Annotated in this window: 57 protein-coding genes, 1 tRNA gene and 1 other RNA gene (2 of these 59 running past the window's edge); 24 read left to right on the top strand and 35 right to left on the bottom strand. The window is 67.5% G+C overall.

All coding sequences use genetic code 11. The annotated features are described in order from the left end of the window. Positions 1–977: the 3' end of a PAS domain-containing sensor histidine kinase gene (locus AC1RJ5_RS04750; protein ID WP_493111983.1), read on the top strand. The gene continues 1,006 nt to the left of window position 1, outside the view; 977 of the gene's 1,983 nt are visible here — the last part of the coding sequence; its start codon lies beyond the left edge, outside the window; the stop codon is at positions 975–977. Here AC1RJ5_RS04750 and AC1RJ5_RS04755 read toward each other — a convergent pair. Continuing rightward, positions 974–3,319: a glycoside hydrolase family 95 protein gene (locus AC1RJ5_RS04755; protein ID WP_493111985.1), complete on the bottom strand. Its 2,346-nt coding sequence runs from the start codon at positions 3,317–3,319 to the stop codon at positions 974–976. The genes AC1RJ5_RS04750 and AC1RJ5_RS04755 overlap by 4 nt on opposite strands. A 168-nt stretch (positions 3,320–3,487) precedes the next feature. On the opposite strand from AC1RJ5_RS04755, the gene AC1RJ5_RS04760 reads away from it, so the two are divergent. Beyond that, positions 3,488–3,943, top strand: a complete 456-nt coding sequence (locus AC1RJ5_RS04760; protein WP_493111987.1) for a hypothetical protein — start codon at positions 3,488–3,490, stop codon at positions 3,941–3,943. A gap of 132 nt (positions 3,944–4,075) precedes the next feature. On the opposite strand, the gene AC1RJ5_RS04765 is transcribed toward AC1RJ5_RS04760, so the two are convergent. Beyond that, entirely contained in the window at positions 4,076–4,480 is a 405-nt protein-coding gene (locus AC1RJ5_RS04765) for a M67 family metallopeptidase (protein ID WP_269574885.1), read from the bottom strand. Positions 4,481–4,498: 18 nt separating this feature from the next. On the opposite strand from AC1RJ5_RS04765, the gene AC1RJ5_RS04770 reads away from it, so the two are divergent. From AC1RJ5_RS04770 to AC1RJ5_RS04785, 4 genes are all read left to right on the top strand, one after another. Continuing rightward, a complete protein-coding gene (locus tag AC1RJ5_RS04770) occupies positions 4,499–5,446 on the top strand; it encodes an RluA family pseudouridine synthase (RefSeq protein WP_184167452.1) in 948 nt (315 codons plus the stop codon). A 55-nt stretch (positions 5,447–5,501) separates the two neighbouring features. Continuing rightward, positions 5,502–6,404 (top strand): RNA polymerase sigma factor RpoH, encoded by a 903-nt coding sequence (gene rpoH / locus AC1RJ5_RS04775; protein ID WP_184167455.1) that lies wholly within the window; start codon positions 5,502–5,504, stop codon positions 6,402–6,404. Positions 6,405–6,571: 167 nt separating this feature from the next. Further along, the gene (gene mtgA, locus AC1RJ5_RS04780; protein WP_493114643.1) at positions 6,572–7,369 is read left to right on the top strand and encodes a monofunctional biosynthetic peptidoglycan transglycosylase; all 798 of its coding nucleotides are present in this window, start codon (positions 6,572–6,574) and stop codon (positions 7,367–7,369) included. Next, positions 7,369–7,770 (top strand): NUDIX hydrolase, encoded by a 402-nt coding sequence (locus AC1RJ5_RS04785; RefSeq protein WP_493111990.1) that lies wholly within the window; start codon positions 7,369–7,371, stop codon positions 7,768–7,770. Before mtgA ends, AC1RJ5_RS04785 begins: the two co-directional genes overlap by 1 nt. On the opposite strand, the gene AC1RJ5_RS04790 is transcribed toward AC1RJ5_RS04785, so the two are convergent. The 5 genes from AC1RJ5_RS04790 to AC1RJ5_RS04810 form a co-directional block, all read right to left on the bottom strand. Continuing rightward, a complete protein-coding gene (locus AC1RJ5_RS04790; RefSeq protein ID WP_342250808.1) occupies positions 7,764–8,048 on the bottom strand; it encodes a hypothetical protein in 285 nt (94 codons plus the stop codon). The genes AC1RJ5_RS04785 and AC1RJ5_RS04790 overlap by 7 nt on opposite strands. 58 nt (positions 8,049–8,106) lie before the next feature. Further along, positions 8,107–8,427, bottom strand: a complete 321-nt coding sequence (locus AC1RJ5_RS04795) for a YbaB/EbfC family nucleoid-associated protein (protein ID WP_221416264.1) — start codon at positions 8,425–8,427, stop codon at positions 8,107–8,109. Between the two features lie 8 nt (positions 8,428–8,435). After that, on the bottom strand, positions 8,436–10,055 hold the full coding sequence (locus tag AC1RJ5_RS04800) for a DNA polymerase III subunit gamma/tau (protein WP_269574881.1): 1,620 nt from the start codon (positions 10,053–10,055) through the stop codon (positions 8,436–8,438). Positions 10,056–10,140: 85 nt separating this feature from the next. Next, an RNA gene (gene ffs / locus AC1RJ5_RS04805) (signal recognition particle sRNA small type) lies at positions 10,141–10,238 on the bottom strand. A gap of 69 nt (positions 10,239–10,307) precedes the next feature. Continuing rightward, on the bottom strand, positions 10,308–10,535 hold the full coding sequence (locus tag AC1RJ5_RS04810; protein ID WP_269574880.1) for a hypothetical protein: 228 nt from the start codon (positions 10,533–10,535) through the stop codon (positions 10,308–10,310). 194 nt (positions 10,536–10,729) lie between these two features. Between AC1RJ5_RS04810 and AC1RJ5_RS04815 the strand changes: the two genes are divergently transcribed. Further along, entirely contained in the window at positions 10,730–11,218 is a 489-nt protein-coding gene (locus AC1RJ5_RS04815) for a GNAT family N-acetyltransferase (RefSeq protein ID WP_269574879.1), read from the top strand. On the opposite strand, the gene AC1RJ5_RS04820 is transcribed toward AC1RJ5_RS04815, so the two are convergent. Genes AC1RJ5_RS04820 through AC1RJ5_RS04830 form a run of 3 tightly spaced genes read right to left on the bottom strand, consistent with a single transcriptional unit; the run spans position 11,215 to position 13,711 of the window. Continuing rightward, a complete protein-coding gene (locus AC1RJ5_RS04820) occupies positions 11,215–11,550 on the bottom strand; it encodes a 2Fe-2S iron-sulfur cluster-binding protein (protein WP_493111994.1) in 336 nt (111 codons plus the stop codon). The two genes, AC1RJ5_RS04815 and AC1RJ5_RS04820, sit on opposite strands and share 4 nt — an antisense overlap. After that, complete coding sequence (locus tag AC1RJ5_RS04825) at positions 11,547–12,638, bottom strand: cysteine desulfurase family protein (protein WP_493111996.1); 1,092 nt, start codon at positions 12,636–12,638, stop codon at positions 11,547–11,549. Before AC1RJ5_RS04825 ends, AC1RJ5_RS04820 begins: the two co-directional genes overlap by 4 nt. Continuing rightward, entirely contained in the window at positions 12,635–13,711 is a 1,077-nt protein-coding gene (locus AC1RJ5_RS04830) for a cysteine desulfurase family protein (RefSeq protein WP_493111998.1), read from the bottom strand. The genes AC1RJ5_RS04825 and AC1RJ5_RS04830 overlap by 4 nt, the downstream gene beginning before the upstream one ends. A gap of 97 nt (positions 13,712–13,808) precedes the next feature. Here AC1RJ5_RS04830 and AC1RJ5_RS04835 point away from each other — a divergent pair, with 97 nt between their 5' ends. After that, positions 13,809–14,465 carry an alpha/beta hydrolase gene (locus tag AC1RJ5_RS04835; RefSeq protein ID WP_184167482.1) on the top strand — a complete coding sequence of 219 codons (657 nt, stop codon included), beginning with the start codon at positions 13,809–13,811 and terminating at the stop codon, positions 14,463–14,465. A gap of 5 nt (positions 14,466–14,470) precedes the next feature. Here the strand turns inward: AC1RJ5_RS04835 and AC1RJ5_RS04840 are convergent, their stop codons facing one another. The 6 genes from AC1RJ5_RS04840 to AC1RJ5_RS04865 form a co-directional block, all read right to left on the bottom strand. Continuing rightward, positions 14,471–14,914 (bottom strand): hypothetical protein, encoded by a 444-nt coding sequence (locus AC1RJ5_RS04840; protein ID WP_269574875.1) that lies wholly within the window; start codon positions 14,912–14,914, stop codon positions 14,471–14,473. A gap of 46 nt (positions 14,915–14,960) precedes the next feature. Continuing rightward, on the bottom strand, positions 14,961–15,170 hold the full coding sequence (locus AC1RJ5_RS04845; RefSeq protein WP_260396068.1) for a DUF2093 domain-containing protein: 210 nt from the start codon (positions 15,168–15,170) through the stop codon (positions 14,961–14,963). Positions 15,171–15,208: 38 nt separating this feature from the next. After that, positions 15,209–16,054, bottom strand: coding sequence for an alpha/beta hydrolase (locus AC1RJ5_RS04850; RefSeq protein ID WP_493112001.1), 846 nt, complete (start codon positions 16,052–16,054; stop codon positions 15,209–15,211). Between the two features lie 75 nt (positions 16,055–16,129). Next, positions 16,130–16,297 carry a hypothetical protein gene (locus tag AC1RJ5_RS04855; protein ID WP_493112003.1) on the bottom strand — a complete coding sequence of 56 codons (168 nt, stop codon included), beginning with the start codon at positions 16,295–16,297 and terminating at the stop codon, positions 16,130–16,132. Then, on the bottom strand, positions 16,297–16,473 hold the full coding sequence (locus AC1RJ5_RS04860) for a hypothetical protein (RefSeq protein WP_493112005.1): 177 nt from the start codon (positions 16,471–16,473) through the stop codon (positions 16,297–16,299). Before AC1RJ5_RS04860 ends, AC1RJ5_RS04855 begins: the two co-directional genes overlap by 1 nt. Positions 16,474–16,477: 4 nt before the next feature. Next, positions 16,478–17,446, bottom strand: a complete 969-nt coding sequence (locus tag AC1RJ5_RS04865; RefSeq protein ID WP_269574871.1) for a threonine ammonia-lyase — start codon at positions 17,444–17,446, stop codon at positions 16,478–16,480. 153 nt (positions 17,447–17,599) lie between these two features. Here AC1RJ5_RS04865 and AC1RJ5_RS04870 point away from each other — a divergent pair, with 153 nt between their 5' ends. The 4 genes from AC1RJ5_RS04870 (at position 17,600) to AC1RJ5_RS04885 (ending at position 21,429) form a co-directional block, all read left to right on the top strand. Next, on the top strand, positions 17,600–18,841 hold the full coding sequence (locus tag AC1RJ5_RS04870; protein ID WP_269574870.1) for a type III PLP-dependent enzyme: 1,242 nt from the start codon (positions 17,600–17,602) through the stop codon (positions 18,839–18,841). Between the two features lie 166 nt (positions 18,842–19,007). Continuing rightward, a complete protein-coding gene (locus tag AC1RJ5_RS04875; protein WP_269574869.1) occupies positions 19,008–20,093 on the top strand; it encodes a 1,9-bis(guanidino)-5-aza-nonane synthase in 1,086 nt (361 codons plus the stop codon). Between the two features lie 215 nt (positions 20,094–20,308). Further along, positions 20,309–20,890, top strand: coding sequence for a TetR/AcrR family transcriptional regulator (locus tag AC1RJ5_RS04880; protein ID WP_493112008.1), 582 nt, complete (start codon positions 20,309–20,311; stop codon positions 20,888–20,890). Between the two features lie 59 nt (positions 20,891–20,949). Next, entirely contained in the window at positions 20,950–21,429 is a 480-nt protein-coding gene (locus AC1RJ5_RS04885) for an MAPEG family protein (protein WP_269574867.1), read from the top strand. 110 nt (positions 21,430–21,539) lie between these two features. Here AC1RJ5_RS04885 and AC1RJ5_RS04890 read toward each other — a convergent pair whose 3' ends face one another. The 10 genes from AC1RJ5_RS04890 to AC1RJ5_RS04935 form a co-directional block, all read right to left on the bottom strand. Further along, positions 21,540–23,432: an XrtA/PEP-CTERM system amidotransferase gene (locus AC1RJ5_RS04890; RefSeq protein WP_493112010.1), complete on the bottom strand. Its 1,893-nt coding sequence runs from the start codon at positions 23,430–23,432 to the stop codon at positions 21,540–21,542. Positions 23,433–23,602: 170 nt separating this feature from the next. Further along, complete coding sequence (gene xrtA / locus AC1RJ5_RS04895; protein ID WP_493112012.1) at positions 23,603–25,111, bottom strand: exosortase A; 1,509 nt, start codon at positions 25,109–25,111, stop codon at positions 23,603–23,605. 159 nt (positions 25,112–25,270) lie between these two features. After that, a complete protein-coding gene (locus AC1RJ5_RS04900) occupies positions 25,271–26,521 on the bottom strand; it encodes a TIGR03087 family PEP-CTERM/XrtA system glycosyltransferase (RefSeq protein ID WP_184167521.1) in 1,251 nt (416 codons plus the stop codon). Beyond that, positions 26,521–27,594, bottom strand: coding sequence for a FemAB family XrtA/PEP-CTERM system-associated protein (locus tag AC1RJ5_RS04905; RefSeq protein ID WP_493112014.1), 1,074 nt, complete (start codon positions 27,592–27,594; stop codon positions 26,521–26,523). Before AC1RJ5_RS04905 ends, AC1RJ5_RS04900 begins: the two co-directional genes overlap by 1 nt. Continuing rightward, positions 27,591–28,445, bottom strand: coding sequence for an XrtA system polysaccharide deacetylase (locus AC1RJ5_RS04910; protein ID WP_269576600.1), 855 nt, complete (start codon positions 28,443–28,445; stop codon positions 27,591–27,593). The genes AC1RJ5_RS04905 and AC1RJ5_RS04910 overlap by 4 nt, the downstream gene beginning before the upstream one ends. 8 nt (positions 28,446–28,453) lie before the next feature. Continuing rightward, positions 28,454–29,641 carry an XrtA/PEP-CTERM system-associated ATPase gene (locus AC1RJ5_RS04915; RefSeq protein ID WP_493112016.1) on the bottom strand — a complete coding sequence of 396 codons (1,188 nt, stop codon included), beginning with the start codon at positions 29,639–29,641 and terminating at the stop codon, positions 28,454–28,456. A 16-nt stretch (positions 29,642–29,657) separates the two neighbouring features. Continuing rightward, entirely contained in the window at positions 29,658–31,253 is a 1,596-nt protein-coding gene (locus AC1RJ5_RS04920) for a hypothetical protein (RefSeq protein ID WP_269574862.1), read from the bottom strand. Next, positions 31,250–32,089: an AAA family ATPase gene (locus AC1RJ5_RS04925; protein ID WP_493112018.1), complete on the bottom strand. Its 840-nt coding sequence runs from the start codon at positions 32,087–32,089 to the stop codon at positions 31,250–31,252. Before AC1RJ5_RS04925 ends, AC1RJ5_RS04920 begins: the two co-directional genes overlap by 4 nt. Positions 32,090–32,426: 337 nt before the next feature. Further along, entirely contained in the window at positions 32,427–33,941 is a 1,515-nt protein-coding gene (locus tag AC1RJ5_RS04930) for an XrtA system polysaccharide chain length determinant (protein ID WP_493112020.1), read from the bottom strand. A 10-nt stretch (positions 33,942–33,951) separates the two neighbouring features. Further along, a complete protein-coding gene (locus AC1RJ5_RS04935) occupies positions 33,952–34,548 on the bottom strand; it encodes an XrtA/PEP-CTERM system exopolysaccharide export protein (protein WP_409372633.1) in 597 nt (198 codons plus the stop codon). A gap of 294 nt (positions 34,549–34,842) precedes the next feature. Between AC1RJ5_RS04935 and AC1RJ5_RS04940 the strand changes: the two genes are divergently transcribed. After that, positions 34,843–35,535, top strand: coding sequence for a hypothetical protein (locus tag AC1RJ5_RS04940; protein ID WP_493112022.1), 693 nt, complete (start codon positions 34,843–34,845; stop codon positions 35,533–35,535). Positions 35,536–35,711: 176 nt separating this feature from the next. Next, entirely contained in the window at positions 35,712–38,123 is a 2,412-nt protein-coding gene (locus AC1RJ5_RS04945; protein ID WP_493112024.1) for a TonB-dependent receptor plug domain-containing protein, read from the top strand. A 52-nt stretch (positions 38,124–38,175) separates the two neighbouring features. Here the strand turns inward: AC1RJ5_RS04945 and AC1RJ5_RS04950 are convergent, their stop codons facing one another. Next, on the bottom strand, positions 38,176–38,985 hold the full coding sequence (locus AC1RJ5_RS04950; RefSeq protein ID WP_493112026.1) for a hypothetical protein: 810 nt from the start codon (positions 38,983–38,985) through the stop codon (positions 38,176–38,178). Between the two features lie 53 nt (positions 38,986–39,038). After that, positions 39,039–40,151: an acetyltransferase domain-containing protein gene (locus tag AC1RJ5_RS04955; protein WP_493112028.1), complete on the bottom strand. Its 1,113-nt coding sequence runs from the start codon at positions 40,149–40,151 to the stop codon at positions 39,039–39,041. A 119-nt stretch (positions 40,152–40,270) separates the two neighbouring features. Between AC1RJ5_RS04955 and AC1RJ5_RS04960 the strand changes: the two genes are divergently transcribed. The 7 genes from AC1RJ5_RS04960 to rnk all read left to right on the top strand — a co-directional run bounded on the left by AC1RJ5_RS04960 (position 40,271) and on the right by rnk (position 46,633). After that, entirely contained in the window at positions 40,271–42,343 is a 2,073-nt protein-coding gene (locus AC1RJ5_RS04960) for a TonB-dependent siderophore receptor (RefSeq protein WP_493112030.1), read from the top strand. A gap of 258 nt (positions 42,344–42,601) precedes the next feature. Continuing rightward, positions 42,602–42,835: a hypothetical protein gene (locus AC1RJ5_RS04965; protein ID WP_493112032.1), complete on the top strand. Its 234-nt coding sequence runs from the start codon at positions 42,602–42,604 to the stop codon at positions 42,833–42,835. After that, complete coding sequence (locus AC1RJ5_RS04970; protein ID WP_269574854.1) at positions 42,832–44,046, top strand: radical SAM/SPASM domain-containing protein; 1,215 nt, start codon at positions 42,832–42,834, stop codon at positions 44,044–44,046. The genes AC1RJ5_RS04965 and AC1RJ5_RS04970 overlap by 4 nt, the downstream gene beginning before the upstream one ends. Next, the gene (locus AC1RJ5_RS04975) at positions 44,039–44,242 is read left to right on the top strand and encodes a hypothetical protein (RefSeq protein ID WP_269574853.1); all 204 of its coding nucleotides are present in this window, start codon (positions 44,039–44,041) and stop codon (positions 44,240–44,242) included. The genes AC1RJ5_RS04970 and AC1RJ5_RS04975 overlap by 8 nt, the downstream gene beginning before the upstream one ends. Positions 44,243–44,273: 31 nt before the next feature. Further along, positions 44,274–44,831 carry a helix-turn-helix domain-containing protein gene (locus AC1RJ5_RS04980; RefSeq protein ID WP_269574852.1) on the top strand — a complete coding sequence of 186 codons (558 nt, stop codon included), beginning with the start codon at positions 44,274–44,276 and terminating at the stop codon, positions 44,829–44,831. A 43-nt stretch (positions 44,832–44,874) separates the two neighbouring features. Continuing rightward, positions 44,875–46,032 (top strand): MFS transporter, encoded by a 1,158-nt coding sequence (locus AC1RJ5_RS04985; protein WP_493112035.1) that lies wholly within the window; start codon positions 44,875–44,877, stop codon positions 46,030–46,032. 211 nt (positions 46,033–46,243) lie between these two features. Then, positions 46,244–46,633 (top strand): nucleoside diphosphate kinase regulator, encoded by a 390-nt coding sequence (gene rnk, locus AC1RJ5_RS04990; protein ID WP_342250833.1) that lies wholly within the window; start codon positions 46,244–46,246, stop codon positions 46,631–46,633. 184 nt (positions 46,634–46,817) lie between these two features. Here rnk and AC1RJ5_RS04995 read toward each other — a convergent pair whose 3' ends face one another. Both AC1RJ5_RS04995 and AC1RJ5_RS05000 read right to left on the bottom strand, forming a co-directional pair. Next, a complete protein-coding gene (locus AC1RJ5_RS04995) occupies positions 46,818–48,005 on the bottom strand; it encodes a pyridoxal-dependent decarboxylase, exosortase A system-associated (RefSeq protein WP_493112037.1) in 1,188 nt (395 codons plus the stop codon). A 178-nt stretch (positions 48,006–48,183) separates the two neighbouring features. Continuing rightward, entirely contained in the window at positions 48,184–49,671 is a 1,488-nt protein-coding gene (locus AC1RJ5_RS05000; protein WP_493112038.1) for an acyl-CoA ligase (AMP-forming), exosortase A system-associated, read from the bottom strand. Between the two features lie 72 nt (positions 49,672–49,743). Between AC1RJ5_RS05000 and AC1RJ5_RS05005 the strand changes: the two genes are divergently transcribed. Genes AC1RJ5_RS05005 through AC1RJ5_RS05015 form a run of 3 tightly spaced genes read left to right on the top strand, consistent with a single transcriptional unit; the run spans position 49,744 to position 51,466 of the window. Further along, on the top strand, positions 49,744–50,016 hold the full coding sequence (locus AC1RJ5_RS05005; RefSeq protein ID WP_269574848.1) for an acyl carrier protein: 273 nt from the start codon (positions 49,744–49,746) through the stop codon (positions 50,014–50,016). Beyond that, the gene (locus AC1RJ5_RS05010) at positions 50,013–50,690 is read left to right on the top strand and encodes a hypothetical protein (RefSeq protein WP_493112040.1); all 678 of its coding nucleotides are present in this window, start codon (positions 50,013–50,015) and stop codon (positions 50,688–50,690) included. Before AC1RJ5_RS05005 ends, AC1RJ5_RS05010 begins: the two co-directional genes overlap by 4 nt. Then, entirely contained in the window at positions 50,678–51,466 is a 789-nt protein-coding gene (locus tag AC1RJ5_RS05015) for a hydrolase 1, exosortase A system-associated (RefSeq protein WP_493112041.1), read from the top strand. The genes AC1RJ5_RS05010 and AC1RJ5_RS05015 overlap by 13 nt, the downstream gene beginning before the upstream one ends. Before the next feature lies 1 nt (position 51,467). Here the strand turns inward: AC1RJ5_RS05015 and trxB are convergent, their stop codons facing one another. The 5 genes from trxB to AC1RJ5_RS05040 form a co-directional block, all read right to left on the bottom strand. Beyond that, positions 51,468–52,442, bottom strand: a complete 975-nt coding sequence (gene trxB, locus AC1RJ5_RS05020) for a thioredoxin-disulfide reductase (protein ID WP_269576597.1) — start codon at positions 52,440–52,442, stop codon at positions 51,468–51,470. 125 nt (positions 52,443–52,567) lie between these two features. Next, entirely contained in the window at positions 52,568–53,956 is a 1,389-nt protein-coding gene (locus AC1RJ5_RS05025; protein WP_269574845.1) for a tyrosinase family protein, read from the bottom strand. Between the two features lie 310 nt (positions 53,957–54,266). Further along, a tRNA-Met gene (locus tag AC1RJ5_RS05030) sits at positions 54,267–54,343 on the bottom strand. Between the two features lie 55 nt (positions 54,344–54,398). Continuing rightward, a complete protein-coding gene (locus AC1RJ5_RS05035; RefSeq protein WP_493112042.1) occupies positions 54,399–54,911 on the bottom strand; it encodes a 2'-5' RNA ligase family protein in 513 nt (170 codons plus the stop codon). Next, positions 54,908–55,646 carry the final stretch of a potassium transporter Kup gene (locus tag AC1RJ5_RS05040; protein ID WP_342250550.1) on the bottom strand. Its footprint extends 1,187 nt past the window's final position, so the window shows 739 of its 1,926 coding nt (coding positions 1,188–1,926); the start codon falls outside the window, past its right edge — the gene reads right to left on this strand; its stop codon occupies positions 54,908–54,910. Before AC1RJ5_RS05040 ends, AC1RJ5_RS05035 begins: the two co-directional genes overlap by 4 nt.

Below are 55,646 nucleotides of genomic sequence, written 5' to 3' on the forward strand. Positions count from 1 at the left end.
CGGTCACCATGCTCGCCCCCGCCGCCAACAGCGTTCGCTACGAAGGCGAGCTCGCCGGCCTGCGCGGACGCGAGCTGCGCCCGGCCGACGCCGAGCCGCTCAGCGCGGTCGGGCTGCGCCGCGACGGATCGACCTTTCCGGTCGAAGTCCGCGCCGGCCGCGTCGAGACCGGGGACGAGGAGTGCCTGACGGTCTTCATCCGCGACATGTCCACCCAGTTCGGCATCGACGACCAGGTCGCCCAGCTCAACGCCGAGCTCGCCCATCTCGCCCGCCAGAGCGCCATGGGCGAGGCCGCCGCCGATCTCGCGCACGAGCTCAACCAGCCGCTCACCGCCGCCGCCAACTATCTCTCCGCCGCCACGATGGTCGCCAAGGTCAGCGGTACCGAGGGGCCGGGCACCGAGCTGGTCGGCAACGCCCGCGAGCAGGTGATGCAGGCCGGCGAGATCATCCGCCGCTTGCGCAGCTTCACCGAGCGCAACGATACCGAGCGCAGCGTCGAGCCGATGCGCCCGCTGATCGAGGACGCGGTGCGACTGGTGCTGGTCGGCTCCGGCCGCCTCGCCGCCCAGATCGACTATCAGGTCGACCCGGACAATCTCAGCGCCTTTGTCGATCGCGTCCAGGTCCAGCAGGTCCTGGTCAACCTGCTGCGCAATGCGCTGGAGGCGTTGCGCAAGGCGGGCACCGAGGACCCGCAGATCCGGATCACCGCCCATGCCGCGGACGACCAGATGATCGAGATCGAGTGCCGCGACAATGGCCCCGGGCTGCCGCCGGAGACGCTGAACCAGCTCTTCCAGCGCTTCTCGGCCAACAGCACGAGCGAGGGCATGGGCATCGGCCTGTCGATCTCGAAGCGCATCGTCGAGCTGCATGGCGGCGTGTTCGCCGCCGCCAATGATCCGGCGGGCGGCGCGGTGTTCACCTTCACCCTGCCGACGCTCGAGGGCGGCGACACGCCCGAAGGCTAGGCGAAGTCGCGTGCCGACAGGCGGACTTCCCGCCCGGGCACGATCCGCACCGTCCGCGCCTTGCCGCCCAGATGGACCTCGCGCGTTCCGGCAATGGCGCCGCGCAGCCGCGCCTGCTCCAGCTTCCCATTCCGCCAGGAAAGGTCGATCGTGCAGCCACCCCGCGTACGCAGGCCGTTCACCCTGCCCTCGCGCCATGCCCCCGGCAGCGCCGGCAGCAGGTCGATCCGCGCACCGCGGTTCTGCACCAGCATCTCGACGATCCCCGCCGCGCCGCCGAAATTGCCGTCGATCTGGAAGGGCGGATGCGCGTCGAACATGTTGGGATAGGTGCGCTCGGGCCCGAGCAGGAACTTCAGGATCCCGTGCGCATGGTCGCCGTCGCGCAGCCTCGCCCACAGGTTGATCCGCCACGCCGTCGCCCATCCGGTCGCCTTGTCGCCGCGGATCTCGAGGCTGCGTTTCGCCGCGGCCGCAAGTTCGGGCGTGCGCTCCGGATCGATCTGGTGGCTCGGATAGAGCCCGTAGAGGTGCGAGACATGCCGGTGTTGGACATCCTCGGCATCGCCGTCCCAGTCGAACGGCCATTCCTGCAGCTGGCCCTGCCTGCCCACCCGCATCGGCGGCAGCTTGGCCCGGGCCGCCTCGATCTCGCGCACCAGCGCCGCATCGCGCCCGAGCACGCCGGCAGCCGCAACCGTCTGGTCGAACAGGTCCCGCAATATCTGGCTGTCCATCGTCGGCGCGAAGATCAGCGACGAGCCATGGCCATGCCCGTTCTCGGGCGAGAGCGAGGGATTGGTGACCAGGTGCCCGGTCTCGGCATCGACCTGCAGCGTATCGAGGAAGAACCGGCAGGCCCCCGCCAGGATCGGCCAGATCGACTCCAGATATGCGCGGTCCGGCGCGTACTCGTACCGCTCCCATAGGTGCGTGCAGAGCCACGCCCCGCCCATCGGCCACAGCCCGTATTTCGCCCCGTCGATCGGCGCGGTCGCCCGCCATAGATCGGTATTGTGATGGCATACCCAGCCCCGCGCGCCGTACATGTCGCGTGCCGTCTTCGCCCCCGTCTCGGCGATCTCGCGGACCAGCTGGACCAGCGGCTCCGCGCACTCGGCCAGGTTGGTCGTGTGCGCCGGCCAGTAGTTCATCTCCGTATTGATGTTGATCGTGTACTTGCTGCCCCAGGGCGGGCTCGGCTTGTCGTTCCAGATGCCCTGGAGGTTCGCCGCCTGCGTTCCCGGCCGTGACGAGCAGATCAGCAAATAGCGCGCATACTGGAAGTAGAGCGCCGCCAGCGCCGGATCGTCGCTGCTCTCGGACTCGCGGATGCGCCGGTCGGTTGGCAGCGCCGCTGCCGGAGTACTGCCCAGGTCGAGCGTCACCCGCTGGAACAGCCGGCGATGCTCGGCCGCCGTCGCCGCGGCGAGCGCGGCAAAGCCCTTGCCCCGCGCCGCCGCGATCTGGCGCGTGGTGATCGCGGTCGGATCGCCGCTGACATCGTCATAGCGCTTGTAGCTGGTCGCCATCGCGATCCGCAGCGTCACGCCATCGGCACCCTCGACCACCAGCGCATCGCCCTCGGCACGCACCCGCCCGCCTCTGGCTTCGACTTCCACCCGCGCCTCGAAGCGCAGCGCGCCCGCGATCGCGCCATGCGGATCATTCTGCCCGCTCAATACCAGCGCGTTCCCGTCGGCCCACATCGTCCATTTCTTCTCGGGCGAGGTGAAGGAGAGCCGGCAGGAAACCGCGCCCGGCCGGCTGGCACCCAGTTCCACCGCGATCACCTGGTCGACCGGCGAGGCGATCACCCGGCGGCGATAGGCCACGCCGTCGATCGCGAACACCGTCTCGGCCAGCGCCGCATCGAGGTCGAGGCTGCGCCGATACCCGGTCGCCCGTACCGCATCGAGCCCGGGCATCGCGATCCCCAGGCTGCCGATCGTCTGGTACGCCGCCTGCCGAAGCGGCGTCGCCATCAGCTTCTCGTTCGCAAGCTTCTCCGCCTCGGCGAACCTGCTCTCGAAGATCAGCCGTCGCACCTCGGGCAGTGCCGCCCTCGCCGCCGGATTGACCGGATCATAGGGGCCGCCAGCCCAGAGCGTATCCTCGTTGAGCTGCAGCCGTTCCTCGCCGATCCCGCCGAACACCATTGCGCCGATCCGGCCATTGCCGATCGGCAGCGCCTCGGTCCATTCCCTGGCCGGCTGTTCGTACCAGAGCAGGTTCGCAGCAGCGGCCGCACGCTTCGCCCGGGCCCTCGGAGCGGCCAGCGCGGCCCCCGCGACCGCGAACAGCCCCATCGCCCCGCGCCTGTCGAACGCCCAGTCCCGCATTGCCCTCTCCTGCTCGATTTTGCGCCGATGATACCGCTATCATCGCTGTTGGCAACGCAGCGCCGCGCCCGACAAGTTGCGACAATTTCGTCCCCGTTCCGAGAAACCCGCGCGACAGCCGGGGCCTAATTCTCCCTCATCCAGACATCACTGGAGCGGAGAAAAGGCATGATGAAACTGAAATTCGCCGCGCTGCTCGCAGCCAGCGCCCTCACCTTCGGCACCGGCGCCGCGATGGCGGCTCCGCAGGACCGCACCCCGCCCAAGGCGGAACAGCGCGCGCCGCGCCAAAACCCGATGGACCTCAACAAGGACGGCTTCGTCAGCAAGGACGAGTGGATGAAGGCCGCCGCCGCCCGCTTCGAGAAGTTCGACGTCAGCAAGGATGGCAAGCTCTCCCGCGAGGAGATCCGCTTCGGCCGCTTCGAACAGCATCGCAAGCACGGCCGCGGCCATGGCTTCCACCACGGCGGTCGCGGCGGCCCCGAGCGCGGTCCGCATGGCGGCCCCGGCTTCGGTCCCGGCCGTGAGGGGCCGGGCGGCCCCGGTCACCACCGCATGGGCCCGCCGCCGCCGCCGCCCGCCGATGCACCCGCTCCGGCAGCGCCTGCACCGGGCAACTGAGCTTGCCTATCCGCCGGCTCGACAGACCTGCTTCCCCGGCGAAAGCCGGGGCCCAGGGTCACAAGCGAGCCGGCAGAGAAACCCTGGGCCCCGGCTTTCGCCGGGGAACGGGATAGCGCGATGGCGGGCTCCCTAAACCAGCTCCACCACCATCATATCGAAGCGTCCGTGGAGCCCACCCCGCTCCACGGCACGCCAGGCGGTGATCGCGTTGAACCCGTCGATGAGCCACAGCTTGCCGTCGGGCGCCGCCATCTCGGCATCGACAAGCGACGGCGTGGGATCGCAGCTCGGATGCGAATGCCAGTACCCAACCAGCCTGGGCCCGCCCGCCCGCTCGGCACGCAGCGCGGCGAACAGGGCTGCGGGGTCTATCTCGAAATGCCGATCCGGCGCTTCGTGAACATTTTCAACAGCTTGAAAGCTATCGATCCGATCTTCGGAACCGAACAGCAGCCCGCACGCTTCGTTCGGCGCCGCATCCGCGGAAATCTGCCGAATACCGATCAGTACATATCTTGAAATCTCGATCCTCATGCCCATCTACGATAAAACATGAATCCGGGGGTTTCCATCATCGAAGCACGCATCGCGGACACAGCCGATGGCTGGCGTCTGGATCGTGCGCTCGCCGACGCCGTGCCGACAATGTCGCGCGAACGGCTGAAGGTGCTGATCTCGTCCGGCGCGGTCACCGGCCCCCAGGGCCTTGTCCGCGATCCGGCGAAGAAGGCGGCCGGCGGGGCGCTGTTCAGCGTCGCGGTGCCTGCCCCCACCCCCGCGCACAACGAGGCGCAGGAGATCCCGCTCAACATCGTCTATGAAGACGAGCACCTGATCGTGATCGACAAGCAGGCCGGGCTGGTCGTTCATCCCGCCGCCGGCAACCTCGACGGGACTTTGGTCAACGCGCTGCTGCATCACTGCCAAGGCTCGCTTTCGGGCATCGGTGGCGAAGCACGCCCCGGGATCGTCCACCGGATCGACAAGGACACGTCGGGCCTGATGGTCGCCGCCAAGCATGACCGGGCGCATGAAGGGCTGGCCCGCCAGTTCAAGGCGCACTCGATCGATCGGCGCTACAAGGCTATCGTGTCGGGGCAGGTCCGTCTGCTGGAAGGCACGGTCGATGCGCCGCTCGCCCGCTCGCCGCACAATCGCAAGAAGGTTGCGATCGTGAAGAACGGCAAGCGCGCGGTCACCCATTGGCGCAAGGTCAGGGATCTGTACGAGGCCGCGCTGGTCGAATGCAGGCTGGAGACGGGCCGTACCCATCAGGTGCGGGTTCACATGGCCTCTTTGGGTCATCCGCTGGTCGGCGATCCGGTGTATGGCAGCACGCGCAAGGCGCACCGTGAACTTTTGGAAACCCTGAATTTCCGGCGCCAGGCCTTGCATGCGGCTCACCTGGGGTTCATCCACCCCATCAATAGTATCGCTTTGGCGTTCGAAAGCGAAATCCCTGCCGACATGCAGGAACTGTTCGATAACCTCATCGTATGATTTCAGGCGGCACTGGCTTCGGCTATGTGCGCCTTAGTGAAAGGGAGAAATGATCATGGCAAGCGGAAGCAACGTCCCGGCGACGATCCCCGCGCTTGGTGGTGAGCAGAGCCTCAACCGCTATCTGGCCGAGATCAAGAAGTTTCCGATCCTGAGCCCCGAGCAGGAATATATGCTCGCCAAGCGCTTTCAGGAGCATGGCGACACCGATGCCGCGGCCCAGCTGGTCACCTCGCACCTGCGTCTCGTGGCGAAGATCGCCATGGGCTATCGCGGCTATGGCCTGCCCGTCTCCGAGCTGATCTCGGAAGGCAATATCGGCCTGATGCAGGGCGTGAAGAAGTTCGAGCCCGAAAGGGGTTTCCGCCTGGCGACCTATGCCATGTGGTGGATCCGCGCCTCGATCCAGGAATTCATCCTGCGTTCGTGGAGCCTCGTGAAGATGGGCACCACCGCCGCGCAGAAGAAGCTGTTCTTCAACCTGCGCCGGATGAAGGCCAAGCTCGACGCGTTCGAGGACGGCGATCTCAGCCCCGAGCACCTCACCAAGATCGCCACCGATCTCGGCGTCACCGAGGAGGAAGTCACCTCGATGAACCGTCGCATGGCGATGGGCGGCGATACGTCGCTCAACGTGCCGATGCGCGAGGATGGCGAGGGCCAGTGGCAGGATTGGCTCGCTGACGACAGCGCGCTCCAGGACGAGCAGGTTGCCGAGGCACAGGAAGCCGATGTCCGCCACGAGATGCTCGTGTCGGCGATGGAAGACCTCAACGAGCGTGAGCGTCACATCCTTACCGAGCGCCGCCTGACCGACGATCCCAAGACCCTCGAGGAACTCTCGCAGGTCTATGACGTCAGCCGCGAGCGCGTGCGCCAGATCGAGGTGCGCGCGTTCGAGAAGCTGCAGAAGGCGATGATGCGCATCGCCGGCGAGAAGCGCCTGCTCACTGCCTGACGGACGACGTGGGGGATCAGGATCGCGATACCGGCGCGGAGGCTCCGCGCCAGCCTGAGGCGTCGGCGGACATCCCGCCGGCGCCTTCCGCGTCTGCGCCGCGCCCGCGCGACTGGACGCCGCGCGCGACCACGGCCGGGCAGCCGGAGGAACTTGGCGTCTCGCCGATGCCAGACCTGCGCCCGCTCGGCGAAGAACCCGATCCCTTTGCGTCTCGCCGCGAAGAAGCGCCTCGCCCCATTCCGGCGCAGGAAGAAATCAAGCCGCAGCGCCCGCGCAAGCTGCTGCTCCGCCGCATCCTGTTCTGGATCCTCAAGGCGATCCTGCTCTTCATCGCCGTCTCGGTCGGCATGGTGGTGATCTACAAGTTCGTGGCCCCGCCGATCACCTGGACGCAGATCGGCGACATCTTCTCGGGCCACGGGGTCACCAAGCGCTGGATGTCGATCGACCGGATCGATCCGAACATGCCGCGCGCCGCGATCGCCGCCGAGGATGCGCGCTTCTGCTCGCATCACGGGTTCGATTTCACGGCGATCGAGCAGGCCTACGCCCGCAATGCCACCGGCAAGAAGAAGATCCGCGGCGGCTCGACGATCAGCCAGCAGACCGCGAAGAACGTCTTCCTGTTCCAGGGCGGCGGCTATGCCCGCAAGGCGCTCGAGGCGTATTTCACGGTGCTGATCGAGAATATCTGGGGCAAGCGCCGGATCATGGAAGTCTATCTCAACGTCGCGGAGACGGGGATCGGCACCTATGGCGTCAATGCCGGCGCTTTGCGCTACTTCAAGCACGACGCTTCGAATCTCTCCCCACGCGAGGCGGCACAAGTCGCTGCGGTGCTGCCATTGCCCAAGAAGCGGGCCGGCATCGATCCGCGCGGCTTCACCCGGCGCTATGGCAATGCGATCACCGCGCGCATCGGCACGGTGCGGGGCGACGGTCTGGACAGCTGCATCCGCTGATGGCGCCGATCCGCATCGCCGCCGCGCTGATCGACGACGGCGCGGGGAATATGCTGCTGGTCCGCAAGGCAGGTACCTCGGCCTATATGCAAGCCGGCGGCAAGATCGAACCGGGCGAAACCCCGCTCGAAGCACTCCGCCGCGAACTGGCCGAGGAGATCGGCCTGGCGATCAGCGAGGCACGCCCGCTCGGCTGCTTCCAGTCTCCCGCAGCCAACGAGCCCGGCCGCGTGGTCGAGGCGGAGCTGTTCCACCTCACCGCCCCGCACGAGCCGAGCGCCGCGGCGGAAATAGCGGAAGCGCGATGGGTGCCGATCGCCGAGGCCGCGGCCTTGCCCCTCGCCCCGATGACCCGCACCCATGTCCTGCCGATCGCGCTCGGCCTGGTCGAACCTTACTGAATCTTGTTGGCGGCGTCCTTGGCGGCGTCGCCCACGTCCTTTGCCGCGCCGCCGACATCCTTGGCCGCCTGGGAGACGGCATCGGTCTTGGCGTTCTCGCGGTTGTTCTGGTTGAACAGATAGACCGCGCCGATCACCACCGCGATCAGCAGCACGAACCCGATCAACAGGCCCGCGCCATTGCCGCGGCGCTCGACGACAACGGTGCTGGCGCCACCCGTCTCGGTAACACGCTCGGCCGTCACGCCATCGGTACGCTCAGTAACTCGTTCCACCATTGCATCCTCCTCGATTATGCCGTCAGCAACCGAGAAGGCCTTGCAATGGTTCCGGAAATCAGAAGGGCAGCTTGAAGCCCGGCGGAAGCGGCAGACCGGCGGTCATCTTCGACATCGCTTCCTGCGACGCCGCATCTGCCTTGGCACGGGCATCGTTGAAGGCGGCTGCGAGCAAATCCTCGAGCATGCCCTTCTCGGCCGGGTTGAGCAGCGAATCGTCGATGTTCAGGCCGATGATCCGGCCCTTGGCCGATGCCTGAACCTTGACCAGCCCGCCGCCCGAGACACCCTCGACCTCGATATTGTCGAGATCGGCCTGCGCCTTGGTGAGTTCGGCCTGGACGTTCTGCGCCATGGCCATCATCTTTTCGAGATCCATTATACTTCCTAGCTTCCAGTCTTGGCCCAGCCGATCAGCTCGGCATCGGGAAAGGCTTCCATTGCGGCGGCAACCAGCGGCGAGGCGAGTACCGCATCACGCTCGGCCTGCTCGCTCGCCGCCTGCTCCTCGCGGAGCGTCATCGCCTGCGCCGGCACGTCGACACAGGCAAGCTTCCAGTTGGTGCCGGTCAACTCCTTGAGCGCGGCGCCCAGCTCCTTCATGAAATCGAACGGCAGCGGCTTCGCAGCAGCGAACTCGACTTCCATGCCCTCGAAACGCACCGGCCGCAGATAGTCGCGCACCTGGGTGGCAAGCTGGTAGCGCTTCTTCTCCTCCAGATAATCGGCGAGCTGGCCGAGCGAGGTCGGCATGGCCGAGCCGTTTGTACCGGAAGGAGCGGGAGCAGCGCCGCCCGAAATGGTCACGCTGCCGCTGGCGATCTGGCGGGCAAGCTCGCCCGGATCGGGCAGCTGCGAGGCGTGGATGACGCGCAGCAGCGCCATTTCCGCGGCCTCGATCGGCAGCACCGCCCTGGCGACTTCGTCATGCCCGCGCAGCACCAGCTGCCACAGCCGGTGCAGCGCCGGGAAGCTCAGTCCCGCCGCCCAGCGCTCAAGTGACTTCAGCTCCTCGGCCGACTGGCCCGAATTGGCATCGGTGCCGAGCTTGGCGAGCGTCACCGCATGCACGGTCTCCAGCAGCGTGCGCAGCACGGCCTGCGGATCGACACCCAAGTCATACTGGCCGCGCAGCGAAGCCAGTGCGCCCTGCGCGTCGCCCTCCAGCAGCAGTCCGAACAAGGTGCGGATCGCGCCACGATCGGACAGGCCGAGCATCTGGCGCACCGCCTCCGCCTTCACGCCTTCGCCTTCCAGGCCCGCATGGGCGATGGCCTGGTCGAGGATCGACAAGCCGTCGCGCGCCGAACCTTCGGCAGCCCGGGAGATCAGCGCCAGCGCTTCCGGCTCCGCCTCGAAACCTTCGGCCTGAGTCACCTTGGCGAAATGCTCGGCGAGCAGCTCGGCCGGGATGCGGCGCAAGTCGAAGCGCTGGCAGCGCGACAACACCGTCACCGGCACCTTGTTCACCTCGGTGGTGGCGAACAGGAACTTCACATGCGCCGGCGGCTCCTCGAGCGTCTTGAGCAGCGCGTTGAACGCGCTCTTCGACAGCATGTGGACTTCGTCGATGATGTAGATCTTGTAGCGCGCCGAGACCGCCGAATAACGCGACGCCTCGATGATCTCGCGGACGTCGTCGACGCCGGTATGGCTGGCGGCATCCATCTCGATCACGTCGATATGGCGGCCCTCGGCAATCGCGCGGCACGGCTCGCAGACGCCGCACGGGTCGATCGTCGGCCCGCCCTGCCCGTCCGGACCGATGCAGTTGAGCGCCTTGGCGATCAGGCGCGCGGTCGAGGTCTTGCCGACCCCGCGGACCCCAGTGAGCAGGAAGGCGTGCGCCAGCCGGTCGCGCTTGATCGCGTTGCCCAGCGTGGTGACCATCGCATCCTGCCCGATCAGCTCGGAAAAGGTCTGCGGACGGTATTTGCGCGCGAGCACCCGATAGGCGTTGTCACGCGGCTGCGCGGGTTCGTCGAGGCCAAGGAAGGAATCGGACATGCCGTCCGTTCCTAGCGTGTTCCAACCGCCACGTCCAAGCCGATGCTCGCCGCAAAGGCGGTTAAAAGAGGCTGTCGATGTGCGGAAAGGTGGGAGCCGGAACGACCCGCAGCGAAATCGTTGTGGCTGCTTCGTTCCCGATCTGACCAGGTTGGCGACGACTACGTCCGCCCGACTCCCGCGGCGCATATGGGCAAGTTCAAGCGGTTAGGCAAGGGCGGGAACGCGGCGCACGTTCCCGCCCCCGTTCAATCAGCGATAATAGCGCACCCGGCGGCACACCCGCTGGCGGTGACCATGGCGCCACACGGTCTTGCAGACGCTGCGATAATAGGAGCGCTTGCGCACGTGATGCGGCCGGTGATGCTGGAAGTCCGGCTGCGCCGCGACCGCGGGAGCGGCCGGCGCGGCGGCGGCACTGGCGGCCGGAATGGCGAGCGTCGCGGCGGCGGCGGCCGCAAGGATCGGAAGAAGCTTCATAGTTTCTCTCTCCTGCTGGCGGGAGAAAACCCGCATGGGCGGAAACCGGAACGATCGTTTCGGTTCCATGTGCGATCCTGAAACAGGACGGATTGCGCCGGGCTGAATGTCTGGCGCATTGCTGGAGTGTGTAAAATCTGGCGACAGGGCCCTGCATGGTCGCTTCCCCGGCCCCGAGATGCTAGCCGGCGCGAATGGACAAGGTGAAAATCCGGCGTTTCGAACCCGCCGACCAGGACGGCGTGGCCACGCTGATCGTATCGATCCAGAATGAGGAGTTCGGGATCGCGATCACCGCCGAGGACCAGCCCGATCTCCAGGAGATCCCCGAATTCTACCAGCGCGACTCAGGCGATTTCTGGGTCGCCGAGACCGCGGACGGCGAAGTGGTCGGCACGATCGCGCTCAGGGACATCGGCGACGGCGCGGGCGCCCTGCGCAAGATGTTCATCCATCCCGAACATCGCGGCGCGCGGGGCCTGGCAAGGGCACTGCTCGATACGCTGCTGGCGCATGCCCGCGCGCTGCAGCTGTCCCGCATCTATCTGGGCACCACCGATCGCTTCCTCGCCGCGCATCGCTTCTACGCCCGAAACGGCTTCGCGCTGATCGACCACACACTGCTGCCGCCCACCTTCCCCCGGATGATGGTGGACACGCGCTTCTACGCGCTGACGCTCTAGCGCCCCTGCATGTCGCGGTGCCCGGTGGGCATCCGCACCACCAGCCCGTCCATCTCCGGCGTGAGCAGGATCTGGCAGGCGAGCCGGCTGGTGCGCACCGCGCCCACTGCGAGATCGAGCATATCCTCTTCCTCTTCGGCGGCACGGGGCAGCCGGGCGAAGTGTTCGGGATCGACGATCACATGGCAGGTCGAGCAGGCCATCTGCCCCTCGCAGGTGCCCTCCAGCGGCTGCCCGTCATTCTGCGCGACCTCGAGCAGGCGGAGCCCTTCTTCGGCCTGGACCTCATGCCGGTCGATGCCATCGGCGCTGACAAAGGTGACGCGGATCATGCCGCGCGGCTCTGCGCGCGGGCGGCAGAAACGATCCGGTCGATCGCGCCCATCAACTCGTCCTCGCTGGTGTAGCGGCCATAGCCGATGCGGATGCTCGAGCGCGCCTGTGCATCGCTCAGCCCGATCGCCTGCAGCACATGGCTGGGGCGTCCGGAACCGCTGGCGCAGGCCGAGCCGGCGGAGAAGGCAATATCGCGCAGGTCCGAGATCAGCCGCGCGACGTCGAGTCCGTCATGGCGCAGGTTGAGATTGCCCGGATAGCGGTCCTCCCGCGCGCCGTTCAGGATCCAGTCGCCCGCGATCCGGTTGAGCGCGGCGCGATAGAGCTGCTCGGCATGCGCGTGATCGGCGCCGAAACGCTGCTTGGCCACTCGTGCCGCCGCCCCGAACCCCGCGCACAGCGCTGGCGACAGCGTGCCGGAGCGCCCAGCCGGCTCCTGCCCGCCGCCATGCAGCAGCGGCTCCAGCGTCACGCCGTCACGGATCCACAGAGCGCCCACGCCCTTGGGCCCGTGGATCTTGTGCGCCGAGACCGCGATCAGGTCGCAGCCATCGGGGATCAGCACCCGGCCATAGCCCTGCACCGCATCGCACAGGAACAAGGCACCTGCCTGGTGGGCGAGATGCGCCAGTTCCTCGATCGGCTGGATCACCCCGATCTCGTTGTTGACCAGCATCGCCGCGACCAGGCCGACGCCCGGCTTGATAGCCTCCCGCGCGGCGGCGAGGTCGACCAGCCCTTCGGGGCCCACGGGCAGCACGGTCGCGTCCCTGCCCTTGCGCGCCTCGGCCGCCACCGTGTCGAGCACCGCGGCATGTTCGGTGGCGATCGTCACGATCCCGCCAGTCGTGCCCTTGATCGCCCAGTTGAGCGCTTCGGTCGCGCCGCTGGTGAAGCTCACCGCCCCGCCCGGCGGCAGCAGCCCGGCGACATCGTCGCGTGCCACTTCCACCGCCGCCTTCGCCGCGCGGCCCGGCGCATGTGCGGAATGCGGATTGGCGAAATTGCCCTCCAGCAGCGGCAGCATCGCGGCCAGTGCCTCGGGGGCGAGCGGCGTGGTCGCCTGATAATCGAGATAGGTCATGCCGCTCTGGTTCTGGCCTCGATCGCGATCTGACGCCAGAGCGTCGTGAAGGCATTCACCTCGGCTTCGGTCGTCCCGCGCCCGAAACTGACCCGCACCACTTCGCGCAACGCGGGCTCCTCCCAGCCCATCGCCGAGAGCACATGGCTGGGCCGCATGCTGCCCGAGGAACAGGCGCTGCCGGCCGAGACCGAGATGCCGGCCATGTCGAAGCGGATCAGCTGCGCCGCGGAGGAGACGCCGGGCATCCGGTAGGCGCCGATCATCGGACTGCGCGAGGCCGCAGCACCAACGACTTTCCCGCCCTCTTCCAGGATCGCCGCCTCGAGCCGGGTGCGGAGCCCGGCCATCCGCTCCAGATCCTCGGGCAGGGATACCGCCGCCGCATAGCCGAGCGCGCCGGGAAGATTTTCGGTCCCCGCGCGGTAGCCCTTTTCCTGTCCGCCCATCGGCAGCAGCGTGCCGAAGTCACGGACCAGCAAGGCACCGATGCCGGGCGGCCCGCCGCGCTTGTGGGCGGAGACCGCGACTAGGTCGGCATGGCGCAGCACCGCCGCCGATGCCCGTACCGGCATCTGCGCCGCGTCGACCAGCAATATCCCGCCCGCAGCGTGCACGATCCCCGCGATCGCCTCGATCGGCTGGATGACGCCGGTCTCGCTGTTGGTCCGCTGCACGCCGACCAGTGCGCGCGGGCCTTGGGCCAGCGCCGCCTCCAGCGCATCGAGCCTCAGCACGCCGTTGCCATCCACCGGCAGCACCTGCGCGCCTTCCGAATGGCGCAGCACCGAATCATGCTCGACCGCGCTGATCAGCCGCCGCTCGGCCATCGACCGCGTAAGCGCCATGTGCAGCGATTCGCTCGCGCCGCCGGTGAACACCAGCTCATGCGCCCAGCCATAGGCGGCCGCGACCTCGGCCCGCGCCTTTTCCAGCGCGGCACGGGCAGCCCTGCCTTCGGCATGGGGGGAGCTGGGATTGGCCCAATGGCGCATTCCCGCCTCAACCGCCGCCATTGCCTCGGCCAGCATCGGGGTAGTCGCGGCATGATCCAGATAGATTCGCTCGGCCAAGTTGCTCTCGTAATAATTGCGTAAAGCAGCGCGGTGCCTATATAGCGCCCAACTCACCGCGCTCCACTGCGCGCCTCAAATTCTACAGGGACACGCCTTGCCCGAAGTCATTTTCCCCGGCCCCGAAGGGCGCCTCGAAGGCCGTTTCGCACCCGCGCCCAAGCCGCGCGCGCCGGTCGCCATGATCCTCCACCCGCATCCCAATGCGGGCGGCACGATGAACAACCGCATCGTCCAGGAACTCTACAAGACCTTCCAGCGCCGCGGCTTCGCGACGCTCCGCTTCAATTTCCGCGGGGTCGGCAAGAGCCAGGGCACGTTCGACAACGGCATCGGCGAACTGTCCGACGCCGCCTCGGCGCTCGACTGGGTGCAGAGCTTCCACCCGGAAGCCAGCTCGACCTGGGTCGCCGGCTTCGGCTTCGGCGCCTGGATCGGCATGCAGCTGCTGATGCGCCGTCCGGAGATTCGCGGCTTCATCTCGGTCGCCCCGCCGGCGAACATGTTCGACTTCACCTTCCTCGCCCCCTGCCCGTCCTCGGGCATCATCATCCAGGGCGAGAATGACGAAGTGGTCACGCCGGGTGCCGTCCAGAAGCTGGTCGACAAGCTGCGCACCCAGAAGCACATCACCATCCATCACGACACCATCCCGGGCGCGAACCACTTCTTCGAGCACGAGATGGACGATCTGATGAAGAGCGTGGACAAGTATCTGGACATGCGGCTCGACCCCAACTCGCCGATCCGCTGAGCATTTCACGGGCGCGGGGCTGAGCTCCGCGCCCGGCACCGCGTCAGCGACAGCGCGAAGACCAGTCCGGCCGCCACCGCTCCCACCGCGTACCAGGGAAGCACCGCCGGATCGAAACGGGCGCCGGTAAGCCCGATTCCGAAACCACGCGAATATGCCGCCGGGACCAGCCCCAGCGTGAGCAGCATCGCCGCAAGCGCGCCCAGCGCCGCCCGCAAGCTCAGCTGCCCGATCCGGATACGCGTCGCCAGCCAGAAGCAGAGGATCAGCAGCGCGCCGAGCAGCAGCTTGGCCACCGGCCCGATATCGTCACCCATCTGCCACGTCTTTGCCGGCAGCCGATCCAGCCCATGTCGCTCGAAGGCGATCAACAGTCCCGGCAGGAACACCGCCGTTGCCCAGCCGAACAGCCACGCCGGCCCGCTGCACTTGAGATCGCTCAGCCGCATCTTTGCCCCCTATTTCGCGGGAGGCTAACCTGAAATGCGGCGGCCGTCAGTCCTTCTTGAGGTTCTTCGCTCCGCCCGCGAGGATCGCCGCCGTCGCCTCATGCGCGCCGCGATAGGCTTCCTGGAACTCGGCGCTCCAATATTTGAGCCGATCGAGCGGGATCGGTTCGCCGCTGACGGCGCAGACGACATGGGTGCCCGGACGGATCACGTCGAAATCGGACGCGTCGTAATGGAGTTCGGCGATAGGAGACATGCAGCCCATCTAGGGGTTGATGGCCCGCTCGCCAATGCTCAGCGCGCCAGTACCGCATCGATCCAGCGATCCACCACCGCGGTTGCGGGGTAGCCGGGGTCACCAAGCTGGCGGTTGATCTGCATATGGCCGCGCAGCCCGCGCCCCTCAAAACCCTGCACCGTCACCCGTGCCCCCGCCGCCTTGAGCGCACGCCCCAGCGCTTCGGACTGGCGGGTGCCGTCCTCGCGCTGCACATGGAGGATCAGGAAGTCCCGTGCATTGGGTGCCGCGGCCTGCAGCGTCGGCGACAGCGCCCGCTGGCGGGCCGGATCGCTGCCGAACGCCGCCTGATAGGTCTTGCCCATCACCCGCGGCCCCTCGTCCATCTGGCGCGGCACGTCATAGGCGGCGCCGTCGAGCAGCACGACACCGGCGATCCGGTCTAGCCCCCAGCCCGCCTTTTGCAGGTAACGCGGATCGGTGGCGACCAGCGCCGCGAGATGCGCACCGGCGCTATGTCCCATCACCACCACCCTGCCGGGATCAAAGCCGAGTTCACGGGTATGCTGCACCAGGTATGCCAGCCCATCGGCGACATCCTGCGCCTGCTGCTCCACGGTCGCACCGGGCACCAGCCGATAGTTGATGCTGGCGAAGGCGAAGCCGCGCCCGGTGAAATGCGCCACCTTCTCCGCGCCCGTGGCGTTGCCCTTGTCACCGCGCTTCCAGCCGCCGCCATGGATGAACACCACCAGCGGCGCATCTGCCTTCGCACCCTTGTAGAAATCGAGCTTCTGCAGCTCCGCCGCGCCATAGGCGATCTCGCGCGCCGGCACCGATTGCGAAAGCGCGGGCGCAGCGGCGAGCAGTAACAGGGGAAACAGGAAAAGGGACTTTCGCATCGGCCACCTCGGATAGAACCAAATCGACCTGTCTAACGGTGCGCCCCGCGAAACCCTTCGGTCCCGCACGAGATTTCAGGCGCGCAGGATCAGCAGGTTGCCCAGAATCACCAGCGCGCAGATCCACATCAGGATCGCCTTGGTCCGGTCGGCACGGAACTGCCTCCACCCGCCCCATACGAGCAGGCCCATCGCGATCACCGCGATACTCAGCCAGAGTGGTTCGAGCGCCGGGTTCAGCATCAGCGGACGAGCAGCCAGATCACCAGCACTATCGCCCCGATCACACCGCTGAAAAGCGCGATCATCTTCAGGTCGCCGCGATAGATGATCCGCAGCAGGCCCCAGAGGAAATAGCCGAGCCCGCGCGCGCCGACGCTCATCACATTGGCGATCACGGCTCCGAAGCGGTTGGACACGGGGTCAGTCTTTCCCGGCAAGGACTTGGGCATAGGCATCGGGATCGGCATTGCCGCCGGAAAGGATCACGAGCAAGCCCGGCTTCACATCGACCTTGCCCGCCAGCAATGCCGCCAGTGCCACCGCGCCGCCCGGCTCCACCACCACGCGCAGCTTCGCCGCCGCCCAGCGCTGCGCTGTCCGGATCTCGGCCTCACTAACGGCAAGACCGGTGGCGCCGCGCCGCGACAGCACGTCGAAGGTCAACGGCGAGACGCGCGTGGTCTGCAGCGCGTCACAAGCGGTCGGCGGAGGATTTTCGCCCACCGGTTCGATCCAGCCCGCCTCCAGGCTGCGGGTCATGTCGTCCCAGCCCTCGGGCTCGACCACGATGATCTCGGAATCGGGCAGCGCCAGCGCCAGGCCGGCCGCCAGCCCGCCACCGCCGCACGGCACGATGACATTGGCGGGATCGGGCAGCCGTGCCTCGACAATCTGGGTCATCGCCTCGATGCCGGCACTCCCCTGCCCCTCGATGATCCAGGGATCGTCGAAGCTCGGCACCAGGGTGGCACCCCGCGCATGGGCAAGATGCGCGGCGATCTTCTCGCGGCTCTCGGTCATCCGGTCATAGGAGACCACTTCGGCCCCCATCGCCAGCGTCGCGTCCCGCTTCACCTTCGGCGCGTCGGCCGGCATCACGATCACCGCCGGGATACCCAGCTTCTTCGCCGCCCAGGCGACGCCCTGGGCATGGTTTCCGGAGGAAAAGGCGACCACGCCCTTCTCGCGCGCATCATCATCCAATGCGCTCAGTCGATGCCATGCGCCGCGGATCTTGAACGCGCCGATCGGCTGCAGGCACTCAGCCTTGAAGCACACCGGCACGCCCCGAATTTCCTGAACGAACAAAGGGGTTTGCGGCAGGATCCCAGCAACCTTGGCAGCGGCATCCCGGACCCCGGCCCGCGTTGGCTGTCGCACAATCGTCACACTTCACCCCCGCCGTAAAAATCCGGACGCGCGAATCGCTTTACACACCGGACCAACGTCCTTATGTGCCGCTCTCCCGCTGCCCCATGGGACTTCCAACCGCAAGGCAGCAATTGTCAACGATCGCCGTAAGGCACTTGGAGGTCCCTTGAGTTGCACCAGCATCATCGCGCGCTGGGGTTAGCACCCCTTTCGACCGCCGGCATCAACGTCACCGGCATCGACATCGCTAAGCAGGGTCCGGTTCAGCCGGTCACGCTCGTCCGTCCGCATGCTGCGGCACGGGCCGCACGGTTCTTCGTCGAGAAGTTCCCGGGCAAGGCCATGTATGCGGTAAAGGCGAACCCTTCGCCCGAACTGCTGCAGATCCTGTGGGAAAACGGCATCACCACCTATGATGTGGCGTCGATCGGCGAAGTTCGCCTGGTCGCCCGCACGCTGCCCGAAGCCACGCTCTGCTTCATGCATCCGGTCAAGGCCGAGGAAGCGATCGAAGAGGCGTACTTCACCCATGGCGTCCGCACCTTCTCGCTCGACAGCCTTGAGGAGCTGGAGAAGATCGTCCGCGCCACCAGCCGCGACGGCGTGACCGCGAGCGACCTGACGCTCTGCGTGCGCCTGCGCGTCTCGTCGGACCATTCGAAGCTGAGCCTCGCGTCGAAGTTCGGCGCCGGCCCGGGTGAAGCCGCCAAGCTGCTGTTCGAGACCCGCCAGGTCGCCGACGCGCTGGGCATCTGCTTCCATGTCGGGTCGCAGGCCATGTCGCCGGAAGCCTATTCGAACGCGATGGAGCGCGTGCGCCAGGCGATCATCGAGTCGGCGGTCACCGTGGACGTGATCGACGTCGGCGGCGGCTTCCCCTCGGTCTATCCGGGCATGACCCCGCCGCCGCTCGAAGCCTATTTCGAGACGATCCACCGCGCGTTCGAGAGCTTGCCGATCTCCTATTCGGCCGAGCTCTGGGCCGAGCCGGGCCGTGCGCTGTGCGCCGAGTACAGCTCGATCGTGGTGCGCGTGGAGCGTCGCCGCGGCGCGGAGCTGTACATCAACGACGGCGCCTATGGCGCGCTGTTCGACGCCGCGCATATCGACTGGAAGTTCCCGGTCGAGCTGCTGCGCGAACCGGAATCGAACGCCAAGGACGTCGAGTTCAGCTTCTACGGCCCGACCTGCGACGATCTCGATTACATGAAGGGCCCGTTCCTTCTGCCGGCGGATACCCGCGCGGGCGACTATTTCGAGATCGGCATGCTCGGCGCCTATGGCTCAGCGATGCGCACCGCGTTCAACGGCTTCGGCACCGACGCGACCGTTGTCGTGGCGGACGAACCGATGGCCTCGATGTATGTCGAGCTCGCGGAACGCCAGCCGGCGTGGAACGTCGTCAAGCTGTAACGCAACACACGCTACTACCACGTCGCCCCGGCCTTGAGCCGGGGTCCCGCTGCCTTTACAGGCGTCGATAAGCGGGACCCCGGCTCAGGGCCGGGGTGACGAATGCTTTGGGTTTCCGCGTCCCCTTTTCGAAATGACGGCGGCCAAGAAAGATGGGAGCAACCCCATGACGGACACCAACACGCTCAACAAGCAGGCGAGCGCCAACGCCCCGATCAACGACACCCGCAAGGCGGAGCTGCTGTCGAAGCAGGTCAAGCACATCGACATCACGTCGTTCGATGCGCGCCCGATCGTCGACGCGATGGCCGATATGAGCTTCACCAGCCGCGACCTCGGACGCGCCACCAAGATCTACAACGAGATGCTGGCCGACAAGGACTGCACCGTCGTCCTGGTGATCGCCGGTTCGACCTCGGCCGGCGGCTGCATGGACCTCTATGCGGAGCTGGTGCGCAACAACATGGTCGACGTGATCGTCGCCACCGGCGCCACCATCGTCGACATGGATTTCTTCGAGGGCCTCGGCCACAAGCACTATCAGGCGCTCGAGATCCCCGACGACGACACGCTGCGCTCGCTTTACATCGACCGCATCTACGACACCTACATCGACGAGGAAGCGCTCCAGAACGTCGACCACACGATCTTCGAGATCGCCGAGACGCTCGAGCCCAAGGCCTATTCGAGCCGCGCGTTCATCCGCGAGATGGGCAAGTATCTCGTCGAGAACGGCAAGAAGGACAACAGCCTGGTCAAGCTCGCCTATGAGCATGACGTGCCGATCTTCTGCCCGGCGTTCGTCGACTCGTCGGCCGGCTTCGGCCTGGTCAAGCACCAGGTGGACCGCGCCAAGGAAGGCAAGCCCTACCTGCTGCTCGACGCGATCGCCGACTTCCGCGAACTGACCGAGATCAAGATCCAGGCGGGCACCACCGGCCTGCTGATGATCGGCGGCGGCGTGCCGAAGAACTTCATCCAGGACACCGTCGTCTGCGCCGAGATTCTCGGCCATGACGATGTCGAGGTGCACAAGTACGCCGTGCAGATCACCGTCGCCGACGTGCGTGACGGCGCCTGCTCGTCCTCGACCCTTCAGGAAGCCGCCTCGTGGGGCAAGGTCAACACCGGCATCGAGCAGATGGTGTTCGCGGAAGCGGGCTCGGTCATGCCGCTGCTGGCGTCGGACGCCTATCACCGCGGCCACTGGCGCGAGCGCGTGAAGCGCGGCTGGGCGAAGCTGTTCGCCTGATCCTTTCCGCGGATCGCAACGAAACAGGGCGGCCGGGACATCCCCGGCCGCCCTTTTCTTTTGCCGGCGAGCGAAGGGTCGGAGGGCTCAAGCCGCGATCAACCTGTCCCACGCCGGGAATAGTGGAGCCCATGCCTTGCCAACCAACCGCGCGCTGCAACATGGGGGCATCAATCGGGTTGCAGTCTCATGGTTGACGTATCAGTGAGAGTTGAATGCCCCGTCTGACCGAAGCGACCGCAGCCAAGCGGCGCATGCACATCCTCCAGGCCGCCGCGCACTGCCTTTTCGAACGCGGTCTGCTCGCCACTTCGGTGGATGATGTCTGCGCGCAGGCCGGGATCAGCAAGGGTGCCTTCTACAGCCACTTCCCGAGCCGCGAGGCGCTGATCCACGCAGTGACCGACATGCTCTCCGCCGAGCTTGGCCCGGTGGACGACAGCAGCATCGCCGCGCTCGCCGATTCCGTGTTCGAGCGCCAGATCGCCCCTGCCCTGCCCCCCGCCAACGCCCGTTTCGGCATCGAGATCACGGCCGCCAGCGCCAGTGACCTGGGGCTGCGCGAACGCAACACCGCCAATCTCGAGCGCCTGCGCATGGCGATCGAAGCCGCGGTGCACAGCCTGGTCGCCGCCGGCAAGGCGCGCGCCGATGCCGATGCGGAAGCAGTGGGCTGGCTCGCCCAGGCGCATGTGATGGGCGTGCTCTGCCGCAACGCCGTCTGGCCCGCGCAGGACGAGGCCGCGCTCCGCCGCGCGACGCACCTGCTGTTCGAAAGCCTGCTCGCTCCGGTTTAGTTGCGTTCCCGGAAGGTTTCCGGCAGCCTCCCCGCACAACGCAGTGGAGGGGGACTGCAATGCACAGCGAAATTCTCGTGCCAGTGGTGGCGCTTGTCGCCTGGACCCTGGTGATGCTGGCCTGGATGCTGGTCCTGCGCATCCCCGCGATGAGCAAGGCTGGCGTCGATCTCGGCAAGCTGATCGGCTCCAAGGGCTCGGACGCGGACAAGATCCTGCCCGCCGAAGCGCAGTGGAAGGCCCACAACTACAACCATCTCCACGAGCAGCCGACCCTGTTCTACGCCATCGCGCTCACGCTCGCGCTGCTCGATCGGGGCGAGGGCATCAACCTGTGGCTTGCCTGGGCCTATGTGATCCTTCGCATCGCCCACAGCCTGGTGCAGGCGACCTTCAACAAGGTTTCGACGCGCTTCGCGCTGTTCCTGCTCTCCACCCTGGCGCTGGCGGCGCTGACCCTGCACGCCGGCATCGCGATCGTGATGGATCACTCTGCCCCTACCCCGATCGAGACAACGGCGATGGTGGTGGATCGCTAGGCTTGGCCAGCACCGTCACCCTGAACTTGTTTAAGGGGCAACCTTCCCCGGGCGACACCGTCGCTGGTCGCACCTTGGATGCTGAAACAAGTTCAGCATGACGGGAACAACTAGGCGAATAGCCTACTCAGGCTGCGCTCAAGCATCAGCAACTGCCACAGCGTCCGGCCATGCTCGGCACGGCCTGCCTTATGGTCCGCCGCCAGCCGCTCGATCGCATGCAGGTCGAACCAGCCTGTGCTCTGGAGCAGCTTCGAGCGCCCCAGCGCCGCAGCTTCATCCGCCAGCGCCTTGCGGAACCAGGCGCTGATCGGGGTCACAAAGCCCATCTTGGGCCGGTAGAGCACGTCCTTGGGCAGATAGGGCTCCAGCGCCTTCTTCATCAGCCACTTGCCTTGCCCTGCCCGGATCCGCAGCGATGGCGGCAGCGTCGCCATGAACTGGACCAGCCGATAATCGAGCAAGGGCTCGCGCGCTTCCAGGCTCACCGCCATGCTGGCGCGATCGACCTTGGTCAGGATGTCGCCCGGCAGCCAGTGCTGGATATCGGCATATTGCGCCCGGTCGAGCCCATCGCGCGCCGGCGCCTGGCGCATCGTGTCGGTATAGCGCTGTTCGGCGGTATGCCCGGCCAGCGCCTTCTTCATTGCATCGCTGTAGAGCGCGGCCCGCAGTGCCGGCCCGGTAACACCCACTGCCTTGGGATAGGCCTGCTCGCCATTCTCGGCGAGCGCCAGGAAGGTGGTCTTGGCGCGAAACGGCCGCGGCGCCCAGTCGGCCTTGGGATAGAGCCGCCCCAACGTGCCGAACAGGCTGGTGCGCAGCTCCTGCGGCAGCAGCCCCCGCATCCGCTCCTCAGCCGCGAAGAACTTGTAGCGGCGATACCCCGCCAGCGCCTCGTCCGCTCCATCGCCCGACAGCGCCACGGTCACGCTCTCGCGCGCCAGCTCGCACACCCGGTAGGTCGGCAGCGCCGAGGCATCGGCAAAGGGCTCGTCGAACGCATGGACCAGCGTGTCGATCAGTGCGAAATCGTCCGACGCGACCTTGCGCGCCTGGTGCGCGGTGGCGAAGCGCTCCGCGACCATCTGCGCATAGGCGGTCTCGTCATGGTCGGCCTCGTCGAAGCCGATCGTGCAGGTCTTCACCGCCGTCTTGCTCGCCTCGGCCATCAGCGCGACGACCGCCGAGCTGTCGACGCCGCCCGAGAGGAACGCCCCCAGGGGCACGTCGGCAATCATCCGCGAGCGCACCGCGCTGCGCATCATGTCGAGCAGTTCGGCCTCGAGATCACGGACCTTGCCGGTCGCGCGCTTCGAGAAGTCGATATCCCACCAGCGCTGCGGCGCCGGCACCGGCTTGCCGCGTTCGAGCAGCAGGAAATGCCCGGCGGGCAACTTCTTCACGCCGCTCAGGATCGAGGCGTCGTCGGGCACGTAGCCGAGTCCCAGATAATCCTCGACCGCCTTGAAATCGGGCGTGCGGCGGAACAGCGGATGCGCCAGTAGCCCCTTCAGCTCCGAGGCAAAGGCCACCGCCCCGTCCGACAGCTCTGCATAATGGAGCGGCTTCACGCCGAACCGGTCGCGCGCCAGGAACAGGCTCTGCGTCCGGGCGTCGTAGAGCGCGAAGGCAAACATGCCGTTCAGTCGCTCCAGCATCCGCGGCCCCCAGGCGCGCCAGCCGTGCAGCAGTACCTCGGTATCGCTGTCGGTGGCGAAGCGCGCGCCCTTGGCTTCCAGCTCGGCGCGGACCTCCTGGAAATTGTAGATCTCGCCATTGTAGGTGACGACCACGCCCTGGTCCGGCGTCGCCATCGGCTGCACGCCGCCTTCCAGATCGATGATTGCCAGGCGCCGATGCCCCAGCCCCACGCCGGCAGTGACCCACACGCCCGATCCGTCCGGCCCGCGATGCACCAGCGCATCGGTCATCTGCACGATGCGCGCGGGGTCCACAGGCTTGGCCAGCGCGGGATAGTAAAGGCCGGCGATGCCGCACATTCAGCGAAGATTCCTCATTTCACTCCCCTCCCTGGAAGGGAGGGGTCGGGGGTGGGTCCTTGCACACGATACGGTGACGCCATCACGCGGCAGCCGTATCGCCAAGACGCCACCCACCCCTAGCCCCTCCCTTGCAGGGAGGGGAATAGCACGGGTGGAAGCCAAGGAAATCAGCGCGTGCCCGTCATGCGATCGGCCAGCCCCTCCACCGGCCCCATCGCACCCAGGAAATCCTGGATAGCAGCGTGTGCGCCATTCTCACTGCCCTGCTCGGCCGAGAGCAGTACCGCCACGCCGGACTGGTTGCCGCCGAGCAGCTTGGTCTTGAGCGTCTCCAGCTTCACCCGCTTCTCGCTGCCGGTCAGCACGCCGCCGATCCGATACCAGGTGACGACTTCGCGCTCGACGCGCCCCGGCCCGGTCATCCGCAGCGCGGCGCCGCGGCGTACCGGCCCGAGGTCCTCGATCTTCACCCAGCGGTCATTCTCGCGGATCGCACCGATGCCGAAACCGACCAACTCGCGCCCCTCATGCTGGGTCGCATAGACGGCCACCGCCAGATCGACGCTGCGGCCATTGTCGTCGGCATAGCGCCCGATCAGCATGTGATCGGCGCCCGGGAAATTGGGCGACCAGGCCGCGCGTGTCGCCGGTGGGACGCGGTGCCAGCCCGGCACGTCGGGCAAGGCGATCTGCGCGGGCAGCTTCGAGGCGCGCGCATCGTTGAGGCTCGACCAGCCGAGGAACAGGCTCGCCACCAGCAGCACCAGCACAGCCGCGATCGGCGCATCCACCCGGCGGCTCGGCACCGTCTGCAACTTGGCCGGATCGAACCAGCGCGCGTCGGGATCGCGATCGAACCATTTCCAGCCGATCGCCAGGACCGCCGCCATCACCAGCGCGAAGAATACCCAGCCATAGACGATATGGTCGAAGCCGGTCGCCGCCTCCACCGAGGTCCACCATGCCGCATAGATCGTCCCGAAGGCGCGCAGCCCATTGGCAAGGATCGGCACGACGACCGCCGCGACCATGAATGCCGCGCGCTTTCGCCACGAGACGTAGCAGACATTCGCCACCAGCACGCCGAACGCGATCATCGCGATCACGAACTTGGCGCCCGAGCACGCCTCGGCCACTTCGAAATAGCCGTTGGAGGTGGTGATCAGCACCCCGTCCACGCTCGCCGGAACCCCGAATGCGTGGAGCATCGGCATGATCATCGTGATCGTGATGTCCTGCAACGGCCCTTCCATGAAGTCACCGAACGGCACCAGGAACGCCATGTAGCAAAGCGGGAAAAGCACGGCGCGAGACACGTTCGGCCCCAGCACGCTCACCACCGCCCCCTGCAGCATCAGCACGAGCCCCGCATGACGGAATAGCGCGACGCCCGCGGCATCGCCGACCATCCAGCCGAGCCCGCCGCACGCGACGATCGCCAGCCCGGGCCACCAGCCCTGCGGCACGACTTCGCTTAGCTCCAGCCGGCGCTGCCATACCAGCCAGGCGATCACCGGGGTGATGAACAGGCAATGCCCGAAGGTCGTGTTGGTCCAGTAGATCGTTGCCAGATCGGCGGTGTCGCGGTGGAAGATCGCCAGCAGCGCGACCCATACGGCGCCGAGGATGGCGGCATGCCGCTTCCAGCGCGCGTCGAAGCTGGCTGTGGCGGGCATGGGAGCCTGCGCAGGGATCGCTACATCAGCCATCAGAACCAAACCTCGGCATCGCGACCCCAATCCCGTCATCCCCGCGAAGGCGGGGATCCAGGGTTACTTCGCGCATCGCTTTGGGCTCTGGATCCCCGCCTTCGCGGGGATGACGGAAGAAGGAAATCACGCCGCCCGCCGCGGCTTCTTGGGCACGTCGGTCACGCGGGCCACGCGTTCTTCCTTGGCCGGGCGCAACGGCTGGCCGAGCACTTCGTCGAGCGGGCTCAGCCGCGCTTCCCAGCTGTATCGATCGATCACCCGCTGGCGCGCCGCCTCGCCCAGTTCGGTCGCCTTGCGCCGGTTGGAGAGCAGCCGCGTCACATGTTCGGCCATCTCGCCCACGGTGGCGCCGACCAGGATGGTGCCGCCATGGTCGATGCCGGTCGCGGCGGCCTCGCTGGCCACCACCGGCCGTGCCATCGCCATGCCTTCCAGCACCTTGTTCTGGATGCCCCGCGCCAGCTTGAGCGGCGCCACGACTACCGCCGCCTGCGCCAGCCAGCCGCGCACGTCCGGCACTTCGCCGATCACCGCGACACCCGGATGCTTGCCCAGCGCCTTCACCGCGTCGGTCGGGTTGCGGCCGACGATGATGAAGCGGGCATCGGGATGGACCAGGCGGATATGCGGCAGGATCGTCTCGACGAACCAGGTCACGCCCTCGATGTTCGGGCGATAGTCCATCTGCCCGGTGAAGACGATCGTCGATCCCATCACATCGACGCGCTTGAAGGTCGATGCGGGGTCGAAATACTCGGTGTCGATGCCGTTCTCAAGCACATGGACGCGGTCGGCGCCGGTCCGCTGGCGGAACAGCTCCGCCTCCGCCTCGCTGACGAACAGGTTCGCGTCGGCGCGCTGCGCGATCGCCTTCTCATGCGCGAGCAGCATCCGCGCCTCGCGGCCGAGCATCCAGCGCATCGGTCCCTTGGAGCTCTTCGCATAAGCCGCGAACTTCGCCGAATCCATGTCGACGAAATCCATGATCACGCGCTGGCGCGGCCGCGGCGGCAGATACTGCGCCATCTGGCTGGAGAAGACGTAGATCGTGTCAATCCGGTGCCGCTGGAGGATATTCTCCACCGACTGGCGCAGCGCATCATTGTCGAACGCCGTGAGCGACACCGGGCGGTGCTGCATCAGCGCCTGGAAGCCCGCGACCATCTGCGACTTGGCACGCCACACGATCGAGCGGTTGCCGGTATATTTGGTCAGCCCGCCCTTCTGCTTCAGATCGGCAGGATCGTCGGCAAAGGCGATCAGATGCACCCGCTGCTTCGTCGACAGGTATTTGAGGACGTGGAAGCCGCGGATCTTGTCACCCCGGTCGGGGGGATAAGGCACGCGGTGTGCCAGGAAGAGGATATCGCCCATCAGCCAAGGCCCTTCGCGATCAGCGGACCCGCGCGATTGGCGATCCACAGGGGCAGCTTGCTCCAGACGCGCACCTGCAGCGAATATTTCGGGTTCACCGGGCTCGCATCGCGCGGCTTGGCGCCCTCGGCGATGCGGTCGTAATAGGTCAGCGGCTTCGGCTCGAAGCCCCAGTTCTTCTTGAACGCCGCCGGGCCGGTCCCGGTCTTCGAACGGCCGAAGTCGAAACGCTGGCAGCCGCGTTCGCGGGCATGGCGCATCAGCTCGAAATACATGCGGTCATTGGCGCGCAGGCCCCGCGCCGCGCGCGTGCCGCCGCCCCAATAGGGGTAGACCGTCCCCTTCCAGTAAAGGCTCAAAACGCTCGCCACTGCCACCCCGCCATGGCGGACTATAAGCACGTCCGCCGAATTGCCAAATTCCCGCAAAACCTCGGAAAAAAGACTCCGGGGAAATACGGGCGTGCCGAGGTTGCGGACCGATTCGGCATAGACGGCATAATGAGCGGCGATGTCGTCGGGATTACAGCCGATCGATATCTCCAGATCGTTCTCCAGCGCCTTGCGCACTTCGGCGCGCTGCTTGCGCGGGATGGCGAGCAGCTCGGCATCATCGTCCGCGGCCAGGTCGCGCACGAAACCCAGGTAGCGCGTGTCGTCCACGCTCCATTCCGGCCCGGGCAGCGGCCCGCCGCGCACTTCCATCACCGGGCATTTCCGCTTCTGCGCCAGCATCCAGGCCGCGTCCGCCATCTGCGAGACCAGCCGCGCGTCATGCGTCAGGATGCCTCCGCCCACGCCGAACCCGGCCGAGGCGAGCACCTTGCCGAAGATCGGCGAATAGATTTCGGTCAGCGGCATCACGCCGGCCAGGTCGCCCTTGGCGTTCTCGGCGATCAGATAGTGGCTCTTCTGCCCGCAGCCCCGTGCCACCCCGATGCTCCAGGCAGGCAGATGGAAGGGTGTACCCTCGGGATGATCGTGGACGAACGCACCGATCCGCGCGCGCTCGATCTCGTCGCCCAGGTCCGCGATGCGCAGAGACACCGGCTTGGCGAGCAAGGGCGCGTTCACTTGGCGCACTCCGCCTTCAGCTTCTCCGCCTCGCGTGCGGCGACTGCGTCCATCCGGCCCCATTCATGCCCCGCGATCAGCGTTTCGAGCTTGCCCGCCATTGCGCCCAACCGGCTGTAGTGGCGCAGCTTCGACTTGAACGGCGCATCCTGCACGCGCGGCTGGCCCGGGTCGATCTCCCAGGGATGAAAGTAGAAGATCGCGGGACGAGCCGCGTCATTGGCGGCGCGCACCGCGCGATAGGTCACTTCGCCGGGCAGCAGCCGGAAGAAGCCGCCGCCGGTGGTCACCTCGCGACCGAAGAAGCTCGCCAGCGTGATCGGCACCTCGATCAGTTCGGCGCCCGGCACCGGCCAGAAGGCGCCGCGCGGCGCATCGTGCCAGCCATAATGGTCATGCTTCACCGGCGCGACGCTCGAAGAATAGGCATAGCCTTCCTCGGCCAGCACCTCGTGGGCCCAGGGCGTGCGGCGATCGATCGAGAAGCTCGGCGCGCGGTATCCGGTCACGCTCGAGCCGCTCGCATCCTCGAGCGCCTTGCGCGCCCGGCCGATATCGGCGCGGAACTGCTCGGGATCGAGGGTGAAGACGCGGGCATGATCCCAGCCATGGCTGGCGACCTCGTGCCCCGCTTCGGCGATGCGGCGGATCAGCGCCGGATAGCGTTCCGCCACCCAGCCCAGCGTGAAGAAAGTCGCCTTGACCCCGCCCGCATCGAACAGCGCCAGCACCTTGTCGGTGTTCGCTTCCACCCGGTGCTCGAGCGAATCCCAGTCGTCGCGCGCGATCGTGTTCTCGAAGGCGCCGACCTGGAACCAGTCCTCGACATCGACCGAGAGCGCGTTGACCACCATCGCGATCAGGCCACGTTCCCGCGCACGGCCGACAGGTCAGGGCGGCGGCCCTGCGCATCGCCCTGCTCGACCCAGTCGACCAGCAGACCCAGCACGCGGCGCAGCGCCTCGTCCTGGTCGCGCAGCTGCGCCTCCAGGTCGGTGATCCGGCGCTGGAGCGTGTCGTCGGCAACCGGCGCCACCGGAGCCGGTGCCGTGAAGACCGGGCGCAGCGGCACCGGGTCGGTGGGATGCGGCGGCGGCACCGGCGCACCCATCCCCATCGGCGCGACATCGGTCAGCTCATAGGGTTCCGGCTCAGTCACCGGCGCGAACGCCTCGACCGGCGGCGGCGCGAAGGCAGCCGGCGTCGCGATCGGCGCCGGGCGATAGGTGGAGAGCGGCGTATCCTGGTTGAGGTCGGCGATCACCGCCGCCAGCTCGTTCGCGCCGAACGTCTCCATCTCCTCGACCGCACCGAACAGCAGCACGCGGCTGGCGAGCTGGTTGATCCGGCGCGGCGAGCCGCCCGACCAGCGATGGATCGCCGCCACCGCGTCATTGGTGAAGCGCGGCTTGCCGCGCCAGCCGACACAGGACAGGCGGTGGATCAGGTAGGGCTCGACTTCGTCGGCCTGCATCGGATCGAGATGATGCATCGCGATCACGCGCTGGCGCAGCTGCTCGAGCCGCGGATCGCTGAGGGTCACGCGGAACTCCGGCTGGCCGAGCAGGAAGATCTGCAGCAGCGGATAGCCGCCGGCCTGGAAATTGGAGAGCATGCGCAGCTCCTCCAGGCTCTCGATCGGCAGCGACTGCGCCTCGTCGACCACGACGAGCGTGCGCCGCCCGGTACGCGCCACCGCATGCAGCCCGCGCTCGATCTCGCCCAGCATCTCGGCCTTGTTCAGGCCGGAGCTTTCGATCCCCAGCCCCTGGCAGACGAAGCGCAGCAGGTCCTCGGGGCGCAGCTGGGTCGAGACGATCTTGATCACGTTCAGCCGCTCGCGATCGATCTCGCCGAGCAGATGCCCCATCAGCGTGGTCTTGCCCACGCCGGGATCGCCGGTGATCACCACAAAGCCCTCGCCCTGGCTCAGTCCATAGCCAAGATAGGCCATCGCCTTGCGGTGCGTCGCCGTGTCGAACCAGAATTTCGGATCGGGGGTCAGCTGGAAGGGCCGGCCGGTCAATCCATAGTGATCGTCGTACATGTTCCCGTCCCGACCCTTAGAAGCCGTAGCGCAGGCCCAGCAGCGCCTGTGCGCTGGCCGAGCTTTCGCCATCCCGCTCGAACCCGAAGATGCCCGTCGAAAGCGTGGCACCGAGTCGTCCGAAGCGATGGGTATAGGCGGCATTCGCTCCCCAACCGTAAATGCCGTCGTTCCCCGGGATGTCGCTGTTGTAATAGCTGCCCAGCACGCTGCCCTGGAGCGAGCCGTTCGCGCCGACATCGGTCGAGGCGAAGAGCTGGCCATAGATGGTCGTGTCGCTGGTGCCGTTGGTGGTGAAGCCGGTGCCGCCGGTCGGCGCGATGAAGTCGCGCTTTGCATAGCCGCCGCCGATGCCGAAGCGGGTGCCGCCACGGCCCATCACCGCCACGCCGGTCACGCCGCGTGCGCGATAGGCGGAGGTGGTGGCGGACGCGAGCACAGCGTTCATGCAGCCACCGGTCGCCGCGCTGGTCGTCCCGTAGATGCAGCCCTGGAACTGGTTACCGAACGGATCGGTACTGCTCGCGATGCTGGTCGGCAGGTTGGAGAGCCCGCCGTTCAGCTGCTGGCCGAAGGTCTGCACCGTGTCATAGACGCCGATCTGGATGCCGCTGCCCGGGGTCGGCTGGTAGCTGAGCGAGCCGGTATAGCTCATCGAGCCGTAACGCCGGCCCACGCGCGCCTCGAAGAAGGTGCGGCGGCTCGGCTTCCAGATCACGCCGGCATCCCAGAACACGCCGTCCAGGTCATAGGCGATGCGGCGCGGCGAGTTGGGATCGGTGCGGAAGCGCCCTGCCCCGTCGAGCACCGGCTGGCCGGCACCGTTGAGCAGCGCATCGCGCTGGCTGATCTTGATCTGCTCGTAGCCGACGCCGCCCGCCAGGGCGAGGCCGCGCATGATCGGCAGCACCACGTCGCCGCGGCCCCACTTCCCTTCGAAGCGCTGGTCGAGCTGGCCGGCGTCCTCACGCGTGTACGAGCCGCTCACCGTGATGCCGACGGGCAGCACCGTGCCCGACTTCACGCCGACGCTGGCGGTCGCGACATGCACCTTTGAATCGTCATAGTAATCGAGCCGCGGCTGGCCGGCGGCCAATCCGGTCGAACCCGGCGCTTCCACCTTGGTATAGCCGAAGCGGTAGGCGCCGTTGACGAACATCGGCCCCAGATGCGTTGCGAGGTTCGGGCCGACATAGGCCGAGAAGACCTGTGCCGAGTTGCTGAAATTGCCGACATTGCTGGTCTGCACGTCACCACGGACGTCCGAACGGGTGCGCGTGGCGATGCCGCCCGCCTCGATCGACAGGCCCGGCGCCACCGCCGCCTTCACGGTCGCGAGGCCGCTATGCGTGTGATCGTTGTTGAGCTTGTTCTGATAGTCGAACCGGTGCTCGTAGCGATAGCTCACCTGCACCTCGACGCGGCGGGACTGCACCTGCGCATCGATGCCGGCACCAAGCGTCGAGTAGGTCAGCACGTCGCCGCCGTTCAGATCGGCCGCGACCACCTGGCTCGCTTCGACATAGGGCGTGATCCGGGCGCGCTGGGCGCTCGCCGGCGTGATGGCGGTGGCGGCCAGCAGCGCCGCACCGGTAACGACAAGCCGCTTCACCGGCTTTCCTCCCCATATTCGTAATAGCTGCCAAACCGGCGGCCGCCGGGCTGGAACGAGACGGAATTGAGCACGAGCTGGATATGCTCGCAGGCATCCAGCGTGTTGACAGCCTGGCGCAGGTCGCCCTCGCTGGTCTTGTCCGCGCGCACGACGAGCATCACCTGCCCGACATGCAGCGCCAGCACCGAAGCGGGCGACGCCGCGAGCGCGGGCGGCGAATCGAAGATCACGATGCGGCGCGGATTGGCCTCGGCCAGCCCGTCGATCACTGCACGCGCGCGATCGCTGGCCAGCAGCTCGGTATCGCTGATCGAGCGGGCACCGGCCGGCAACACCGAAAGCTGCGGCACATCGGTGTCGATGATGCAGTCCTCGACATTGGCCACCGAACCGGCGAGCACATCGAGCAGGCCCGGACCGTTCGGCAGGCCAAGCCGCGGCAGCACGTCAGGCTTCGGGAAATCGGCATCGACCAGCAGCACCTCGACGTCACGCTCGGTCGCCATCGAGAGCGCAAGGTTGATCGCGCAGAAGGTCTTGCCCTCGTTCGGCTGGGCCGAGCAGACCAGGATCATCCGGGCGCGGTCGGCGGCCTTGACGGTATCCTTGGCGGCAACGGCACGCGCGGTGAGCAGCAACTGGCGCTTCACCATGCGGAATTCTTCCGCCAGCGGCGTGATCGGCCCACCGGGGATCAGCATCCCGCCCTGTTCGAGAACGCGCCGATCGATCGGGGCGACGCGATCGCGCGTACGGGCGGTCGAAATCTGCGGCTCGGAGACCGCGCTCTCGGCGATCTCTGCTCCCCGGCGAAGGCCGGGGCCCAGGATCACGGGCGACTCGCTGCTGGGCTCGGGGCCCCGGCTTTCGCCGGGGACCGGCTGTGCCTGGGGCACTGGCTCGGGAGCAACAACAACGGGCCCAGCAACCGGCGCAGGCGCAGGCGCCACGACCGGAGCCGGCACAAGAACAGGAGCCTCAACTCGCGGCTGCGGCGCAGGCGCGGGCGATGGAGCCTCTGCACGCGGCGCCTCAACCCGCGGCTTCGGCGCAGCCTTGGAAACCGGTGCGGGTGGCACGTCCTCGATCGGCGCGGGCGCATAATGGAAGCCCTGCGCGGCGCGCTCGAGCAGCGATCCCTTCAGGCGGCGGGGCGTATGGTCATTCATCTCAGGCTCCCATGCCCCGCTGAAGGAACTCGACCCCGATCAGCCCGACATAGGCAACGCCGAGCGCTGCGACGCCGCCCGCGAACAGGGTCAGCTTCTTGCGGCGCATCGCGGTCTGCGCTGCGGTCACCACTTCGCCGATCGATCCGATCACCGGCATGCCGCTCGCCTTTTCCAGCTTGGCGGCGGTCGGGAAGGTCGCGGTCAGCTTGCCCAGCGCAAACGCGAAGGCCACGCCCGCGCCCAGCCCGGCGATCAGCACGCCGGTCAGCAACAACGGACGATTGGGCGAGGTCGGCGCGCGCGGCTGGGTCGGCGGATCGACGACGTTGAACTTGTCTGCGTCGGCGACATTCTGCGCCTGGCTCGAAATCTTCATCTGCTCGCGCTGGGCGAGCAGCTGGTCATATTGGGTCTTGAGCACCTGGTACTGGCGCTCGATCTCGCCCTGCTCGGCCGCGACGCCCGGCGCTTCCGCCATCTTGGCGCTCAGCGCGTTCAGGTCGCCTTCGATCTGCGCCTTGCGCTGGATGAGCGCGGCAACCGTCGCCTGTTTGTCCGCCCGCATCGACTGCAGGCCGATATAGACCGGATTGGAAGCCCCCGCCGACGCACCACTCACCACCGGCTCGCGCGAAGCGGCGGACTGCGCCGCCGCCAGCTGGTTCTTGAGCGCGATCATGTCCGGATGGCTATCGGTATAGCCCTTGGCCCGCGCATCGGCGATCTGGCCCTGGATCGCCTGCAGCCGCGCCCGTGCCGGCCCGGCGACCGCGCCGCCGCCCGAACCCGCGATGTTCGCCGGCGTGCCCGCCATCTGGGCATTGACCACGTTGAGACCCGATTGCGCCGCCGCCAGGTCGCCCTGGATCTGCGCCAGCTGCGTCCGCGCGGCCGAGACGCGATCCTCGATCGATCCCGTGCCCGGCAGCGAGCCGAGGAACTTCGCCTGGAAGTCGGCACGCTTGCTGTCGGCGTCCTGCAGCTGCTTCTGCCGCTCGGCGAGCTGCTGGTCCATGAAGTCGAGCGACTGGCTCGACTGGTCGCGATTGTCGGAAAGGTTGGTCTCGACGAAGATGTCGATCAGCTTCTGGGCGATCTGCTTGGCGAGCTTGCCGCTCTGCGTCGTCACCGTGATCTCGAACAGATTGTCCTGCTGCGCGGTCAGCTTGATCGCCGCCTGCAGCCCGGCCACGCGGTCCGCCACGTCGCGGTCGGTCGCCACCGTCCGCGCCAGGTCGGTGCCACGCACCACCTTCTCCAGGTTCACTGCGCTGGTCAGCGTCTGGCGGATCCGGTCAAGGTCCTTCTGCTGGTTGAGCGCGGTCGTCCCGTCGGTCGGGATGATCTGGCGCAGCTGCACGAAGATGCGCGCGCGCGATTCATATTTGTTCGGCATCTGCGACACGACCAGCCAGCCGGCCAGGCAGATGCACCACGCCACCGCCAGCGCAATCCAGCGCCGTTGCCAGACCGCGTGCAGTGCGCCGCGCAGTTCTTCGTAGAGGTTCCCCACCCGCGCTACCTCAGAACATGCTCTTGGGAATGATGATCACGTCGCCCGGTTCGAGCTTGACGTTGGCCTTGATGTCGCCGCCCAGCAGGGCACCAAGGCGCAGCTTGTATTCGGTCTGCTTGCCGGTCTGCCGGTCGTAGCGCACCAGCCGGGCGCGATTGCCCGATGCGAACTCGCTGAGCCCGCCCACCGCGATCATCGCGTCGAGCGCGGTCATGTTGGCGCGATACGGGATCGAGGCCGGCTTCTCGGTCGCACCGACGACGCGGATCTGCTGGCTGTAGGTGCCGTTGAAATTCTCGACGATCACCGAGACGATCGGATCCTTGATATACTCGCTGAGCGCGTATTTCAGGTCGTCGGCGAGCATCGCGGGGGTCTTGCCCACCGCCGGCATGTCGCTGATCAGCGGCACGGTGATCCGGCCGTCGGGGCGCACCTGCACCTTCGAGGACAGCTCGGGGTTGCGCCACACGAATACCTGGAGCTGGTCCATCGGGCCGATGACATATTCCTCGCTCGGCACCTCGCGCTCCGCCACCGCGGCCGCGGGCGGCAGTTCCGGACGGCCCCCGCCGCCGCCGCACGCGGCAAGCGCAGCCGCCATGCCGAGAGCCAGAACAGTCCTGCCGAAACCGATGAAACGCATACCGAGCTCCTTTTCCTGCCGGGCCGAAAGCCGCCGACGTCTCGACAGCAACCCGCGCAGGATCAGGGTCAGCTATGCGCTTGAGAGGTAAATATCGGGTTAGGGGTCGGGCGTGCGCAATCGATTCATCCCGATTGCGCACGCGTTCCGGGGCGGGACAGCGATGCCGGTCGCAGCCAGGTCATCGCCAGTCGCCCCGTGCTGGCGGCTCGCGAGCCTGCCCGACACCGCCGAATTATCGGGAGGAACCACATGAAGATTCGGCAATCGCTTTTCCACGCATCGCTTGCGATCACCATCGCCGCCTTTGCGGGGCAACCGGCACATGCCCAGACCGCCACGCCCGGCTTCGGCGCCGACAAGCGCGCGCCAAAGGGAACCCCCTTCACGCTGCCGGCCGGCATCGAGCTCGCTGGCCCGCTGTTCCCCGCCGATGACGACGGCAATTGCCCCAGGGCGCGGACGGCAACCGTCGGCAGCGGCCTCATGGTCCGGCGCTGCGTGCCGGTCCGCAACCGCACCGGCGCCCCCGTCACCGTGATTTTCCCCGCCGGCCTGGTCATCGTCAGCACATCGGAAGGCTTCCAGAACGGCCTGCTGGTCGAGCAGCAGGTGCTGAGGATCCCGCCGACCACCAATGGCGGTCCCGGCCGCCTGCTCGACGAGAAGGGCAAGCCGACCGACATCGTCAATATCCCGCTGCACGTCTATTGCCTCAACAAGGACCGCGAAATTCCCGAGGGCGGCGGCCAATATGCGATCGGGCCGGTCAGCCAGCATGCCGGTCTTGCCGAGCTCTACGCCTTCATGGCGGACAAGGATTTCAAAGGCGACGGCCAGCGCGTCGAGGTGCTGCAGGAAGTGGTCTGGGAGGTCATCAGGACCGGACGCTTCACTGCCAAGGATCGCGCAGACCTCCTGCGCGGCTATATCGCCGACGCATAAGAGCCGCGCCGCGGTATCGCGGAACCAATCACGCGGACGGGCGTTATCGGACCGAGTGTGTTGCTATCACGCAACACCGCGAAAACCCGCTTTTGCCTTCGCCAAGCTTTCCTTTGTACCAATTCCCATCAGATTGGTGTGAATTCTGCTCACCATAAGAAAAGGTGGGCCATCACATGCGTTTCCGTACATCCTCGCTCCTCGCCATCGCCTCCACGCTGGCGGTCGCCGCCCCTCCCGCCTTTGCGCAGGATACCACGCCCACCGCGGAACCGCAGGCCGAACCGGCAGCGCCGGCCGAAGACACCCAGATCGTCGTCACCGGCACCCGCGCTCAGGGCCGTTCTCGGCTCGACACCGCCTCGCCGGTCGATGTGCTGAGCGGCACCGCGCTGCGCAACCAGGGTACGACCGAGCTTGGCGCGGCGCTCTCCACCGTCGCCCCGTCGATCGACTTCCCGCGCCCCTCGGCGGTCGACGGCACCGACGCGATCCGCCCCGCCACGCTGCGCGGCCTCTCGCCGGACCAGACGCTCGTCCTGATCAACGGCGTGCGTGCCAATGCCTCGGCGCTGCTCAACATCAACGGCTCGGTTGGCCGCGGCTCGGCCGCCGTCGATCTCAACACCATTCCCGCCACCGCGCTCGAGCGGATCGAAGTGCTGCGTGACGGCGCCTCGGCCCAGTACGGCTCGGACGCGATCGCCGGCGTGATCAACGTGCGCCTGCGCGAGGCACGCTCGGGCGGCGGCGTCACCGCCACCTATGGCTTCTACGCCACCGACATCGACACTGCTCGCGGCAGCCGCTCGGTCACCGGCGAGCCGACCTTCACCGCTTCGGCCTGGCAGGGCCTCGGCTTCGGCAATGACGGCTATGTCACCCTCTCGGGCGAATATACCAAGCGCGAGCCGACCAACCGCGCCGACTTCGATCCGCGCGTCACCCCCACCCGCGTCACCGGCCGCTTCGGCGATCCCGAGGTCGAGCAGTATACCGGCTATATCAACGCCGGCACCGGCATCGGCGACAACTGGAAGCTCTATGGCTGGTTCGGCTATCAGGACCGCGACAGCCGCAGCGCCGCCTTCCCCCGCCTCGCCAGCGCCGCCACCGCGGTCTCGGGCATCTACCCGAACGGCTTCCTGCCGATCATCAACACCAAGTCGACCAACGCCAACGGCGCGCTCGGCCTCAAGGGCGACCTCGCCGGCTGGAACGTCGACCTCAACGTCGCGTACGGCCGCAACAAGATCGCCTATTACACCCGCAACTCCGCGAACTACGCGTACGGCAACGCCTCGCCGACCAATTTCTACGACGGCGCGCTGATCTATGACCAGTGGGTCGCCGGGCTCGACGTGTCGCGCAGCTTCGACGTGTTCCAGTCGCTCAACGTCGCCTTCGGCGTCGAAGGCCGCCGCGAGGGCTTCAAGATCACCCCGGGCGAGCAGGCCTCCTATGGCTACCCGACGGGCGTCACCACCGGCACCCCGGGCGCGCAGGGCTTTGGCGGCTTCTCGCCGGCCAATGCGATCGAGCGCGGCCGCAAGAACGTGTCGGGCTATATCGACCTCGAGGCCCAGGTCACCGACAAGTTCCTGGTCGGCCTCGCCGGCCGCGCCGAGCACTATACCGATTTCGGCGACACCGGCACCGGCAAGGTCTCGCTGCGCTATGACGTCACCCCCTGGTTCGCCCTGCGCGGCACCGCCTCCACCGGCTTCCGCGCGCCGAGCCTCCAGCAGCAGTACTTCACCTCGGTCGCCTCGGTGATCCAGAACGGCAACCCGATCCTCACCGGCACCTTCCCGTCGGTCAGCCCGGTCGCCACCGCACTCGGCGGCCTGCCGCTCGAGCCGGAACGCTCGACCAACCTGTCGCTCGGCACCGTGATCCGCTCGGGCGGGTTCGACCTCACCGTCGACGCCTATCAGATCCGCCTGCGCAACCAGCTCGCGCTGTCGGAGAACATCGCATCGAGCTTCAGCCCCCAGGTCGCCACGCTGCTCGCGCCCTACAACGTCTCGGCCGCGCGCTTCTTCATCAATGGCCTGCGCTCGCGCGTTCGCGGCGTCGATGTCGTCGCACACTACAAGCTGCGCGCCGACGATGCCGGCACCTTCGACTTCACCCTGGCCGGCAATTTCAACCAGACGAAACTCGACCGCAGCTCGATCCCGACCTCGACCGGCGCGATCAACCCGGCGCCGACCCTGTTCGCCCGCAGCCGCATCTACTCGATCGAGCAGGGCACGCCGGGCGAGAAGGTCACCGGCACGATCGACTGGTCGATCGACAAGCTCGCGATCACCGCGCGCGCCAGCTATTACGGCAACGTCATCCAGCCGGGCACCACGCCGGCGGCGGACATCTACACCGGCAAGCACACGATCGCCGACCTCGAGCTGCGCTACCAGGCACTCAAGGGCGCCCAGTTCGCGCTCGGCGTGAACAACCTGTTCGACGAATATCCCGACTACACGATCGCCGCGAACAACAGCACCGGCGTGGTCGGCTTCCCCTATTACTCGCCCTTCGGGTTCGGCGGACGCTACATCTACGCCCGCATCGGCCTGAGCTGGTAACCGCCTTTCCCTGCCTGGGAGCGGCGATCCCCCGCCGCTCCCGTTTTTCTTCTTACGGATTCGACGAACCCCGCTGGCTTCCCGAAACGGCGGGTACGGCCGCTGTCACAGGGACACCTAGATCATAGGTAACATCGAAGCGGCGATCGGCTTCGCGGTGCCAGGTCAGACTGGGTGGATGCGACGGCCCTGAGCCGTCGTCATATATCTTGCAGCCATCCCGACGGCACATCCACGCGGTGCCGCCAGATGACGTGAATCCGACGGTAATACGCTTTGCTTCCGGCAGCAGATATGCCGCCGGCCTGACCTCATCCGGTCCCAATTGCAGAGGTATTCGCGACGCGTGAACATTTCCCACAAGGATCAACGTCAGACCGTCCGTCTCGCGAGATATCGCCATCAGCCGTTCCGCCATCACGACATTACGGTCCCGGCCGTCCGATCCATCTGCTGCCTTGTCGAAGGCACGTAGCGCGGCGACTTTGTGCTCCTTGTGCAGCACTCGCAGACGTTCGAGCATGCGCAAAAAGGCCACGCTGGTAAAACCCGCCTGATCCTTGAAATGCCATTCCGGTGCCGACAACAACGCCGCCTTGGCGCGTTCCCCGCCATCGGAGTCCAACCACGCGTTCAGGATGGGCTGTGTTTCCACCGGCCATTCTATCACGACTGTGATCGGCCCTCGCTTCACCGCCGCCAGACACACGAGGTTCGTAAAGGCATCAGGCATCTCGTTGGTGCCATGCATCTCTCCGAAAAATACCCAGCGCGTTTCGGGCGAAGCCCAAAGCGTATCTGTATTCTCCAGCGGCGTGCAGGCTGACATCGCCAATGCAGTTGCCACCAACATGGCGATCATAAGCAGCGAACCTTCGATCTACTTGCTCTTCCTTTGCACCACATAGGTCAAACCTACAAATACCGCATCCACCACGTCCCGCTCGCCCGCTTCACGCCGCCGAACCACCGGCACGCGAACCAGCACGGCACCGCCACCACCGCCGCCAGCAGCCACAGGCTCGCGACATTGGGCAGCGTCGCCAGCCCATCCGCCCCAGTAGCCAGCGCCGCGATCCGGTTGATCGCGTGGAGCAGATAGAGGTGCAGCATGTAGAAGAACAACGGCGCCGCCCCGAACACCGGCAGCACCGCGACCGGCCGCGCAGGCAACCTCTCCAGCGCCGCCAGCAGCAACGCACCGACACCCAAAGTCAGCAGCAGGAAGTCGGCCGAAGGCGGGTATTTGGTCAGGTTGAGGAAGCCCATGACCGTATGCAGCCCGTCGCTGCCCACCTGCCACGGCGTCGGGTCGCCATAGACGTTCACCGCCCGCAGCAAGACAAACCCGAGCAGCGCCACCGCCCCGCTCACCACCAGCGTCCGCAGCCGCCAGCCCTGCTCCACGCCCCGCGCAAACCACGGTCCGATCGCGTAACCCAGCGCGATCACCCCGATCCACGGCAGCAGCGGATAGGAAGTCCGCACATCGCCGCCCCAGGGCAGCGGCAGCAGCGTGCGCTCGTGCAGCACCGACCACAGCACATGCCCGACACCGCCGGGCGCAACATGCACCCCGTCCAGCAAATTATGTCCAAGCACCAGCCCGAGCCCCACCGTGATCAGCGCCCATCGCGGCAAATGCGCCAGCGCCGCCAGTGCCAGCATCGAAAGCCCGATCACCCAGATCACCTGCAGGAAGAACCGGTCCGGCAGCAGCTCGAAGCTCCAGGCGAAGCTCACCACCGTCAGTTCCAGCACCACCAGGAACAGCCCGCGCTTCCACAGAAAGTCCGACGCCGCCCGCGCCCCGCCGCGCGGCGCCGCATAGAGCCACGCCCCCACGCCGGTCAGCAGGACGAATATCGGCGCGCAGAGATGTGCTGACAGCCGGGTGAAGAACAGGCCCGGCGTGGTCGCCTCCACGTCCATCGGATCGCTCACCGGCACGTAGCGGAAGAAGAACTCCCTGGTGTGGTCGACCAGCATCAGCAGGATCACCAGCCCGCGCAGCGCATCGATCGACACGATCCGCGCGGGTTTCCCGGCTGCATGAGGAAATGTTTCGGCACCAGGCTTCAGGGTTGACAGCATCGGCTTCCTTTCGTCACATGCGATGTTACATCATCACCTGAAAGGCAAGCCCCTTGTTCCGACATCTTCCGGCGGCCGCGCTGCTTTCGCCGCTGCTCTTCTGCACCTTCCCCGCCTTTGCCGAGCCGGAAAAGGAGGAGCCTGTCGTCGAGGACGGCCAGGAGATCGTCGTGCTCGGCACCCGCCGCACCGGCGCCGATCCGACCCTTTCTTCGGGCCCGGTCACCGAGCGCATGTCGCAGTCGAGCCGCTCGATCGAGCGCGACCTGCTCGTCGCCGCCGGCACCTATCGCCTGTCCGACGCGCTCGAGCTGGTCAGCGGCGTCAGCAACCAGAACAACCGCGGCGGCTTCCTCGACAATTTCGCGATCCGGGGCTTCCTGGGCACCCCCGATGGCGGCGCCGAATATTATGTCGACGGCTTCCTCGCCAATCGCGGCATGGGCCCGCCCCGCGATCCGTCCACGGTCGAGCGGATCGAGCTACTCAAGGGTCCGGCCGGCGCGCTGTTCGGCGACGTGGATCCGGGCGGCCGGGTCAACATCGTCAGCAAGACGCCCGGCTTCACCCCCACCGCAAGCGCGGTGCTCACCTATGGCTCGTTCAACACCCGCCGGGTCGAGCTTGACGCCAACATGCCGATCTCGCGCACCCTGGCCGGCCGCATCGTCGTGGCGGGGGAAGACAGCGATGGCTGGCGCGATCATGTCACACTCAGCCGCCGCACCGTCGCGCCTTCGCTCACCTGGCGCCCGAGCGACAGCTTCCGCCTCACCTATGTCGGCGAGATCACCCGCTTCGACGCGCCCTTCGATCGCGGCATCCCGGCATTGAACGGCGATGCCAACGCCCTGCCCCGCTCCCGTTTCTATGGCGAACCGAATGACGGCGTCACCCGCTTCCGCAACGAGCGCCACCAGCTCACCGTGCTCGCCGATCTCGGCGGCAGCTGGAGCCTGAACGGCGGCATCGCCTGGCGCACCGGCTCGCTGAAGGGCTTCTCCTCCGATCAGTCGCGCCTCGTCGGCGGTACCACCCTCTGGCGCCAGCGCCGCTCGCGCGATTTCGTCGTCGACGATCTCTCCGCCCGGATCGAGCTGTCGGGCCAGGCCGGCGCGCATCGCCTCAGCTTCGGCGCCAAGGGCTATCTGCTCGACTATGCCGAGCGCTGGATGCGCCGCAATCCCACCGCGGCCGCGCCCTATGCGCTCGACATCTTCAACCCCGTCTATGGCGGCACTCCGCCGGTACTGCTCCCCTTCACCAACAATCACGAGAAGCGCTGGTCCGGCACGCTCTATGCGCAGGATATGTGGGAGGTGAGCGACAGGCTCACGCTGACCGGCGGCGTCCGCCTCGACGCCTATCGCCAGCGCATCCACAACAACAACACCGGCGCCACCGGCCGCGCGGTCGACCAGCCGGTCAATTTCCGCGCGGGCGCCCGCTACAAGCTCGACGAGCGTTTCGCGCTGCATGCGAACTGGGGCGAAAGCTTCCTGCTGAATTCCGGCACCGATCGCTTCGGCCAGGGCTTCGCGCCCGAGCGCGGCAAGGGCTATGAGCTCGGCGTCACCGGCGCCTGGACCGGGATCGACCTCGCGGTCACCTGGTTCGACATCCGCAAGCAGGGCATCCTCACCAACGATCCCACCGATCCGAACTTCCTCGCCCCCGTCGGCAACCTGCGCAGCCGCGGGATCGAGGCGGATGCGTCGATCAGGCTCGCCCCGCACTGGCAGATCGTCGCCAACTATGCCTGGACGCATGCCCGCACCGACGACGCCAGCTTCGCCACCGATCGCGTGCTCGACGTGCCCGAGCATGCCGGCACGCTCTTCGTTCTCGGCCGCTTTCAGGATGCCGAGGGCCGCGGCCTCTCGCTCAGCGCCGGCGCCAGCTACATGGGCGACCGCGCCGGCGCGATCGACGGCAGCGGCCTGGTCCTGCCCGACTATGTGAAGGCCAAGGCGGCAGTCGAATATGCCTTCTCGCCGGCGCTCGGCCTGCGCCTGGAGGCCGACAACCTGTTCGACGCCCGCTACGCGCAAAGCTCGTACAGCCCGGTCTGGATCTTCCCCGGCGCGCCGCGCACCGTCCGCGCCTCGTTGCGGATCGCGCTCTGAACACCCTTGCCCCGGGGTGCGCCAGGCACCCCGGGATATGCAGAGCACCGCGCAAATATCTATGCCCGCACGAATTCCCCCACGGCGTCGGATAATGGTATTCCTGAAATTAATCCGAATACAATCCGAAATGGATTTATAATCATCATCAATGCCAAAGCACATCAATTCAACTAAACTTGGAGTCACTTCCAAACAACTTGCGAATCCGGTACGTTTTCCTTGCGACTCGACGTCGCTTTATACGGGAGACGGCTTATGGCAATTCCCAAGATACAGCGCGAAGCGCTGACTCTCGAACGACTCCACCTTCTGCTTGATCCGGGCCGGGTCTATTACCGTCCCGTCGTCTTCGACATTCTCGAAAGAGCCAATGCCGTGGAACTCAAGGCGCTGATCACCGGCGCCAAGGAGCTGAAGGCGGAGTACAAGGATCTCGACGGCATCATCCATGCCGCCGAAGGCGTGCTGCGAAAGGCTACCGCCAAGTGACCGGGGCGCGGACAAGCGAAACCCTGCCTGTCCGCTATTCCGGTCTCGACGACATAATGGGCCGCATCCCGGTCAGCGTGGTCTGGGAGATCACGCTGGCTTGTGATCTCGCCTGCCAGCATTGCGGCTCGCGCGCCGGCCGCCGCCGCCGCGACGAGCTCTCCACCGCCGAGGCGCTCGACCTGGTCGAGCAGATCGCCGAACTCGGCGCGCGCAGCGTCGGGCTGATCGGCGGCGAGGCCTATCTCCGCAAGGACTGGCTCCAGATCATCGCCGCGATCCGCGCCGCTGGCATGGAATGCGACCTGCAGACCGGCGGGCGCAACCTCAGCGAGGATCGCGTCGCCCAGGCCGCCGCCGCCGGGCTCAACGCGGTCGGCATCTCGATCGACGGCATCGGCGCCACCCATGATCGCCTGCGCGGCGTGATCGGCTCGTTCGAGATGGCGCTGGCGGCGATGCGCCATGTCCGCGCGCACGGGCTGGAAGTCGGGGTGAACACCCAGATCAACGCCCTCACACTCGCCCAGCTGCCCGAGCTGATGGACATCATCATCGAAGCCGGCTGCCGCAACTGGCAGCTCGCGATCACCACCGCGATGGGCAATGCCGCCGATCATCCCGACATGCTGCTCCAGCCCTGGCAGATGCTCGAAGTGATGCCCCTGCTCGCCGATCTCGCCGCCAAGGGGCGCGAGCGCGGCCTCTTCCTCCAGCCCGCCAGCAATATCGGCTATTTCGGCCCGCACGAAAGCGCGCTGCGCAACGTGATGAACGAGGAGATCCATTTCCACGGCTGCAATGCCGGCGACACGGTGATGGGGATCGAGGCCGACGGCACGATCAAGTCCTGCCCCGGCCTGCCCAGCCCCTATGCCGGCGGCAATGTCCGCGAGCGCCGCCTGCGCGACATCTGGGAGAATGCCGAGCCGATGGCGTTCAACCGCCGCCGCACGCTCGACGATCTCTGGGGCTATTGCCGGGGCTGCTATTATGCCGAGACCTGCATGGCCGGCTGCACCTGGACCGCGCACGCGCTGATGGGCCGCGCCGGCAACAACCCGATGTGCCACCACCGCGCGCTCGACTTCCAGTCGCGCGGCCTGCGCGAGCGACTGGTCAAGGTGAAGGACGCCGAGGGCCGCTCCTTCGATCATGGCGAGTTCGAGATCGTCGTGGAGGCCCTTGCCGAAGTTCCGGTCCATGCCTGAACCCGGCCGCATCCCGGTGCCGCTGCGCCTCTGCCGCGGCTGCCAGCATTTCGTCCGCATCGAGAACGCCGCCTGCGACTTCTGCGGCGGCGACCTCGCCGCGCTGGAGGCCGCGCACCAGCTGCGCAGCGCCGAGGTGCAGGACATGATCGCCAGGCTGCAGGCGGCCCTCAGCGGCACCGCGTCCGCGCATTGACCTGCCGCCCGGCCGGCCTATCTTCCCCGCCATGCTGCACGATCTCCCCGTGGGCAGGGCCCTGCGCCGCTTCCGCATCCTCAACGGGATCAAGCAGGGTCATGTCGCCGAGCACCTGGCGGTGACCCAGGCCAGCGTGTCGCGCTGGGAAAGCGGCATGCACGAGCCCGAGCCGGCGATGCGCGAACGCATCCTCGCGATGATCGCCGCCAATGCCGGCAATGACGCCGACGCCGCGCTCAAGCGCCTGATCGAGACCTCGCGCGCGCCCGTCCACCTCGTCTGCGACGCCACCCACCGCCTGCTGGCCGCCTCGCCCGCCCGGACCCAGGGCTGGGGAAGCAGCGCCGATGCGTTCCTCAACCGCTCGCTCTGGTCCTTCGCGAGTCCCGAGATCATCGCCGCCGAGGAAAGCCTTGCCGATCGCGGCTGGTATGATCGCCCGTTCCAGCGGCTCGAGTTCCACACCGGCCATAACGACAGCGCGGTGATCGCGGTGCTGCCCAGCCTGATGCGCTGGGAGACGGTGCCGCTCGCCGACGGCCGGATCGGCCGCATCACCACCACGATCGCTTCCGACCCCGTATAATCTATTCGTGGCCATCGCCGGCGCCCGTCCCTAGCAGGGCGGCATGCGTACCCCCTGGCCCCGAATCCTGATCCTCTGGCTGGTCGGCATCCTCGCCGCCGCGCAGCTCGCCAAGATTTCCGCGATCGCGCCGATCCTGCGCGAGGGCTTCCACCTCTCGCTCCCCCAGATCGCCCTGCTGATCTCGCTGCTCGAAGTCGGTGGCGGGCTGTTCGGCTTCGTCGCCGGCCTCGGCCTCGCCCGCTTCGGCATGCGCGCCTTCCTGCTCGCCGGCGGTGCCACCCTCGCCGCCGCCAGCCTTGTCGAGGCGATCGCCCCCGGCCCCGCCCTCCTGTTCGCCGCCCGCGCGGTGGAAGGCGTCGGCTATCTGCTGATGGTCATCGTCTGCCCCACCGCGATCGCCGCCATTGCCACCGACGAGAGCCGCGGCCGCGCGCTCGCCTTGTGGAGCACTTTCGTCCCCGTCGGCCTCGCGCTCGGCAGCGCCGTCACTGCCTCGCTGGTCACGCTGGCGGGCCCGCGCGGGGTGATGCTCGCCTGGGCCGTCGCGCTCGCCGGGATCACCGCGCTGCTCACCCGCCTGCCCCTGCCCGGCGCGAGCGGCCGCCCGATCACCCTGCCCGCCCCCGCCGCCTGGGTCTCCACCTTTGCCTTCGGCCTCTACACACTGTTCGTCTGCGCGCTGCTGATGCTGCTGCCGAGCTTCCTGGTCGAGCGCAGCGGCGCCCCGATCGAGCAGGTCGGGCTGGTCACCGCGCTCGCCTCGCTCGCCGCGCTGCCGGGCTCCGCCGCCGCGATGTGGGCGATGCGCGGCGGGCAGCTCGGCCGCCGGCGGATGATGCTGGTCTCCACCCTCGCCCTGCTCGCCACCCTGCCTTTGGTCTTCTGGCTCTACCAGGCCGGCGGCGCGAGCCTGACCACGAGTGCCATCCTCGCCATCGCCGCCACGCTGGTCAGCGGCCTCGTCCCGCCGCTGATGTTCGCCCGCCTGCCCGCCCAGTCCGGCGCGACCACGCCCGACGATCCCCGCATCGCCGCCGCCAACGGCCTCATCACCCAGTTCGGCGCCGGTGGCGCGCTGCTCGGGCCGCCGCTGGCCGGCATGGTCGTCGCCGTCTGGGGCTGGCCCGCGCTCGGGATCGCGCTGATCGGGCTGGTGCTGGCGATGCTCGCCTGCCTGCTGCTCGCCGAAAGCCTCTGACCCGGTTTGACAAGCCGCACCCCGGCGGCCATCCTCGCAGCATGACCGCTCGCGCACCCATGCTGCGATACCGCGTCCATGCGGGACAGCTCCTGGCAGGCATCTAGCCCCGGGTTCTCCTCAGGCATGTCCCGGGAGGCCCGGGGCCAAGCAGCGCGCCGTCGTTAGGCGCCCCGGCGGTAAGGCCGCCTTTGCCTGGGAGTTCCAGAACATGAGCAAGACCCGCAAGGCGGCCAGCCGGCCGCCGATCGACATGATCGATTCCGAAGCCGAGCGCCTCGCCGGCCTGGCGCTCAGCGTCGCCCGCCGCTTCCCGGCGGTCAGTGCGCTGCTGCTGCGCGAAACCGAGCGCGCCCGCCTGCACAGCGCCGCCGCCATCTCGCCCGACACGGTGACGATGGGCGCCACGGTGGAGTTCGTCGACGACAGCAACGGCAAGCCCCGCACCGTCACCCTGGTCTATCCGCCGGATGCGGACATCGCCCAGGGCCGGATCTCGATCCTCACCCCTGTCGGTGCCGCCCTGATCGGCCTGCGCACCGGCCAGTCGATCCTCTGGCCCGACCGCTATCTCACGGTGCTGGGGGTGCAACGGGCCTGAAAATCCTGCCCTTCCCCCTGGTGGCAGGGGATAGACGAATATCGGGACACCCAAAGGCCGGCCCATTCACCCATCGGTTCCCCGGCGAAAGCCGGGGCCCAGGGTTTCTCTGCCGTATCGCTTGTGACCCTGGGCCCCGGCTTTCGCCGGGGAACTGCAAATTCCGGCCGCACGCCGGATTGCCTCAGACCAGCATCTCCCCCGCCGCCGGATGCCCCAGGAACGCGCTCGGGCTCGCCGTTGCGCCATAGGCCCCTGACGCGAACACCGCGATCATGTCCCCCACTTCGGCGCGCGGCAGCGCCACGCGGTCCGCCAGCCGGTCGAGCGGGGTGCAGAGCGGCCCCACCACCGTCACCACTTCCTCCGCCGGGTCCTGCATCCGGTGCGCCACCGCGATCGGGTAGTTGCGCCTTACCACCGTGCCGAAATTGCCGGTCGCGGCGAGATGGTGGTTGAGCCCGCCCTCGACGACCAGGAACGTCTCGCCCTGGCTCTCCTTCCGGTCGACCACGCGGGCGAGGTACACGCCCGCCTCGCCGACCAGCCAGCGGCCGAGCTCGATCGCATATTCGCTGTCGAGCCGCCCGACCGCACCCGCCAGCGCCGCGCCGATCGCGCCGACGTCCACCGGCGTATCGCCTGGGAAATAGGGGATGCCGAAGCCGCCGCCGAGATTGACCAGGGGCGGCACCGCGCCGATCTCGTCGGCCAGCCGCGCGGCAAGGTCGATCGTCGCCGCCTGGGTAGCGATGATCGCTTCGGTATCGAGTGACTGCGATCCGGCGAAGATGTGCAGCCCGCGCCACTCGGCGCCCTCGCCGCGCAGCTGCCGCACCAGTTCGGGCACGTGCGCGCTTTCGATTCCAAAGGGGGATGCCCGCCCGCCCATCTTCATCCCCGAGCCGCGCAGTTCGAAATCGGGGTTCACCCGCACCGCCAGTCGCGGCGTCACGCCCAGCGCCTTGCCGATCCCCAGGGCACGCTGCCCCTCGGCGATCGACTCCAGGTTGATCGTCACCCCGGCGCGGATCGCCGCTTCCAGCTCCGCATCGCGCTTGCCCGGCCCGGCGAAGCTGATGTGGTTCGCCGCCATGACGTCGAGCGCCCGCCCCATCTCGCCCGCAGAGGCCACGTCCATCCCGTCGACTAGCGGCGCGATCCGCTCGAGCAGCGCCGGGAACGGGTTGGCCTTGATCGCATAATGCACGCCCACCTTCGCGGGCAGCGCCGCCCGCAACAGCGCGATCCGGGCCTCGATTACCGCGAAGTCATAGACATAGGCAGGAGTGGACACATCCAGCCACGGAAGCTGGCGCAGCTCCGCGAATTCGGGCGGGATCGGGCCGAAAGGTTTGGCTGTGATGGTCATACCCTTCCCCTACACGCCTTCGTCATCCTCGCGAAGGTTCGTCATCCCCGCTTCTTCTTCGTCATCCCCGCGAAGGCGGGGATCCATTCTGGCTACCCGAATGAGTCTCATTACACTCAGCGGCAATAGATCCCCGCCTCCGCGGGGATGACGGCTGAAGCGTGTAAGGAATGGAGCGCTACCCCAAACTCGCCCGCAGCGCCGTCCGGTCCAGCTTGCCGTTGGCGTTTCTGGGCAGTTCCATACGCCAATCGAAGCGCGCAGGCTGCATGAAGCTCGGCAGATCGCGCCGAAGCCGGGTGCGCAGCGCCTCTTCCGCGCTGCCGTCGCCGCGTGCGATCACCACGATCGCCTGGCCCAGCCGTTCGTCCGCCACGCCGAACGCCGCCGCCTCCCCGGTCTCCCCGCCGGAGAGCACGGCTTCCTCGATCTCGGTCGGGCTGATCCGGTTGCCGGCGGACTTGATCATCTCGTCATCGCGCCCGACGAAGCGCAGCAGTCCGTCGGCGCCCAGGCGCACCGTGTCGCCGGACCAAACGGCCATGCCGCCACTTTCGGCGTATGAAGGGGCTGGTCTGAAGCGCTGGGCGGTGCGTTCCGGGTCCTGCCAATAGCCCTGGGCGACCAGCGGGCCGGCATGAACCAGCTCGCCCTGCTCGGCCGGCGCCCCGTCCGGTCCCACCACCAGCACTTCGGCGAACGGGATCGCCTTGCCGATCGCGTCCGGATGGCTGTCCACCAGCGCGGGATCGAGATAGGTCGATCGGAACGCCTCGGTCAGCCCGTACATCGGATAGAGGTCGGCCTGAGGGAAACGCGTCCGCAGGTCGCGGATCATCCTGGGGGTAAGCGCACCACCCGAATTGGTTAGGCGCTTGAGTTTAGACGCAGTCTCAACCGGCCACTCGGCTTCGAGCAACTGCACCCAGAGCGGCGGCACGCCGGCGAGCGTGGTGATGTCGAACCGCTCGACCGCCTTGATGACGTCGCGTGCGGTCAGGTAGTCGAGCGGTACGATGCGGGCGCCCGCCGCCCAGGTCGACAGCAACTGGTTCTGTCCGTAATCGAAACTTAGCGGCAGCACGCCGAGAACCCGGTCGTCGGGCGCGATCTCAAGATAATGCGCTACGCTGATGGCACCCAACCATAAATTGGCGTGGCTCAGCATCACGCCCTTGGGCTTTCCGGTCGATCCCGAGGTGTAGAGGATCGCGGCAAGGGCGTCCGTGTCCACATCCGAGGCTGGAAGCGTCCGGTTCGAGGTGAGCGAAGTGTCTTCGACAACCCGGCACTGGTCGCCAACATCGCCCACTTCGAGTGCCTGGAGGCGTATGGTCTGGCTGACCAGCGCCCGCGCCCCCGAATCGGCCAGGATATGCGCCACCTGGGCGCGCTTGAGCACCGGGTTGACCGGCACGTGCACCAGCCCCGCCCTCACCGCCGCCAGCGGCATCAGGCAGGCGGCCCGCGTCTTGGGCAGCCAGGTCGCCACCCGGTCGCCGGGCTCCAGCCCCAAATCGCGCAGGGCCGCGGCCATCTGCCCGACGGCCGCCTCCAGCTCGGCGTAAGTCATTGTCCCGGCTTTGTCTTCCAGGGCAATTGCATCGGGTTTGCCCCGCGATGGCAGGGTGTCGAGCGGCCGGGGAAGCGAGTCGAGGGCGATCACCTATCCACCCTTATACTTGGCAGCGCCCGCGCCAAGCCTTACGGGGGCGAAAAACCGGTCAGGGGAAGATCATTGCAGCCCGATGGGTCGCTCCAAGTCGAAGACACCGTCCGCGCAGTCCTGCGCGACGTACTGGGCCTAAGTGCCGACAGGGTCGCGGAATTCCGTGCGGACACGCCGTTGTTCGGCGCGCTGCCCGAACTCGACTCGCTCGCGGTGGCGGGCGTGCTCACCGAGCTGGAGGACCGGCTCGGCATCCTGATCGAGGATGACGAGGTCGATGGCGAGATGCTCGAGAGCTTCGGCGCCCTAACCCGCTTCGCCTCGGCCAAGGCGCTCGGATGATCGATCGCTACGACTGGGCCGGGGGACAGGAGGCGATGCTTCGCTTCGGTCCGTCGAGCGGCCCGGTCGTGGTCGCGGCGCTGCCGCTGTTCGAGGAAGCCAACCGCACCCGTACCTTCACGGTAACGCTCCTCCGTCTGCTCGCCGAGCGCGGGATGGCGGGCGCGCTGCCGGACATGCCGGGCCAGGGCGAAAGCCTGATGGCACTGGAAACGCTTAGTTTTCTGCGGATCCAGGAAGCATTTGGCGGCGTGGTCGATCATATCCTGGACGAGGGCCGCGCGGCCTATGCGCTCGGCGTCCGCAGCGGCGCGCTGCTCGATGCCCATGCCCTTGCCTCGGGTCGCTGGCACCTGGCGCCGCAGGACGGCAGCGACCTCCTGCGCGAGCTCAAGCGCGTCCATGGCAGCCCTTTGCCCGCGTCCGCCGCCCGGGTCGAGATCGCCGGTAATCTGATCTCCGCCGACCTGCTGGCGGAGCTCGAGGGCAAGCAGCCCTTCGCCGAATCGGTCACGCCGCGCCGCGTGGTACGGCTCGAGAGCGATCCCCGGCCCGCGGACCACAAGGTGCCCGGCGCACCGCTCTGGCGCCGCAGCGAGCCGGACAACGACCCCGCACTCGCCGCGCTGCTTGCCGACGATATCGCCGCCTGGGTGCGCGCATGCGAAGGCTGATCTCCTTCCCCTGCGCCGGCGAAACCCTCGCCGCCACGCTCGACGAGGCCCCGGGCAAAACCGGGCTGCTGATCGTCTCGGGCGGCAACGAAATCCGGATCGGCGCGCATCGCGGCATGGCGCTGCTCGCTGTCCGTGTCGCCCAGGCAGGCCATCCGGTGCTCCGCTTCGATCGCCGCGGCATCGGCGATTCGACCGGCGAGAATGGCGGCTATGAAAGCAGCGCGGAGGACATCGCCACCGCCGCCCACGCCCTGCGCGCGGCCGGCGCCGAGCGCATCCTGGCATTCGGCAATTGCGACGCCGCCACCGCCCTCGCCTTCTTCCATGCGGGTGCAGGCATCGACGCGCTGCTGCTCGCCAATCCCTGGGCGATCGAGCCGACCGACGCGCTGCCGCCCGCCGCCGCAATCCGCTCGCACTATGCCGCCAAGCTGCGCGATCCGAGGGAATGGCTGCGCCTGCTGCGCGGTGGTGTGAACATTGCCAAGCTACTCAAGGGCTTGCGCAAGGCCTCGCAGAAGCCATCCGAAGCGCCGGCCGGGCTGACCGCGCGCCTCGCCGCGGCGCTGGGCACGGCCCAGGTGCCGGTGACTATCCTGCTCGCAAAGGGCGACAACACCGCCATCGCCTTTGCCGACGCCTTCAAGGGCGCCGCTTACGAGGCCACCCGCGCGCGGACAAAGGTGGAGACACTCGACAGCGACAGCCACAGCTTCGCCAGCGCCGCCGACAAGGCCTGGCTGCTCCAGCGCGTGCTGGAGCGCCTCGCCTAACTTACTCCGCCGCGTGCTGGACGACGGTCTCGAAGTCCGCCTCGGCCAGGAAGCGCTCGGCGTCGAGCGCGGCCATGCAACCCGTGCCGGCAGCGGTGACCGCCTGGCGGTAATGCTTGTCCATCACGTCGCCGCAGGCGAACACGCCGGGCACGCTGGTCTTGGTCGTGCCGGTCTCGACCTTGATGTACCCGTCGTCGTCGAGCTCGATATGACCACGGAACAGCTCGGTCGCCGGGTGGTGGCCGATCGCGACGAAGCCGCCATCGACGTCGATCGTCGACAGCTCGCCGGTCTCCATGTCCTTCAGCTCGATCGCGACCAGTCCCTCGGGCTCGCCGCCGCCGATGAAGCGCTCGACCTTCTTGTTCCAAAGCACGTTGATCCGCTCATTGGCGAACAGGCGCTGCTGCAGGATCTTCTCGGCGCGGAACGAATCGCGGCGGTGGATCACGGTCACGTCATGGCTGTGGTTGGTGAGGTAAAGCGCCTCTTCCACCGCGGTGTTGCCGCCGCCGATCACCGCGACCTTCTTGCCGCGGAAGAAGAAGCCGTCGCAGGTCGCGCAGGCGCTCACGCCCTTGCCCTGGAGCAGCCGCTCCGAATCGAGGCCCAGCCACTTTGCCTGGGCGCCGGTGGCGATCACGAGGACGTCGCCCAGATAGATGGTGCCGCTGTCGCCGACCATGCGGAACGGGCGCTGCGTCACATCGACCTCGACGATCGTGTCCCACATCATCTGCGCGCCGACATGCTCGGCCTGGGCCTGCATCTCCTGCATCAGCCACGGGCCCTGGATCACGTCGCGGAATCCGGGATAATTCTCGACATCGGTGGTGGTCATCAGCTGGCCGCCGGGCTGGATGCCCTGGACCACGATCGGCGCCATGCCCGCACGCGCGCCATAGATGGCGGCGGTGAGGCCGGCGGGGCCGGAACCGAGGATCAGCATGCGAGTCGAATGGGTGGCGGTCATCATGGCTTCCGAAATGGCTGAGCCCCGCATCTAGGGGCTGGGAAAGGCTTGAGGCAACATGGGTGGTGTCACACGGCCAGCAATGGCTGTGGACAACAGCTTTTGCTCGGGTAGCCCAAGCGTTGCTAGCCCGCCACCTCTATCGATCCGATCGCGATGGTCTCGCCCACGGCGGCTCCGGCAACCTCCACCCGACGAAAAACGACGCCGAGATCGGCCAGGTCCAGCCCCTGCGCCTCACGACGGATCACCTCGCCCACCGGCAGCTCGATCCGCGCCATGCCGTCCTCGCTGTGATGCCGCGCCGCCGAGATCTGGAAAGGCCCGATCGAGCCGAGCAGGCATTCGGGCAACGTGCGTCCCTCTCCGTCGAGATCGAGGTACAGGTCGTAATAATAGCCGCCGAGCTGCCCGGCGCCACTGAGCGAGACCTGGTCGAGCACGATCGTCACTTCGTCAGGGACATAGGCAGCGTCGCGCGTCCGGCGCAGCGGTTCGCGCTGGTAGAGGGCACTACCCAGCCAGATGCCGCGATAGGGCACCGGCGCAGGCGCGGCGGCGGCCGGCGGGGGCGCCATCGCCATGGGCGCAGCGTCGGCGGGAGGCGGCGGCACGGCGACCGGCGGCGGGGCCTCCACCGGCACCGCGGTTGGCGCCCCTCGCGCCGGCACCGGCGGACGCGGCACCCGCACCTCGCCCGATCGGATCGCCCCGCCGGCCGCGCCTTCGCGCACCGGCAGCCTGAGATCGGGATAGCGATAGCCGAGCCCGGCTCCGTCGATCGCCACCGCCCGGTCGAGCCCCATCCCATCGGCATAGTCGAAGCGGCCACCCCAATAGGCATCGCCCGCAGCGGGCATGGTCCGCCCCTCCCCGGCCGCCGACCAGCCGCTCCACAGCCGGTCGACATTGGCGTGGTGCACCCAGAAGATCATGTCGGAAGGCGAGAGCATGCTCGCCATCCGCCCGCCGACCAGGTTGTGGACCTTGTTGTGGAACGCCTCGACCTGCGCCTCGAAGCAATCGGCACCGGCGGTACGCTGGAAGCCGATCAGTTCGGGCGCGAAGGCCGCAAAGCCCAGCGCCTGCCCCACTTCGCCGCCGATACGCGGCTCGAACAACGGGTTGGTCGCCGAATTGCCGCTGGTGAACTCCGCGGGCAGGCGCGGGTCGCTGAAATAGTCCCAATAGGGCACCCGCAAGGTCTGCGAGCCGGAGACCTCGCGCAGCGTCGCCTCGAACAGGTGGAGATAGCCACGATGCCAGGCGAGGAAATAGGGCTTGCCGTGCGGGCAGTGGTGCATGTGGACCAGCGGCCAGAAGCTCCAGCTCGCCGGATCGCTCTCGTCGCGATTGGCCTTCATCCGCCGCACGGCCTCCACCAGCCGCGGATAGTCGGGACCACGGCGGAATGCCGCCCAGGGCAGGCGCGGCTGCGTGGGTGCGTCCAGGGCAAAGGCAGGCGCGGCGATGCCCGCCGCAAGCAGCCCGATGATCTCCCGCCGGCTCAGCATCCCCCGATCCCCCGATTCGCAGAGCCGCCATCATGCCCGCCGGCGCGCCAAAGGCGAGTCGGCGCAAGCCTCCCCGAAAGGGTGAGCCCACCGGCGCCCGTGCGGGGGTCGCGAAACCTGCGCGAATCAGCAAGAACATGGTGCCCGGACATCCCCCCGGCCGGGCTCACCCGCAGCGCCCTGCCCCTCCGCGCTGCGACGGGCGGGTGCGCCGGGTCCCCAGCACGACGCGCCCGCCCACGCGGCGAATCGCGACGGCGGACGCGGACAGTTCCACCTGGCGGGATTTCAGCGGTGATCGGGGTAATGATGGTAGCGGAGGAGGGACTTGAACCCCCGACACGCGGATTATGATTCCGCTGCTCTAACCAACTGAGCTACTCCGCCCCAAACAGGGTGTCGCCGAAGCGAGGGGGCCCAATAGGTCCGGCTTCGCCCGAGGTCAAGCGAACATATGCCGGGAATGTGCTTCCCAGGGCCCGCCACGATAATGCCAGCTCGCCAGGCCGGAGATTTCCACCTCGCGCGGCACGAAATCCCGCGCCAATGCGGCCATCACGGCCTTGGCCAGCACCGGCCGGACCTTGTTCTGGATCGTCACATGCGGGCGCCAGCGCCCGGCATCCTGCGGGGTCAGCAGCCCGGCAAAGGCATCGACCAGCCCCTCGCGAATCGCCACCAGCTCGGGCGCCTCGATCCGGTAGGCCACGCCCCCGCCCAGCGACATCAACCCGGTCACGCGCGCCCGCGGCGCACGAACCCCGCGCGTCTCGACCGACAGCCGGCGCTTGAGCTCGTCCGTCACCGAGGGCGGCAGCTGGTGGAACAGCGTCAGGTGCGCGTCGAGCACGTTCCGCTCGGGCGGATAATGCTCGCGGCGCAGGGCGTTGAACAAGGCCTGGTCCTGCCGCCCGAACAGCGCCGTGACGATCAGCGGCGCCGCGCGTTCGGTCAAATCTCGACCTGGCTGCCCAGTTCGACCACGCGATTGGTCGGCAGGCGGAAGAACTCCATCGCGCTTTCGGCGTTGCGCAGCATCCAGGCGAACAGCTTCTCGCGCCAGATCATCATCCCCGGCCGGGCCGAGGGCAACAGCGTCTGGCGGGCGAGGAAGAAGCTGGTCTCCATCATCTTGAACTCGGCGCCACAGGCGTTGACCGACTTGAGCGCCGCCGGAACATCCGCCTCCTGCATGAAGCCATATGCCAGGATCATGCGGTGGAAGCCCTGCCCCAGGTCCTCGAGCATCATGCGATTCTCGTCGGGGACATAGGGCACGTCCTTGATCTTCACCGTCAGCAGGATGACGCGGTCGTGCAGCACCTTGTTGTGCTTGAGGTTGTGCAGCAGCGCGTGCGGCACGCCCTCGGGCGTCGAGGTCATGAACACCGCGGTGCCCGGCACGCGGGTGGCGGTGGTTGCGGCTGACGTGATGAAGATCTTGATCGGCATCGCGCTCTCGCGCAGCCGGTTGATCATCAGCTGGCGGCCCTTCGACCAGGTGGTCAGCAGGGTGAACACCACGAAGCCGATGAACAGCGGGAACCAGCCGCCATCGGGCACCTTGGTCAGGTTCGCCGCGAAATAGGCCAGGTCGACGGTGAAGAACACCGCGAGCAGCGGGATCGCATAGCGCTTCTTCCACTTCCACAGGCCGAACAGCACCACCGCCAGCAGGCAGTTGTCGATC

This window comes from Sphingomonas sp. GW822-FHT03G08, assembly GCF_058801135.1.

Bases quoted from the DNA above. Each gene is read 5' to 3' on its own strand.
- AC1RJ5_RS04950 (WP_493112026.1), bottom strand. From the start codon at position 38,985: ATGATCGCCATGTTGGTGGCAACTGCATTGGCGATGTCAGCCTGCACG.
- AC1RJ5_RS05010 (WP_493112040.1), top strand. From the start codon at position 50,013: ATGATCGATCGCTACGACTGGGCCGGGGGACAGGAGGCGATGCTTCGC.
- AC1RJ5_RS04915 (WP_493112016.1), bottom strand. From the start codon at position 29,641: ATGTACGACGATCACTATGGATTGACCGGCCGGCCCTTCCAGCTGACC.
- AC1RJ5_RS04965 (WP_493112032.1), top strand. From the start codon at position 42,602: ATGGCAATTCCCAAGATACAGCGCGAAGCGCTGACTCTCGAACGACTC.
- AC1RJ5_RS04985 (WP_493112035.1), top strand. From the start codon at position 44,875: ATGCGTACCCCCTGGCCCCGAATCCTGATCCTCTGGCTGGTCGGCATC.
- AC1RJ5_RS04880 (WP_493112008.1), top strand. From the start codon at position 20,309: ATGCCCCGTCTGACCGAAGCGACCGCAGCCAAGCGGCGCATGCACATC.
- AC1RJ5_RS04935 (WP_409372633.1), bottom strand. From the start codon at position 34,548: ATGGCGGCTGCGCTTGCCGCGTGCGGCGGCGGCGGGGGCCGTCCGGAA.
- AC1RJ5_RS04945 (WP_493112024.1), top strand. From the start codon at position 35,712: ATGCGTTTCCGTACATCCTCGCTCCTCGCCATCGCCTCCACGCTGGCG.
- AC1RJ5_RS04785 (WP_493111990.1), top strand. From the start codon at position 7,369: ATGGCGCCGATCCGCATCGCCGCCGCGCTGATCGACGACGGCGCGGGG.
- AC1RJ5_RS05015 (WP_493112041.1), top strand. From the start codon at position 50,678: ATGCGAAGGCTGATCTCCTTCCCCTGCGCCGGCGAAACCCTCGCCGCC.
- AC1RJ5_RS04825 (WP_493111996.1), bottom strand. From the start codon at position 12,638: ATGACCTATCTCGATTATCAGGCGACCACGCCGCTCGCCCCCGAGGCA.
- AC1RJ5_RS04815 (WP_269574879.1), top strand. From the start codon at position 10,730: ATGGACAAGGTGAAAATCCGGCGTTTCGAACCCGCCGACCAGGACGGC.
- trxB (WP_269576597.1), bottom strand. From the start codon at position 52,442: ATGACCGCCACCCATTCGACTCGCATGCTGATCCTCGGTTCCGGCCCC.
- AC1RJ5_RS04760 (WP_493111987.1), top strand. From the start codon at position 3,488: ATGATGAAACTGAAATTCGCCGCGCTGCTCGCAGCCAGCGCCCTCACC.
- rpoH (WP_184167455.1), top strand. From the start codon at position 5,502: ATGGCAAGCGGAAGCAACGTCCCGGCGACGATCCCCGCGCTTGGTGGT.
- AC1RJ5_RS04875 (WP_269574869.1), top strand. From the start codon at position 19,008: ATGACGGACACCAACACGCTCAACAAGCAGGCGAGCGCCAACGCCCCG.
- AC1RJ5_RS04900 (WP_184167521.1), bottom strand. From the start codon at position 26,521: ATGGGCGATATCCTCTTCCTGGCACACCGCGTGCCTTATCCCCCCGAC.
- AC1RJ5_RS04800 (WP_269574881.1), bottom strand. From the start codon at position 10,055: ATGTCCGATTCCTTCCTTGGCCTCGACGAACCCGCGCAGCCGCGTGAC.
- AC1RJ5_RS04820 (WP_493111994.1), bottom strand. From the start codon at position 11,550: ATGATCCGCGTCACCTTTGTCAGCGCCGATGGCATCGACCGGCATGAG.
- mtgA (WP_493114643.1), top strand. From the start codon at position 6,572: ATGCCAGACCTGCGCCCGCTCGGCGAAGAACCCGATCCCTTTGCGTCT.
- AC1RJ5_RS04755 (WP_493111985.1), bottom strand. From the start codon at position 3,319: ATGCGGGACTGGGCGTTCGACAGGCGCGGGGCGATGGGGCTGTTCGCG.
- AC1RJ5_RS04850 (WP_493112001.1), bottom strand. From the start codon at position 16,054: ATGCGAAAGTCCCTTTTCCTGTTTCCCCTGTTACTGCTCGCCGCTGCG.
- AC1RJ5_RS04845 (WP_260396068.1), bottom strand. From the start codon at position 15,170: ATGTCTCCTATCGCCGAACTCCATTACGACGCGTCCGATTTCGACGTG.
- AC1RJ5_RS04810 (WP_269574880.1), bottom strand. From the start codon at position 10,535: ATGAAGCTTCTTCCGATCCTTGCGGCCGCCGCCGCCGCGACGCTCGCC.
- AC1RJ5_RS04940 (WP_493112022.1), top strand. From the start codon at position 34,843: ATGAAGATTCGGCAATCGCTTTTCCACGCATCGCTTGCGATCACCATC.
- AC1RJ5_RS04980 (WP_269574852.1), top strand. From the start codon at position 44,274: ATGCTGCACGATCTCCCCGTGGGCAGGGCCCTGCGCCGCTTCCGCATC.
- AC1RJ5_RS04855 (WP_493112003.1), bottom strand. From the start codon at position 16,297: ATGCTGAACCCGGCGCTCGAACCACTCTGGCTGAGTATCGCGGTGATC.
- rnk (WP_342250833.1), top strand. From the start codon at position 46,244: ATGAGCAAGACCCGCAAGGCGGCCAGCCGGCCGCCGATCGACATGATC.
- AC1RJ5_RS04890 (WP_493112010.1), bottom strand. From the start codon at position 23,432: ATGTGCGGCATCGCCGGCCTTTACTATCCCGCGCTGGCCAAGCCTGTG.
- AC1RJ5_RS04840 (WP_269574875.1), bottom strand. From the start codon at position 14,914: ATGCGGCTGAGCGATCTCAAGTGCAGCGGGCCGGCGTGGCTGTTCGGC.
- AC1RJ5_RS05025 (WP_269574845.1), bottom strand. From the start codon at position 53,956: ATGCTGAGCCGGCGGGAGATCATCGGGCTGCTTGCGGCGGGCATCGCC.
- AC1RJ5_RS04885 (WP_269574867.1), top strand. From the start codon at position 20,950: ATGCACAGCGAAATTCTCGTGCCAGTGGTGGCGCTTGTCGCCTGGACC.
- AC1RJ5_RS04975 (WP_269574853.1), top strand. From the start codon at position 44,039: ATGCCTGAACCCGGCCGCATCCCGGTGCCGCTGCGCCTCTGCCGCGGC.
- AC1RJ5_RS04765 (WP_269574885.1), bottom strand. From the start codon at position 4,480: ATGAGGATCGAGATTTCAAGATATGTACTGATCGGTATTCGGCAGATT.
- AC1RJ5_RS04995 (WP_493112037.1), bottom strand. From the start codon at position 48,005: ATGACCATCACAGCCAAACCTTTCGGCCCGATCCCGCCCGAATTCGCG.
- AC1RJ5_RS04795 (WP_221416264.1), bottom strand. From the start codon at position 8,427: ATGGATCTCGAAAAGATGATGGCCATGGCGCAGAACGTCCAGGCCGAA.
- AC1RJ5_RS04770 (WP_184167452.1), top strand. From the start codon at position 4,499: ATGAATCCGGGGGTTTCCATCATCGAAGCACGCATCGCGGACACAGCC.
- xrtA (WP_493112012.1), bottom strand. From the start codon at position 25,111: ATGCCCGCCACAGCCAGCTTCGACGCGCGCTGGAAGCGGCATGCCGCC.
- AC1RJ5_RS04790 (WP_342250808.1), bottom strand. From the start codon at position 8,048: ATGGTGGAACGAGTTACTGAGCGTACCGATGGCGTGACGGCCGAGCGT.